Origin of the sequence: Mycolicibacterium sp. lyk4-40-TYG-92 (assembly GCF_030209435.1) — a bacterium.
Taxonomy (GTDB): Bacteria; Actinomycetota; Actinomycetes; order Mycobacteriales; family Mycobacteriaceae; genus Mycobacterium.
Genome location: NZ_JARVRX010000002.1, coordinates 171773 through 229235, shown reverse-complemented (window position 1 = coordinate 229235; position 57463 = coordinate 171773). Strand labels below are relative to the sequence as shown.

Sequence of the window (57463 nt, the reverse complement as noted above, 5' to 3'; positions counted from 1 at the left end):
AACCGGCCCTGCGGACTGCTGACGACCACCGGCGCCCGCCCGAAACGCTGCTGGTGCAGACGGGCCAACCGGTGGAGGGTATGCCCCTCCGGCACGAGTCAGACCCGGGATCAGGCGGGAGCGCCCGGAACCTCGGGTGCCACGTGCGTCTTCTCGTACTCGGCCAGGATGTCGATGCGGCGCTGGTGCCGCGCGGCCTGCGACCATTCGGCGGCCAGGAAGGCGTCGACGATGGCGAACGCCTCTTCGGTGCTGTGCATACGGCCACCGATGCCCATCACCTGCGCGTTGTTGTGCTCGCGGGCCAGCTGCGCGGTCTCCACGCTCCACGCCAGTGCACAACGCACGCCCGGCACCTTGTTGGCCGCGATCTGCTCTCCGTTGCCCGACCCGCCGATGACGATGCCCAGGCTGCCCGGGTCGTCGACGGTGCGCTTGGCGGCGTCGATGCAGAATGCCGGATAGTCGTCCTCCGCGTCGTAGGCGAAGGCACCGCAGTCGACGGCCTGGTGGCCGGCCGCGGTCAGATGGTCGAGCAGGGCCTGCTTGAGTTCGTATCCGGCGTGGTCGGCTCCGAGATATACGCGCATGGCGCACATTCTGGCAGAACCGATGCCCTGGACAGAATCAGCCGGCTGAGCCGGCCCGACACACTCGCCGGCTCAGCCGGCCGCGATCTTGGTGTCGCGGTCGATGGCCTCGGTGATCTGCTTGATGATCTCGGCCTGATCGGCGACGCCGTCGATGTTGATCTGCATGACGTAAAGCCCGGTCCCGTCCTGGATGACGACGGTGTTCTGGGTGATGAGCTTGGTCACCCCGTTGGAGTTCCAGGAACCGGCGATCTGGAACGACTTGTGGCCGTCGACAGTCCCCGGCGTGCCGGTGTCGGTCGCGGTGAATCCCGGCAGGTTGTTCAGCTCGCCCGGCGCGAAGTCGAGGATCTTCTGCGCATCGGCGTTCGGGCCGAGGCGCGAGATCAACGCCGTGGCGCTCGGCCGGTAATTGCCGGCACTCGGGCCGTTGTAGACGATCGACTGGTAGGCGAAAGCCGGTGTCTGCGGTCCGGCGTCGGCCCAGCCCGGCGGCATCGGCATCGTCACCACGGGTGCGCCGGGCTCGTTGCGGTGTACCAGCGACTCCTGAATGTTGTTGCTCTTCAGGTAGGTCGCGATGGTCTGGTAGTTACCGGGCGTGCCGACCAGCACCGGCGGCGCGGGCTTGTGCGACGACGACGGCTTGTCCGCGCCGGAGCTCTGGGTGCTGGTTCCCGAGGCGTCCGTGGACCCACCCGAGTCGCCACCGGAATTCCAGAGGACGACGCCGAGCAGCACCACGATGACGGCGGCGATCGAGCCACCGATCACCCAGATCTTGGTCTTGCCGCCCGATGACTGGCCGCGGCCCGGCGGCGTCTTGCCGATGTCGGCCGCGAGTTGCGAGTACGACGGTGGCGGCACGCTGGGCCGGCCCACCCCGGGTGCGGCGTGCGCCGCCGGGTCGGCTGGGATGACCGGCAGCACCACTGTCGGCGAAATCGTCTCGTGGGTCGGCCGGACGGGCCGCTGCGGTGGCCGCGGCGGAGGTGACGGCGGCATCGGCGGTATCGGCTGCCGGTAGGGTGGCGCCGACGGTGACGAATCCGGTTCTGGCCGAAACGGTTTCGGTTCCGGCGGCGGGGCGACCGGACCGCGCTGCGGCACCGGCGGCGGCTCCGAGACCGGCTCGATCGGCGGTGGCGACGGTTGCGGCACCGGCGGCACGGGTGGTTCCGCAGCCGGGGGCTGCGGGACGGGCTCCTGGACGACGGGTTCGGGCTCAGGCTCCGGTGTCGGAGCCGGTTCGGGCTCGGGTGTCGACTCGGCCACCACGGCCGGTGGCACCGGCGGCGGCGTCACCTCCGGCGCGGATGGCGCGGACGGCGCCGACGGCGGCTCGACGACCGCGGCCTCGGGCACCACCGGGGTGACGGTCGGCAGCTTCAGTTCGGCGGTGCGCAGGTTCAGCGTGGGTGACTCGGTGACGAATTCGGCCTGCCGCTCGAAGGCCCGCGCGAATTTGGTGCAGGAGTCGAAGCGGTCCTCGGGCGACTTGCCCATGGCCTTGATCAGCACGTCGTTCAGCGGCTCCAGCCACGGCTTGAGGTCGCTGGCCTTCGGCGGTTGCGCGCTGAGGTGCTGGCTGATCACCGCGATCTGGTTGGTGTCCTGGTACGGCGTCTGCCCGGTGAGCAACCGGTAGGCCGTCGCGGCCAGCGCGTACTGATCGGCGCGGCCGTCGATCTCGCCGCCCATCAGCTGCTCGGGCGCCGAGTAGGAGACGGTGCCGATCGCCAGGTTGGCCGACGTCAGGCCCGTCACCTCACCGATCTGGCGGGCGATGCCGAAGTCGCTCAGCAGGATTCGCCGCTCATCGCTGTCGATGTTGCTGAGCAGGATGTTGGCCGGCTTGATGTCGCGGTGCAGCAGCCCGCGCTGGTGCGCGTAGTCCAGGGCCGAACTCATGGCCTTGACGATGTCGACCACCAACTCGAGCGGCAGCCCGTTCGGGTATTCGTATTTGACCAGCTGCGCGGCGTCGGTGCCGTCGACGTAGTCCATGGTGATCCACAGCCGGCCCTCGAACTCGCCGCGGTCGTGCAGGCCGACGATGTGCGGGTGCCACAGGCCCGCCGCGATGTTGGCTTCGCGCTCGAACCGGATGCGGAATTCGTCGTTGGCGGAGGCGGTCTCCCGGAGCACCTTCATGGCGTCGAGGCGGGGCAGCCTGGGGTGCTGGACGAGGTATACGTCGCCCATTCCCCCTGAGCCCAGCAACCGGCGCACGGTGTACCCGGCGAAGGTTGCGCCCGTCTCCAGCGACATCAGCGCATCCTACTCAAACCCGCACGTCGAAGGACGAAACTGTCCGTCGGCACGTCGCTCCCCACCAGTTGCATCGTTGTGGCTCATGTTTCGGATGTGTCTGGCCACCGTAACGGCGTCAGACGTTCCTTGCGGAACGCCGACGAGATTACCTGGACCGCCCCTGGTGAGCGTGACTAGCGGTTGATTGCGCTCAGTCGAATTCGGGCGCCTCGTCACGCGAGCGCTTGAGCTCCCAGAAGTGCGGGTAGGACGCGAAAATCACGGACGCATCCCACAGCTTGCCGGCCTCTTCGCCGCGCGGAATGCGCGACAGCACCGGGCCGAAGAACGCGACACCGTTGACGTGGATGGTCGGGGTGCCCACATCGGGGCCGACGGCGTCCATACCGGCGTGGTGACTCTTGCGCAGCGCCTCGTCGTACTTGTCGCTGGTGGCCGCTTCCGCAAGCTCGGCGGGCAGGCCGAGTTCTTCCAGGGACTCGGCGATGACCACGGCGAAATCCTTGTTGCCCTGGTTGTGAATCCGGGTGCCCATCGCGGTGTACAGCGGCGCCAGCACCTCAGAACCGACGGCTTCCTCCGCCGCGATGGCGACGCGGACCGGACCCCACGCCTTCTTCATCATTTCCTGGTACTCGTCCGGCAGGTCGCGGCCCTCGTTCAGCACCGCCAGGCTCATGACGTGGAACTGCACGTCGACATCGCGGACCTGCGCGACCTCGAGGATCCAGCGTGAGGTGATCCAGGCCCACGGGCACAGCGGATCGAACCAGAATCCTGCGACATCCTTGCTTACGGCAGAGTCGGCCATTCGTCTTCCTTTTGCGGTTGGAACAGATCCCGTTACCGACAACTATGCCCGGCGTCCCCATGTTCCCGGTCACGGCCACCAGTTGTCCCCTAAGTTGGTGACGTGGCACTTCCGAACCTGACCCGCGACCAGGCCGCCGAGCGCGCCGCGCTGGTGACCGTTGACAACTACCGCATCGATCTCGACCTCACCGACGGCGCCGGCGCGCCGGGCGAGCGCACCTTCCGGTCGGTGACCACGGTGAAGTTCAGCGCCCTGCCCGGCGCCAACACCGTCATCGACATCGCGGCCGACAGCATCCGCGGCGCGACCCTCAACGGGCTGCCCATCGACGTCTCCGCGTACGACGAATCCACGGGCGTGCCGTTGGCCGGGCTCGCCGAGCAGAACGTCGTCGTGGTCGACGCGGACTGCCGCTACTCCAACACCGGTGAGGGACTGCACCGCTTCGTCGACCCGGTCGACGGCGAGGTCTACCTCTACTCACAGTTCGAAACCGCCGACGCCAAGCGGATGTTCGCCTGCTTCGACCAGCCGGACCTCAAGGCCACCTTCGACGTGACGGTGACCGCGCCCGCCCATTGGCAGGTGATCTCCAATGGCGCCACCGTCGCTCAGAAAGATGGCAAGCACACCTTCGCGACCACCCCGAAGATGAGCACGTACCTGGCGGCGCTGATCGCCGGGCCGTACGCCCGCTGGGACGACGTCTACAGCGACGAGCACGGCGACATCCCGCTGGGCATCTTCTGCCGCGCGTCGCTGGCCGAGTTCATGGACGCCGAGCGCCTGTTCACCGAGACCAAGCAGGGATTCTCCTTCTACCACAAGAACTTCGGCACGCCGTACGCGTTCGGCAAGTACGACCAGCTGTTCGTGCCGGAGTTCAACGCGGGCGCCATGGAGAACGCGGGCGCGGTGACGTTCCTGGAGGACTACGTCTTCCGCTCCAAGGTGACGCGCTACTCGTACGAGCGGCGCGCCGAGACCGTGCTGCACGAGATGGCCCACATGTGGTTCGGTGACCTGGTCACCATGCGGTGGTGGGATGACCTGTGGCTCAACGAATCCTTCGCCACCTTCGCCTCGGTGCTGTGCCAGGCCGAGGCCACCGAGTACAAGCAGGCCTGGACCACCTTCGCGAATGTGGAGAAGTCGTGGGCCTACCGGCAGGACCAGCTGCCGTCCACCCATCCGGTGGCCGCCGACATCCCCGACCTGGCCGCCGTCGAGGTGAACTTCGACGGCATCACCTACGCCAAGGGCGCCAGCGTGCTGAAGCAGCTGGTGGCCTACGTCGGGCTGGAGCCGTTCCTGTCGGGCCTGCGCGACTACTTCCGTGATCACGCGTACGGCAACGCGACGTTCGCGGATCTACTTGGCGCGCTGGAGAAGTCGTCGGGCCGTGACCTGTCGGACTGGGGCCAGCAGTGGCTCAAGACCACGGGTCTGAACACGCTGCGGGCCGATTTCGACGTCGACGACACCGGCGCGTTCACGCGGTTCGCCATCGCGCAGAGCGGTGCGGCGCCCGGCGCCGGCGAGACGCGCGTGCACCGGCTCGCGGTCGGTATCTATGACGAAGATGAAGTCGACGGAAAATTGGTCCGGGTCCACCGCGAGGAACTCGACGTCGAAGGCCCGGTGACGGACGTCCCTGCGCTGGTGGGGATTTCGCGCGGCAAGCTGGTTCTGGTCAACGACGACGACCTGACGTACTGCTCGATGCGTCTCGATCCCGCGTCGCTGCAGACGGTGCTGAGCCGGATCGCCGACATCGACGACCCGCTCCCCCGCACCCTGGCGTGGTCGGCGGCGTGGGAGATGACGCGCGAGGCCGAGATGAAGGCACGCGAGTTCGTTGCTCTCGTCATGAGTGGCCTGCACGCCGAGTCCGAGGTGGGTGTCGCCCAGCGGCTGGTGCTGCAGGCACAGACCGCGCTGACCTCCTATGCCGATCCGGCGTGGGCGGCCGAGATCGGTTGGGCCGCTTTCGGTGACGCATTGCTCGACCTGGCGCGGGACTCGTCGCCGGGATCGGACCATCAGCTGGCGTACGTCAACGCGCTGTGCACGTCGGTGCTGGCGCCGAACCACATCGCGGTGCTGTCGACGCTGTTGGACAACGAACCCAGCGCGGTGAACATGACGGGCCTGGTGATCGACACCGATCTGCGCTGGCGCATCGTCACGGCGCTGGCACGTGCCGGCGTCATCGACGCGGACGGTGTGCAGACGCCGTTCATCGACGCCGAGGCCAAGCAGGACCCGACGGCGGCCGGTCAGCGCAATGCCGCCGCCGCAGCCGCCGCGCGCCCGCAGACAGCGGTCAAAGAGGCTGCGTGGCAACAGGTCATCGAGGACGACACACTGGCCAACATCACTACGCGCGCCATCGTCGGCGGGCTGGTGCAGCCCGGTCAGACCGAGCTGCTGGACCCGTTCCGGGACCGCTACTTCGAGGCGATCTCCGGAGTGTGGGAGCGGCGCTCGAGCGAGGTGGCCCAGACGGTCGTCATCGGCCTGTACCCGTCGTGGGACATCAGCCAGGCCGGCCTCGACGCGGCCGACCGGTTCCTGTCCGACCCGGAGATTCCGCCGGCCCTGCGCCGCCTGGTGCTGGAGGGCCGTGCGGGAGTGGAGCGTTCGCTGCGCGCCCGCGCCTTCGACGTGAGCTGACGCGACTGCAGTGGCCGCACCCGGCCGGCACGGCTAGGTGCGGCCCTGCAGAATGCCTTCGATGTTGCGCTCGGCGAGCGCGGTGATGGTCATGTACGGATTGCAGCCGAGGTGCCCGGGCATCAGCGACGCATCGTTGACAAACAGGTTGCGGTGGCCGTTCACCCGCCCGAACGCATCGGTGGCCTTGCCCCGCACGCACCCTCCCAGCGGGTGAACAGTGTTGGGCGCGAACACTTTTCCGCTGAACAGGTCGTTGCGGTAATCGACCTTGTTGGCTTTCACCAGCTTGTCGAACACCAACCTCGCCCTGGCTTCGTTGTTTGCCGCGAAGGCGTCGGTCCACTGGATCGTCGCGGTGTCGGACTGGCGGTCGTAGGTGATGTCGGCCCGGTCCCCGGTGTCGACCATGACGTAGTACCCGAGCAGGTAGGTCTCCACCGGCAACGGCATGGAGAACATGCTGGCGTACACCGGGTTGTCCGGGTCGTCGCGGCCGTCGATGTTGATCATGCCCATCAGGGACTGGGTGGTGCCGGCCGGATCGCTCTTGGCCAGGCTGTGCCCGACCATCAGGTCACCGTTGTTGCCGTAGCCCTTGCCGACCTGGTCGTTCAGATGGGCCAGGTCACCCGTCTCCCGCGCCTTCAACAGGAGCTTGGTGGTGCCGAGCACGCCGGCCGCCAGATACAGCTGGTCACAACCGAATTCGGTTTTGGACAGCTCTTTGCCCCAGCGGTCGATCTCGCGGGTTGACACCACGAACTCGCCCGAACGCTCCTGGCGGATCGAGATGACCTCGGTCAGCGGGCGCAGCGTGACGTGGCCCGTCTTGAGCGCGTCGGCGATGTACGTCTGGTCGACGCTGCCGAACCGGCCGTAGTTGTTGCCGAACTGCTGCTCGAACGCCAGCGACGATTGCGGCACCTGGCCGGCCGCCTCCTTGACCAGATAGTCGAACGAGTAGGAGCTGCCGTTGTAGTCGACCTTGTAGCCGGCGGCCGCTGCGTACTTGCGGCCGACGCGCGCGTACTGGAAACACGCGGCCTGCTCGAACCAGGCCATGTCGCGATAACTGATCTTCAGCGAGGACTTGGCGCGTTCGACGTAAGTGCGCAGGAACTCGTCGGCGCCGATGTCGGGGAAGGCCTTGGCGATCTGACGCTGCGTCGGGATGGCAGCGATGCCCGCGTTGATCATCGAGCCGCCGCCGACTGCCAGGCCGCGGAAGACATCGTGGGCGCCGTGCGTCACCTTCTGGCAGATGCCGGCCTGGATCGGCTGGGGCGACGGTGCGTGCTCGGCCACCTGCTCGACAGTGAAACCGCCGAAGGAGGTGACCAGACTCGGCGGGACCTTCGAGAACCAGCCCGCGCGGGTATCGGCGGGCAACATCTTGGAGAACCGCTTGCCGTCGTCGTCGGGCTTGTCCCAGAGCCGGCCCTGTTCGATGACCAGGGTCTCGACGCCGGCCTGTCCCAGTCGCAGCGCCGAAACCCCGCCGCCGTAGCCGCTGCCGATCACGATGGCCGAATAATGCTTCCGGGCTTCGGTGCGGTCGCGCGATCGTTCGACGAGGACCCCGACGCCCGCCGCCCCCGCGACGCCCGCCACCGCGGCACCGCCGAGGAACTGCCGCCGGCTGATGGGGCTCATCGGATGCCTGCCGCGGCCGCGCCCCAGCACCGGATGCGTCGATGCCGGCCGTGCATCACTGCCAAGATCGTCCTTCCGCCTAACCGCCAGCTAACCCGAAGCCAGTCGCCTGCCTGCCTACGAATAACGGATTCATCTCAAAAATTACACGATGCCGCGGAGTTTCCGCCGCTGTGCAGGATCCGGCTGCCAGCGCGTCGTCCGCCCCGCACGACGGCCGGTATGCCGTACATCACCCATCTGCTTGTATGGCACTCTACCTGCAAGTTTGGTAACGACTGCGCCGAACCGACGGCAGTCGTCCAACTGCCGGTACCGGGGCCGGGCAACAGTCTCGAATACCCCCGCGCGCTGACGGCTCAAACAATTTGCTGGATAACGATGAGAAAACAGACAGGAACCGGCTCTGGCTACCGTCTTGTATTTGCGCAAACGGCCGATTACGGGTACGAATACGGGGTGTTGTCGGCATTGCGCGCGAGCCAGGAGGCATCGCAGCCTCATGCGCCCGAGACTCCCGACACCCCCGCCGCCAAGTCGAAATGGCGCGATTCCAAGCGCTATGTGTGGCTGCTCGGCCCCATCACCCCCGGAATGGTCGGCCTGTCATGGCTGCTGGTGTGGTTCACCGGCGTCGACGCATTCTGGTGGACCGGGTCGGTGCTGACGTTCGGGCTGGTCCCACTGCTCGACCACATCGTCGGTCCGGAAGCCGAGCAAGCTCCCGGAGACCTGCGCAGCCTGGAAGATGACCCGTTTTATCGGATCGCCACGCATCTCTTCCTGCCGGCACAGTATCTGGCGCTGATCTTCGCCTGCTGGCTGTGGGCCGGTGGCGGCTGGGTGACCATGTCGGTCGTCGACAAGCTCGGCCTCATGGCCGCGGTGGGGACGGTCGGCGGTATCGCGATCAACGCCGCCCATGAACTCGGCCACAAGCGCGGCATGTCGGAGCGCCGGCTCTCCAAGATCGCTCTGGCCCAGACCTGCTACGGCCACTTCTTCGTCGAGCACAACCGCGGCCACCACGTGCGGGTCGCGACCCCGGAGGATCCGGCCAGCTCACGCCTCGGCGAAAGCCTGTACGCCTTCATCGGCCGGTCGGTCATCGGTAGCCTGCGGTCGGCCTGGAAGCTGGAATGCGACCGCCTCGCCCGCGTGCGCAAGTCCAAGTGGTCGCTGCACAACGAGGTCCTCAACGCCTGGCTGCTGAGCGTCATCCTGTTCATCATCCTGGTGGCCTGGTTCGGCGTCGTCGTCCTGCCGTGGCTGTTCGGTCAGGCCGTGATCGGCATCTTCCTGCTGGAGACGGTCAACTACCTCGAGCACTACGGGCTGCGGCGGCAGAAGTTGCCGAACGGCCGGTACGAGCGGGTTCGCGCCGGCCACAGCTGGAACAGCAACACCGTGATCGCCAACGTCTTCCTGTTCCACCTGCAGCGGCACTCCGATCACCACGCCAACCCGATGCGCCGGTACCAGGCGCTGTGCCATGCCGATGAGGCGCCGCAGCTGCCGGGCGGTTACGGCACCATGCTGCTGCTGGCCATCTGCCCGCCGTTGTGGCGCCGGGTGATGGATCCCCGCGTGCTGGCGCACTACGACGGCGACATCAGCCGCACCGCGTTGCAGCCGGGCTATGAGGCCCGCCTGCGCAAGCGCTATCCGGCCGCGCGCTGAGTTAGGTACCTCGGACGTCGTCAGCATCGCCGGGCGCTTGAGTGGTGCCAAGGATTCAGGGTCAACGGAACGACGGCTCAAAAACGCGTTGACCCTGCACTCCGTGCGTGGGTCACTCGAACAAATGCGCCCTCAGTACAGGCTCAACGAGGGGGCGCGAGCCCGTCCTCGTCAGGGCAGGCCCCAGATAGCACTCTGCCGGGTGCGAACCTATGGTTCGCACCCGGCAGAGTAAACGAAATCAGGCGGGCGAGACGCCGGCGCTCAGCACGCGGACCGCGCTGATCAGGCCGTCCATCAGGTTGCCCTGCTTGAACGACGCAGCCGCCGCGGAGACCCCCAGCGGAGCAGCCTCTTCGATACCGCGACCACGGACCTCGGCGCCGTAGACGACCTCGATGGCCTTCTGGTTCGGCGAGACGGCCAGCAGCACGGCGTTGTTCGGCGTCGGCACGGTGGCCAGCACCTCACGCGCGGTGGCGGCGGTGTCCGCACCCAGGTCGCCGATGTAGACGGCGAATCGGGCGCCGGCGGCGCGCGAACCGTACTTCAGGGCGTCGTCGAGGAACACCAGGTCCTTGACCGGGAACGGATAGTGCACCGACAGCTCACCGGGCTCGGTGACACCGGAGATGCGGCCGCTGTACGTGACGGCGTAGCCGTACGGCAGGTTGGCCGGATCGATGTTTGCGACCTCGGTCTGGCTACCACTTGCCACTTGCGCCACCTCCCACAGTCAGGTGCGAGTCATGGCCACCGTGGCCGTGATCCGCTGGTTCCTCGGCCGCCCACAGGATCGGCGCGTGGGTCCACTTGTCGGTCATCTTGTAGGTGTCCGGATGGGGACCCTTGCGCAGCAGGAACAGCGCGCCGAGCACCAGCAGCAGCGCCAGCGGCACCCCACCGAGCAGCGAATGAGTAAGTGCAATGCTCACGCGCAAACCGTATCAGTAGCCACGCCGCTCACGCTGAGGACAGGGGCAATCCGCCACGGATGTCAGGCAGCGCCTTCACCGAGATACCGCACCCAGGCCGGATCGAGTTCCTTGACCGCCGACAGGAGGCGCCAATGCTGACCCTTGGGCGGCAACGGCACCGCGTGCAATGACCAGCCCAGCTCCGAGAGGAGCCTGTCGGCCTTGCGGTGATTGCACGGGCCGCACGCCGCGACGCAGTTCTCCCAGGAGTGCTCGCCACCGCGGCTGCGCGGCACGACGTGGTCGACGGTGTCGGCCTTGCCACCGCAGTACGCGCAGCGGAACCGGTCCCGGTGCATCAGCGCGGCCCTGGTCATAGGAATGCGGGCCCGGTATGGGACCCGCACATAACTACGTAGCCGGATGACCGACGGAACGGCGACCGCGCGGGTCGCCGAATGTATGACAGGACCCGTCGGATCGTCGTGCACCACGTCGGCTTTGCCGCACAGCACCATGATCACGGCGCGACGCATGGGCAGGGCGGTCAACGGTTCGTAGGTCGAATTCAGCAGCAGGACGCGGCGGCGGCCCCAGAGTGAGCCGACTGATCCTTCTGCGGGACTCGACTCGACTGCGTGCAGGGGTGATGACAGTGCTGTGCCCGGCACAGGCAAACCCACCGCGGCGCTGTGAAGTCTGTGGCCGCGGACCTTTCTCCGTTGCGACATACGTCCTCCGTGTTCACAGTCCACCACGGATCGGCAGAGATCGCACGAGAATTCCGGCGTGTTAGCTGGACGATCCGATGAATTTCGGGTGACCAGTCCCGTGCGAAACGCACCGGGGCACCCTGGTGGACAATGGCCAACGTGACAGAGGCGCAACGGTCGTTCTACGACGAAGTCGGCGGAGCGGAGACCTTCGGGCTCCTGGTGTCGCGGTTCTACCAACTGGTCCGCGACGACGAAATCCTGCGCCCGCTGTATCCGGAGGACGACCTCGACGGCGCCGAGCACCGGCTGCGGATGTTCCTCGAGCAGTACTGGGGCGGTCCCCGCACCTACGGCCAGGAACGCGGACACCCCCGGCTGCGGATGCGGCATGCACCGTTCCGGATCGGTTTCCTCGAGCGCGACGCCTGGCTGCGGTGCATGCACAGCGCACTCGCGTCGATCGGCTCGGACACCATCGATGACGCCCATCGGCAGGCGCTGCTCGACTACTTCGACATGGCCGCCCAGCACATGGTCAACTCGGCGTTCTGATGGCTACCGGGTCCTGATGATGAAAGACGTGCGGTGGTGGTCACGCGCGGTCTTCTATCAGCTCTACCCGCGCTCGTTCGCCGACAGCGACGGTGACGGCGTCGGCGACCTCGACGGCGTCACCGCACACCTGGGCTATCTGCGCGCACTCGGCGTCGACGCGCTGTGGCTCAACCCGGTGATGGTCTCCCCCATGATCGATCACGGGTACGACGTCGCCGACCCGCGGGACGTCGATCCGCTGTTCGGCGGCATGGCGGCGCTCGATCGGCTGATCGCCGCCGCCGGTGCGGCGGGCATCAAGGTCACCATGGACCTGGTCCCGAACCACACCAGCTCGGCGCATCCGTGGTTCCAGGCGGCGCTGGCCGCGGGTCCGGGCAGTCCGGAGCGGTCTCGCTATCTCTTCCGTGACGGCCGCGGGCCGAACGGCGATCTGCCACCCAACAATTGGACATCGGTGTTCGGCGGCCCGGCGTGGACCCGGGTCACCGAACCCGATAGCAGGCCCGGCCAGTGGTACCTGCACCTGTTCGACGCCACGCAGCCGGACCTGAATTGGGACGACCCGGAGATCGCCGCGGATCTGGAACGGACGCTGCGGTTCTGGCTGGACCGCGGCGTCGCCGGCTTCCGGATCGACGTGGCGCACGGGATGGCCAAACCGGCCGACCTGCCGGACATGGATGACCCCGAAGGCACCATGCTCGCCACCCGGGTCGACGATCCACGGTTCAACAACGACGGTGTGCACGCCATTCACCGCGGCATCCGGACGGTGCTCGACGACTATCCCGGCGCGGCCACCGTCGGCGAGGTCTGGGTGTTCGACAACGAGGACTTCGCCAAGTACCTCCGCCCCGACGAACTCCACCTGGGCTTCAATTTCCGTTTGGTACGAGCCGATTTCACCGCGCACGCCGTCCGCGAGGCGATCGAGAATTCGCTGGCCGCGGCCGAGCTGGCCGATTCGCCGCCCACGTGGACGCTGTCCAATCACGACGTCGAACGCGAAGTAACCCGTTACGGCGGTGGCGCGCAGGGGCTTTCGCGGGCCCGGGCGATGGCGCTGGTGATGCTGGCGCTGCCCGGGGCGGTGTTCGTCTACAACGGCGAAGAACTCGGCCTGCCCAACGTCGAGTTGCCCGACGATGTGCTGCAGGACCCGGTGTGGGAGCGCTCCGGCCACACCGAGCGGGGCCGCGACGGCTGCCGGGTGCCACTGCCCTGGTCCGGCGACAGCGCGCCGTACGGGTTCTCCTCGACCGCGCAGACCTGGCTGCCCATGCCCGAGGGCTGGGGGGCGCTGACCGTCGCCGCACAGACGAACGACCCGGAGTCGACCCTGTCGCTCTTCCGTCGCGCCATCGAATTGCGCCGGGGCCGAACAGTTTTGGGCCGCTCGGTGCGGTGGCTGCCGACCGCACCGGACCTGTTGGCATTCCAGTGTGAGGACGGGCTGGTGTGCCTACTCAACGCCGGCACCACCACCGTGGACCCTCCCCCCGGCACAGTGCTGCTCGCCAGCGGACCACTGCCGGACGGGCGAATGCCACCCGACACGGCCCTCTGGCTGAACTACGATTAGCCCATGCCCGTCGATGCCACCCGTGTCGCGGTGCGGATGTCCGCACCGACCGGAGACGCGCGGGCAGACCGCTGGCGTGTGCATCGCGCAACTGTGCGAGGAGAACTGATCGAGGCGACACTGCGGGCGATCGACGAGTACGGGCCAGACCTGTCGATCGACGACGTGGTGAAGACCGCCGGCATCCCGCGGCCGAAGCTCTATCGCTTCTTCACTGACAAGGAGACGCTGTTCGCCGCCGTCGGGGAACGCATGCAGGAACTGATCGTGCAGCGCGTCATTCCCTGCTTCCACGTCACCGCGACGGCACTGGAGCTCGTGCAGTCGGCGCTGGCCGGCTACATCGATCTGGTGGACGAGCGGCCCAACCTCTTTCGCTTCGTCGTCGGTTCGCATTTCAGCGACGACCATTCCCGGACCAAGCTGCTCCAGAACGGCCGCAATCTTTCCACCGCGATGACCGACGTTCTGGCGGCAATGCTGCGCGCCGACGAGGGCAACGCCGACCACCTGGAATACACCGCCGACGCGATTCTCGGCGCCGTGGCGCTCGGCGTCCTGCGCTGGCTCAACGAGCCGACGATCGGCAAAGACGAACTCATCGCGCAATTGACCCCCGTGATCTGGGGTGCGGTGTCGGCGGCGGCCGCCGCCCGCGGTGTCGTGATTCAGCCCGACGAGCAGATGGCGTTGTTCGACACCGCCGACTGAACCGCCGGCATTCCCGAGCAGCCTCAGGCAGCTCAGAAAACGTCGCTATCCAAAACCCTTGCGCAATGGCGCGCGTCGTCGTAGCTTCGAACTACCAGAACTCGCGGTACTAGTTACTGAATGTTCGAGGAAAGGCGGGCGGCATGGCCGTACGCAGTGCGCAACACACGTCAGCGCGGAACTCCCGGACGGTCTATCCCCGGACCCGGCGAATCCGCTTCCGCTTCAACGAAGAAGGCGGGCGAAAGTACTTCGTCGCCGGCGACATGGTGTTCAGCCATTTCGTTGCCGGTCTGTCGGGAGCATTTCCGCCCGGCGAGGAAGGCTTCATCCGATCGGTCCGCCGATTCGCCGACCGGATCACCGATCCCGAGCTCAAGAAACGGGTCGCCGGCTTCATCGGCCAGGAGTCCATGCACGGGCAGGAGCACCGCCATCTCAACGAGAAGCTGGTCGCGATGGGCTACCCCATTGCCTGGTGGGATTCAAAACGGTTGAAGGACAGGCAGATACGGTTCGAAGACCGGTTGCCTGCGCACGTGCATCTGGCCCTGACGGCTGCCGCCGAGCACTACACCGCAGTGTTGGCCGAGCGGGTGTTGTCGAGCGACGAGCTGCAATCGATCCCAGCCGATCCGGAGGTGTGGCATCTGCTGAATTGGCATGCGCTGGAAGAACTCGAGCACAAGTCGGTGGCCTTCGACGTGTACCGCGCGGTCGGCGGCACCGAGCGCACCCGTATCGCCGTCATGGCGGTGGCGTGCACCCTGCTGCTGCCGCTGACGCTCGTCTCCCTCGCCGTCTCTGTCGGGTCCGATCCCGTGGCGCGACGCCATCCCGGCCGCCTGGCCCGCGAGACGTACGACCTGTTCACCGGCCCGATCTTCCAGGGCCTGTTGCCCGATCTCGCGGTGTACCTGCGTCCCGGATTCCATCCGGACGACGTCGACACCAGCGCACTGGCCGAGCAGTGGCGCGACACCCTCTTCGGGGCCCACGGCGTCCTCGTGGACCACCTGAAATAGCCGAACACAACGAAGGGAACCGATCATGACTGCTGAACCCACCACCGGAAACAGCGTTGCCTTTCCAAAAGTTCGCCGGATGCGGTTCCGGTTCGGCGAGCCCGAGCCGCTGAAGCGCCATTTCGTCGAAGGCGACATCGTGTTCAGCCATCTGGTAGCGGTGCTGTCCGGCTCATTCCCGCCCGGCGAGGAATCGTTCATCCGTTCGGTCCGCCGCTTCTCCGACCAGATCACCGATCCCGTGCTCAAGAAGCGGGTCGCGGGCTTCATCGGCCAGGAATCGGTGCACGGGCAGGAGCACCGCAAGTTGAACGCGCAGCTCGCCGACATGGGTTATCCCCTTGTCCGCTTCTTGTTGTTCGCACCGAACAGCGTGCGGCAGAAGGCGATGGTCCGCATCGAGAACATGCTCCCGGCCAAGGTTCATCTGGCCATGACAGCCGCAGCCGAGCACTACACCGCGGTACTGGGCGCGCGGGTGCTGTCCAGTGAAGAACTGCAGGCAATCCCAGGCGATCCGGAAGTCTGGCACCTGTTGAACTGGCACGCCATGGAGGAGTTGGAGCACAAGTCGGTCGCCTTCGACGTCTACCGGGCGGTCGGGGGTTCGGAGCGGATTCGCATCACCGTCATGTGGTTCATGTACTACCTGATGATCCCGATCTTCACGGCGGCGGTGACGCTGTCGATGCTGCTGGACCCGACGGCTTGGCGACCGATCACTGTGGTACGACAGATGTTCGAACTTTTCCGTGGCCCACTGCTGCGGGGACTGCCCGCGGAGATTCATGAGTATCTGCGGCCCGGCTTCCATCCCGACCATGTGCCCACCGACGAGCTGCTGGATCGCTGGCAGCGCGACTTATTCGGCGCCGATGGCGAACTCGCCGAATACGTGCGATAGGCAGGCACCGGGCATGACCGCCAGCACTCAATACGCACAGCAGCCGAACGCGGAACAACACCAACCTGATCACGAGGTGGTGATCGTCGGCGCCGGGTTCGGCGGCATCGGTGCCGGCATCGCCCTGTACCGCAAGGGGATCCACGACTTCGTCATCGTCGACAAGTGGGACCGTGTCGGCGGCACCTGGCACGCGAACACCTATCCGGGTGTGGCAGTGGACATCCCGTCGGTCATCTACAGCTTCTCCTACGAGCAGCGCGGCGGCTGGTCACGGGTTTTCGCGCCCGGCAACGAGTTGCGCGACTACGCCGACGACATGGTGGACAAGTACGGCCTGCGCGACAAGCTGCGACTCAGCACGACCGTGACCGCAGCGACGTTCGACGAGCGGAACAGCATGTGGCGGTTGACGATCGACGGTGGCGCCGAGATCACCGGCCGCCACATCGTGATGGCGGTCGGCGGCCTGGAGCGGCCGAAGCTGCCGGACATTCCCGGGCTGCAGGATTTCGGCGGGGTGCTCATGCACACCGCGCTGTGGGATCACGACGTCGCGCTGGCCGGGAAACGGGTAGCGGTCATCGGTACGGGCGCAACATCGCTGCAGCTCGTGCCTGCGATCGTCGACGAAGTGGCACACCTGACAGTCTTTCAACGCACCCCCATCTGGGTATTTCCCAAGCCCGACAGCCAGATTCACGGCATCGCCCGCACGGTGCTGGAGGTCGGCCAATTGCGGTCGGCGCTGCGCGCCGTCGGGACCGTCGCGACCGAGATCGGGATGGGCGGCATGCTCACCGGCCCGTCGTGGCTGGTCGACGCCACGCGCAAGGTCATCGAGGCACCGGTCCGGGCCTGGATGCGGAGCCAGGTCGGCGACGCGACGACCCGAGAAAAACTGATCCCCCGCTATGGTCTGGGCTGCAAACGGCCGTCGATGTCGAACGACTACTTGAAGACGTTCAATCGCAGCGACGTCAGCCTGGTCACCGACTCCATCGAGCGCATCACCGAGACCGGTGTAGTGACAGCCGACGGCGTCGAGCACGAGGTCGACGTCCTCATCTGTGCGACCGGATTCAAGCTGTGGGAACGGGATTCGGTACCGCCCTTCCCCGTCGCCGGCCGCGACGGACTCGACGCCGCGGAGTTCTGGGCGGTCAATCGATTTCAGGCCTATCAGGGCGTCTCGGTACCCGGGTTCCCGAACATGTTCATGATCACCGGCCCGTATGGATTCGTGCTCGGGTCGTATCTGTGGATGATCGAGGCCACGGCGGCACATCTGAGTCGTGCCATCGCCGAGGCCAAGCGCCGCGGCGCCCGGGAGGTCGAGATCCGGCGTGACGTGCACGACGCCTATTTCCAGCACTGCCTGGCGCGCCAGAAGCGCAATGTCCTGTTCACGCCGACCTGCGCCGGGTCCAACACGTATTACCTCGACTACCACGGTGATTCACCGTTCCGGCCGACGACGCACGGCGAGATGTACTGGCAGAACCGTCATTACGACCTCGACGTCTACCGGTACGGGGCCGGCACCACCGAGGTCGATCACATGGCAGCCACCTCGAAGGAAGCCGGATGAAGATCAATAACCTTGACCCGCAGCTCGTGGTTGTCACCGGCGCCGGCAGCGGCATCGGCCGTGCCACCGCGATCCGCTTCGCCAAACACGGTGCGCACGTGGTGGTCTCCGATATCGACCTCGACTCGGCGGAGGCGACCGCGGCCATGATCAAAGGCGCCGGCCGCCGCGCGTCGGCCGCCCAGCTGGACGTCACCGATCCGGACGCCTGGGAGGCGTTCGCACGTGACGTGCACGCCGACCACGGGGTACCCGACGTCGTCGTCAACAACGCCGGCATCGTTGTCGGCGGCCCGTTCCTCGAACTGTCGGCGGCGGACTGGGACAAGCAGCTCAGCGTCAATCTGATGGGTGTGGTGCACGGCTGCCGGGTGTTCGGTGCGCAGATGGCAGAGCGCGGCCGGGGCGGTCATATCGTCAACATCGCCTCGGCGGCGGCCTTCACCCCGACACCGGTCATGGCGCCGTACTCGGTGTCCAAGGCGGGCGTCAAGATGCTCAGCGAATGCCTGCGCCTGGAGCTCAAGCCGTACGGCGTCGGCGTCAGCGCCATCTGCCCCGGCGTGATCAACACGAACATCGGTGACCGAGCCGTCACTGTCGGCGTCGATCCAGCGCTCGTCGCGCAGGCGCAGCGACTGACCAAACAGCTGCAGGAGTTTGCCGAGATGCTGCCGTTCTCGCCGATGAGTCCCGACCTCGTCGCGCGGGCTGTGGTGCGGGCGGTCAGCTACGACCTGGCGGTGGTACCCGTGCGGGCCGAGGCCTGGCTGGGCTACGTCATGCACCGTATTGCACCCGGTATCAATCGCCGTATGACACAGCCCTTCTCGTTCGATCTGATCCAGAAGCTGGCTGGGCCGTTACTCGACCGGGTGACGCCGTCGACCGCCACGACCACCACGGAATCGATGGCTCACGTCTGACGGGCATGGCGCGCACTAGTCGGCACGCCCAGCACGAGACCGACCATGTTCTTGACGAGTGTGGTCACCCGCTTCGGTGGCGGCTCGCCCGCCAGTAGGTGCCGCCGTACCGCGGCCAGCGGCAGATCCAGGAGGGCGAAGGCGATCTGATCTTCGGGGCGCCCGGTCTGTTTCGCCAGGCTCTGGACCGCACTCTCGAGGCGCCGGCGTGAATTGCCTTCGGCGGTGGACAATTCCGTGCGGTTTGCCTCGCTCCAGGTGTCTGGTTCGAAAGCGCGGGCACCGGCCTGCAGCACGACCGCTTCCGGCAGGTGGCCGCGGCACCAGTCGACCAGCCACACCGCCGCTCCAACCGCGGTGTCGGCCGTCGGTTGTTCCCCGAGGACCTCCAGGTAGCCGGCCTGAAAGCCCGTCGTGGTGCGCAACCACATGGCAGCCAACAATGCGGCCCGGTCGGGAAAGCGATGGTAGATCGACCCGCTGGGAGCGCCGACCTCGCGCGCCACCGCATTCATCGCCAACGCTCGCGCTCCCCCGGTGACGAACAGGCGCGCGGCCGCATCCAGGAAATCATCGGCCCGGTGCTGCGGAGGTCTACCCATGATCTAGAGAGTATGCTCTACTATTTTATTAGAGGGACAACTCTAATAAACTGGACCGAGCGGACCGCACATGACCACACCCGACAGCCTCACGCCCGTTGACGTCGCCACCCGGCTCTACGCCGCTTTCGCCTCCCACGACCGGCCCGCCCTGGCAGCACTGCTGCACCCCGACTTCACCGGACGGGTGAGCGAGGGCATGCCATTCGGCCTCGGCGGCAGCGTGCACAGCCCCGAGCAGATGCTGCGCGACGTCTGGGGCGGCGCGTCCAAGTACTACGAAACCGCCCCGCACCCAGACGAATACGTCGCCGCCGGCGAAAACCGGGTCATCGTGCTCGGTTACTACCGCGGTCGGTGCCGGACCACCGGACGTCACTATGCGGCCGCGTTCGCGCACGACATCACCGTCCGCGACGGGAAGATCGCATCGCTGACGCAGATCACCGACACCAAGCCATGGCACGACGCGCTGGCCGCCTGCTGACGCGGCTAGAGTTCTTGACTCAGCCGCCGGCAATCAGAACGGAGTCGCGATGCTCGTCGATCTGTCCCACACCATCCGCGCGGGGCTGGTGACCTATCCCGGGCTGCCGGCACCGTCGATCAGCGACCACCTCACCCGCGAGGCGTCGCGCGATGTCTACGCCGCCGGCACCGAGTTCGCGATCGGCGCCATCACGATGGTCGGCAACACCGGTACTTACATCGACTCCCCGTTTCACCGCTACGAGAACGGTGCCGACCTGGCCGCACTCGACCTGGACACCCTGGTGGACCTGCCCACGATCGTCGTCCACCGTCGGGATGTCGCGGCGCGCGCCGTCGCTGCCACCGAGCTGCCTGATGACATCGAAGCCGGCTGCGCGGTGCTGATCGACACCGGCTGGGACCGGCATTTCGGCACCGAGGCCTACGCCGTCGACGCACCGTTCCTGTCCGAGGCCGCAACCGAGCTCCTGGTGCGCCGCGGCGTGGCACTCGTCGGCATCGACTCCGTCAACATCGATGACGCCAGTCCGGCGGCAGAAGGTCGACGGCCCATTCATACGACGTTGTTGGGCAACGGGATTCACGTCGTCGAGCACCTGACCAACCTGGCGGCGGTACCGGCCCGCGGCGCGCGCTTCACCGCCGTCCCGCCCCGGGTCGAAGGATTCGGCACCTTTCCCGTCCGGGCATACGCGACCATCCCGGACTGACCGGGACTACCGTCGGCGACATGACCAGTTGGAAAGAGTTCGCGGACGCTGCACCGCGAATCGCAACCACCTTCGTCCGCCGACACACCGCCACCGGAAACCTGTGCATGCTGGGCACGCTGCGCTCGGACGGATTTCCCCGGATCAGCCCCATGGAGCCGCGGTTCTTCGAAGACGAGTTATGGATCTCGGGCATGCCGAACACCACGAAGTTCAACGACCTCGCCCGCGATCCGCGCTTCTGCCTGCACACCGCGACGGTCGACACGCACGTCGGCGACGGCGATGCGAAGTTGTGGGGCGTCGTTGAGGACGTGCAGGACAAGGCCCTACATCGACGGTTCGCCGAGGCACTGTACGAACAGACCGGCTTCGACATCCGCGGCCAGGAGTTCGAGCATTGCTATCGCGCCGACCTGGTCGGGGCATCCGCGGTCGAGGTGGACGACGGACACCTCGACATCACGGTATGGAAGCCGGGTGAATCCGAGCACGTCGTCCGCAAGCACTGATCCGCTCCGGTCGCGACGCGACTGAGTCTGGCGATAGGCCTTGCCGACAGAGTCGCGTGCGGCCCCGCCTCCCGCCGCAAAGAGCCAGAATGTTCTCCCACATACCTTGAATGAATCATGTTCAATACCAGCACTTTCCGCGAAGTTGACTACGCAGCAGCCCACACCGGCGCCCCGACCACGTGACGCATCGGGACCCCGGCCGTGCGTCCGCCTGCGATCAGATCAGGATGCAGTACAGGCGCCGTCAGCGACGATCGCTGCAGCGTTGAGCAGGGGCGACCGATCTGAAGCCAAGAAGAATGCCGCAACTGCGGCGATCTCGTGCGGTTCTCCGAGCCCCTGAATACCGATGTCCTGATACACCAACTGTCACCGATGTCCTGATACACCACACGAATTCGACCCCATCCCGTCTTGCTATTCGAACATTTGTTCGATAGAATGTGTTATGGGAATCGCACCGGATCTCCAATCGCTTCTCGACCAGCTGCGTGACGTGGTCATCCCCGAGAACCTTGCAGGCGATGACGCCGTCAACGTGATGCGGGTACTGCTGCTAGCTCGAGGCGTGGTTGACCATCTCGCCGCGACGGTGACCGGGGTGCTGGACCGCTGCGGTGTGGCCGCATCGCAGGGCCGGACGCTGCGGGAACTGCTGATCTCACTGGGGTGCGCGCCGTCGGTGGCCGAGCGGCTGATCCGCGTCGGCGGCGCCTTACCGGCGCTGCCCACGCTCGCGGCGCATGCCGGCGATGGGGCGATCTCCGGTGAGCATGTCGATGCAATCGTCAAGGGCATCAACCACATACGAGCCCGCGCACCCGGTGAGGTGGACGAGGAAACTCGGTTTCGGCAGGTGACGGATCTGCTGGGGCAGTTCTTCTCCGGCGCGACCCCCGCCGACATCGGTGACCGCGCCCGAAAGCTGGGCAACCGCGTCGCCGCCGCCGAGGGCGGGCTGCCCGCCGCGGAGGATCGGTCTGTCAACACCCTCGATCACCGCCTCACCTCCGACGGGCGCCTGCAAGTGCGGGCGGACATGGATGCCGAAGTGGGCGCCAAGCTGGTCGCCGCAGTGGAAGATCTGTCGGCACCGCGACCCGAACCCGACGGCAGCCCCGACACCCGCTCCGCCGGACGCCGCCGGGCCGATGCCCTGGAGACCTTGTTGGACATCACCGCCCGCGGCGCAGACATTGCGTCGGCGCCGCGGACGCAGCTGCTGGTGACCGTGCCCGCCGCCACCCCCGACCTCGCCACATTGGAGTTCATAGGGTCGATCACCACCATGACACTGGACCGGCTCACCTGCGACACCACCGTCACCACGAGCATCGTCGACGGCGAACAAGTACCCCTCGACATGGGCCGCGAGAAGCGCCTGTTCCCGCCGCATCTACGCAAAGCGTTGTACCTGCGCGACGGTGGCTGCATCAAATGCGGCGCCCCACCTGGACGCACCCACGCCCATCACATCGTGCACTGGACCCACCACGGCGAAACCAGCCTGGCCAACGGCTGCCTACTGTGCCCGGCCTGCCACGCCAACATCCACCACGACGGCTGGGACGTCGTCATGGGCCTCGACAAACACCTCTGGCTCATCCCACCGGCCACCGTGGACCCGCAGCGAAAACCGATACCCGCCTACAACCGCCGCACCATGCGACTCGACGCAGCCGCATAGCCGTCCCGCGCGCGACGTGAAATCTGCTGTGCACCTTGATAACTCAATAGTGTTCCTGGACCTCGTGCTCGCGCGGCGGGTGGAGTTCACATCCGCCGCGCGAGCAGCCTCTCAACTTCGAAAGACCCCTAGGGCGACAACAGGATCGGGCCACCACGGCGGCGGTACACCGAGCCGAACCGTGCGTCGATGCGCAGCCACGTCGGATGCACCCGAACCCGGACCACCTCGTTCTCCGGCAGCGGGTCGGGCACGAAACCCATGGCGGTCAAAGCGAATACGCAACGCATCGGGATGCCCACCTCGATGTCGCCGGCGCTGACGGTGAGGACGTCCTGGTCCAGCAGTGACGGTGGCGGCCCCTGCGGACCGCTGTGCTCCCGGGCCAGTTCGACGCCGCGCTGAAACAGCTCCAGCACCGCGGCCGCCGGCACATCGTCGAGATGGCTGAACCCGTCGTCGGGCGGCAACGCACCGCGCCACGCCGAGTCCATCGCGAATCCGGGATCGATCCGGCCCGAGCCGGGCAGCTCGTGACTCAACGCGTCGGCCCCGGCGCACAGGTCGGACGGCGCCACCCGCCCGTTCACCACGCGCGCGGCCAGCACCTCGAAACCTGTTGCCGCCCAGGCGACGAAGACATCCTCGCTCCGCGCCTTCAACCGCACCACGGCGGCCTCGTCGAGCCGCAGCACGCGCTCGACGAAGGTGGCCAGGTTCTGCGCCTGGGCGGCGTCGGCGAGCCAGATGCCCCGTTCGCTCATCGGGGCACCCTGCTCTTCGCGCAAGCGCTCATCGGGCGAAACGCTGCAGGTACTCCCGCTGATGCGGGGCGATGCGCACCAGCATCTGCCGCTCGATGTTGAAGGTGGCCAGCTGGGTCTCCCCGATCACCGCCGGCTTGGAATCCGGATCGGCCTGCGCCGACCGCACCTCATAACCGAGCGTGAAGTCGCAGGCCCGAAGCCGGTTGGTCCAGATGGTCACCTGCAGTGGTGAATCGACAAGGCGCAGTTGGTCCTTGTACTTCACGTTGACCTCGGCGATCAGCAGGCCGGTGGTGGCGACATCCTCGGCGAAGGGCTCGGTGAGAAACGGAACCCGCGCCTCCTCGAGGATGGTCACCATGGTGGCGTGGTTGACATGCTGATACATGTCGATGTCCGACCAGCGCACCGGCACCGGCGTCGTGAAGCGTTCAGTCACCCGCCCATCATCCCTGATTGCCCGTGCCCGTCGTTCTCGTGGTCATGCTCCGCAGTTGCCGCGCGGCCACCGACAGGGTCGCCAGGTCACGCACCTCGTCACCCAGGATCTCGGTCAGCGTCCGGCGGGCGCGCATCACCCGCGAACTGTTGGTCGACGCCCACTCGTGAATCTTCTGCTCACCGGTTTCGTCGACCTCCCCGACCGCCATCACGTCGACGCACAGCGACCGGATCGACCCGTAGATGTCGTCACGAATCGCCAAGCGCGCCAACGAATGCCAGCGGTCATTGCGGGTGAGTTCGGATACCGCGGTGAGCAGGTTGTCGATGCCCAGGTTGTCCGTCAGCGCGAAGTACGTGTCGGCCACCTCGGCGGGTTCGCGCTCGGCGATGTCGGCAATGTCGATGACGTCCAGCAGGCTGTACTGATACAGCCCGGTGGCCACCATGTAGGCCAGCTCCTTCGAGACGCCCGCGGCCACGAACTGTGCCGCATCGGTCTCGGCGATGGCCTTGTCGTCGCCACGCAGCCACTGCTTCATCTGCGGGGTGAGCTCGGCCACCTTCGCCGCGAACCGGTTGGCCTCGGCGCCGACGGCGAGCGGCTGGGGCCGGTAGTTCAGCAGCCAGCGCCCGGCCCGGTCGATCAGGCGACGCAGATCCAGCGTCATGCGGTCGGTGACTTCCACCGGGACACCGGCCTCGCCGGCCGCCCGGATGTTCCGCCACACCTCGCCGACCCGGAAAATCTTGTCCACCGCGACGTAGCTGCGGACCGCATCGACGGGCCCCACACCGACATCTTCGGCGACGCGGTAGGCGTAGGTGATGCCGGCGGTGTCGACGAGGTCGTTCACCAGCATCGTGGTGATGATCTCCCGGCGCAGCTGGTGCGACCGGATGTCCGCCGTGAACCGGTCCCGCAACTCCTCCGGGAAGTAGTCCGGCAGCCGGCCCGCGAACACCTCCTGGTCGGGCAGTTCACTGGCCAGCACGTCTTCCTTGAGCGCGAGCTTCACGTGCGCCATCAGCGTGGCCAGCTCCGGGGACGTCAGCCCCAGCCCCGCCTCCATCCGCCGACGGATCTCCTTGTCCGACGGCAGCGCCTCCAGCTCGCGGTTGAGCCCACGTTCTTTCGACAGGTCGCGAATCTGGGCGGCGTGCACCGGCAGCAGGCTGGCGGCGTTGGCGCGGCTGGTGCCCATCAGGTCGTTCTGCGACATGTTGTCGGCGAGCACCAGACGGCCGACCTCATCGGTCATCGACATCAGCAGGTCGGCGCGCTCGGCGGCCGCGACCTTGCCCGAGGTCACCAGGGCATCGACGAGAATCTTGATGTTCACCTCGTGGTCGGAGCAGTCCACACCCGCCGAGTTGTCCATTGCGTCGGTGTTGATGTGGCCGCCCGCCAGATCGAATTCGATGCGGCCGCGCTGCGTCACGCCGAGGTTGCCGCCCTCGCCGACCACCTTGACACGCACCTGATTTCCGTTGACCCGGATGGCGTCGTTGGCGCGGTCGCCGACGTCGGCGTCCGATTCGGTCTCGGCCTTGATGTAGGTGCCGATGCCGCCGTTCCAGAACAGGTCGACGGGCGCCAGCAGGATCGATTTCATCAGCGCCGGCGGCGTGAGCTCGGTGACGTCGGCGCCCAGGCCCAGAGCCGCGCGCACCTGCGGGCTGATCGGGATCGACTTCTGGTCGCGGCTGTAGACGCCGCCGCCCTCGCTGATGAGCGATTTGTCGTAGTCGTCCCAACTCGACCGCGGCAGCTTGAACATGCGGTCGCGTTCGATCCACGACCTTGCCGCGTCGGGGTTCGGGTCCAGGAAGATGTGCCGATGGTCGAAGGCCGCCACGAGGCGAATGTGCTTGGACAGCAACATGCCGTTGCCGAACACGTCACCGCTCATGTCCCCGACGCCGACGACGGTGAAGTCCTGGGTCTGGGTGTCATGCCCCATCTCGCGGAAGTGCCGCTTGACCGACTCCCAGGCGCCCTTGGCGGTGATGCCCATCGCCTTGTGGTCGTAGCCCACCGACCCACCGGAGGCGAACGCATCGCCGAGCCAGAAGCCGTACGACTTGGCGACGTCGTTGGCGATGTCGGAGAACGTCGCGGTGCCCTTGTCGGCGGCGACCACCAGGTAGGCGTCGTCGCCGTCGCGGCGCACCACCTGCGCCGGCGGGACGATGGCGCCGGTGGCCGTCTCGACGTTGTCGGTGACGTCGAGCAGGCCGGCGATGAACAGCCGGTAGCAGGCGACGCCCTCGCTGCGCAGGGCATCGCGATCAGCGGCCGCGTCGCCGGTGGGCGCGGGCGGCGACTTCAGCACGAAGCCGCCCTTGGCGCCGACGGGGACGATGACGGCGTTCTTCACCGCCTGCGCCTTGACCAGGCCGAGGATTTCGGTGCGGAAGTCTTCGCGCCGGTCCGACCAGCGCAGGCCACCGCGGGCCACGTTGCCGAACCGCAGGTGCACGCCTTCGACCCGCGGCGAGTACACGAAGATCTCGTATTTGGGCCTGGGCAACGGCAATTCGTCGATGAGCTGCGGATTGAGCTTGAACGACAACGCGTTTCGCTGCCGCGCCGAGCCCTCTGCGGTGACGTAGTAGTTCGTGCGCAGGGTGGCCTGCACCAGCGACGCGAAAGCCCGCAGCACGCGGTCGGTGTCCAGGCTCACGAGGGCGTCGATATCCGCCGCGACGGCGGCCGCGGCTGTTTGGGCACGATCGGCCGCATCGCCGCCGGTCGGGTCGAACACCGCCTCGAAAAGTTCGACGAGCGACTTCGCGGTGCCCGGGTTGTCCCGCAGCACCGTCTCGATGTGCGACTGGCTGTACGGAAAACCGGCCTGCCGCAGGTACTTCGCGTAAGCCCGCAGGATCGTCACCTGCTGCCAGGTGAGTCCCGCACCCAGCACCAGCTCGTTGAACCGGTCGATCTCCACCTTGCCCTGCCAGATGGCGGTGACGGCGTCGGCGAACCGGGTGGCGATGATCTCGCGCTCAGCTTCCGGGGCGTCGACGGTGGAGTGATGCCGGGAAATCTTGAACTGGTAGATCCACACCGGGATGCCGTCGGCGCGCACGACGTTGAACGGCTGCTCCTCCAACACCACCACGCCCATGGACTGCAGCATCGGCAGCAGCTCGCTCAGCGAGGCCGACCGGCCGGCCAGATACCACGTGAGTTGCGCGGTGCCGTCGTCGTCGGGCCCGGCGTCGGGATAGTCCAGCACCAGTTTGACGCTGTCGTCCTGCAGCTGATCGATGATGCTGATGCCCTCGATGGCACCGGTCGGCGTGAACGCCTGCTTGTACACCTCGGGGAACGCCACCGCGTAGTGCTCGGCCTCGGCGCGCGTGATGGTGCCCGGCGTGACAGCACCGATCAGCCGGTCGCCCCAGGTGCGGGAAGCCTCGGTCAGCAGACCCTGGATACGGGTTTCGTTGGCGGCCGAGGTGTCGATGGTCGCGGGGCTGGCGTTCTCGCCCAAGCGGACAGTGAAATGCACGACGGCCCAGGGTGATTCACTGACCCGGGCGGTGTATTCGATGCTCTCGCCACCGAGTTCGCGCACCAGGATGTCCTGCATGGCCAGCCGCACGTCGGTGGTGTACCGGTCGCGCGGCAGGTACACCAGGCACGAGACGAAGTGGGCCAGCTTGTCGGCGCGCAGGAAGAGCAGCGCACGCCGCCGCGAACCCAGGTCGATGACGGACTTGCCCATCGCGACGAGGTCGCGCGCGGTGAGGGAGAACAGCTCCGACCGCGGCACGGTCTGGATGATGTCCAGCATCAGCTGGCCGGGCCGGCTCGGATCGCCTTGGGACAGCGCCAGCGCCTCGTTGACCCGCCGCGAGATCAGGGGAATCTCAAGCACATTGGCGTTGCCCGCGGTCACCGTGAACTGACCGATGAACCGGTGCTCACGGGCCGGCCCGTTCGGTCCCGCGCTCTCGCGGACCACCACGATGTACGGGTAGGCGCCGTAGCGCAGGTAACTCGGCATGGTCGCCTGGGCGACCGCCAGCAGTTCGTCGTCGCCCGCGAGCGGTGGCAGCACGTCGGTGCGCAGCTTGGCCACGCCGAGCCGGGTCGCCGGGTCCACCTGGGCCTGCCCGTTCGCCACGGTGCACTGCTGGTAACCCAGCAGGACGAAGTGCCCGTCGGCCAGCCAGCGCAGCAGGGCCGCGACGTCGCGCCGGTCATAGCCGGGGAACCGGCCGTTGTGGTCGGCGTCGAGCGCGTTGGCCAGGCCGACGAGCGCGGCGTTCATCGCGGGCGTATCGAGCTCCACCGCGCGGGTGTCGGTCAGGGCATGCGGCAGCACGGCGGCCGCCTCGGCGACGGCCTTGCCGTCACCCATCGTCGCCAGCTGCACATGAATCCAGGTCTCGTCGACACCGTCGGCCGGGGCACTGGGGTCACCCGCCGGACCCATCGCGAGAACCTCGCCCGCCGCATCCCGCCGCACCCGGAACTCGGGACTCATGATCGCGGTGTACGCGACACCGATGCGGTGCAGCAGCACCATCACCGAGTCCATCAGCAGCGCGCTGTGATCGGTCACGATCTGCAGCGCCGGGCCGAAGCGGCCGGGATCGTCGGCGGGGTAGATCGCGACCAGCGTCTCCCCCGTCGACCGGCGATGACCGAGGCGGTAGTGGGCGGCCAGCAACGCCGGGGACACCCGGGTCGCCATCGCGACATCGATCGGGGCGGTGACCCCACCGTCGGCCGGCGAACCATCGTTCGGGCCGCGGTAGGTCTGCAGGTATGCCCGTGCGAGACCAGCATTGCCGTCCGCACCGGCGGACCGCGTCGTGCCGCTGAGTCCGCCCCGATTTTCCGTCATCCGACTTGCTCCTGACGTCGCGCTGTCGTGCCCAATCGGCACGTACGTGCGACGTTAGTCGCGAGTCAGCTTGCGGTGGGTCACTCTGTGCGGACGCGCCGCTTCGATTCCAAGTCGTTCCACTTTGTTCTCTTCATAGGCACCGAAGTTGCCTTCGAACCAGAACCATTTCGCCTCGTCCTCGTCGTCACCTTCCCACGCGAGGATGTGGGTGCAGGTGCGGTCCAGGAACCAGCGGTCGTGGCTGATGACCACGGCGCAACCGGGGAACTGCTCGAGCGCGTTCTCCAGCGAAGACAGGGTTTCCACGTCCAGGTCGTTGGTCGGCTCGTCGAGCAGGATCAGGTTGCCGCCCTCTTTGAGGGTCAGCGCCAGGTTCAGCCGGTTGCGCTCACCACCGGAGAGCACGCCGGCCGGCTTCTGCTGATCGGGTCCCTTGAAGCCGAACGCCGACACGTAGGCCCGCGACGGGATTTCGTTCTGGCCGACCTCGATGTAGTCGAGCTTGTCGGAGACGACCTCCCAGACCGTCTTCTTCGGGTCGATGCCCGCGCGGCTCTGGTCGACATACGACAGCTTGACCGTCTCACCGACCTTCACCGTGCCGCCGTCCGGCTGCTCCAGGCCCACGATGGTCTTGAAGAGCGTGGACTTACCGACACCGTTCGGGCCGATGACGCCCACGATGCCGTTACGCGGCAGGGTGAAGGACAGGTTCTCGATCAGGACCCGATCGTCGAACCCCTTCTTCAGGTTGTCGACCTCCACCACGACATTGCCCAGCCGCGGCGGCGTCGGAATCTGGATTTCCTCGAAGTCGAGCTTCCGGGTCTTCTCGGCCTCCGCGACCATCTCCTCGTAGCGTCCGAGGCGCGCCTTGTTCTTGGCCTGACGGGCCTTGGCGCCCGAACGCACCCAGGCCAGCTCGTCCTTGAGCCGCTTCTGCAGCTTCTGGTCCTTCTTGCCCTGCACCTCGAGACGCTCGGCCTTCTTCTCCAGGTACGTGGAGTAGTTGCCCTCGTACGGGTAGGCGCGGCCGCGGTCGAGCTCGAGGATCCACTCGGCGACGTTGTCCAGGAAGTACCGGTCGTGGGTGACGGCCAGGATCGCGCCCTTGTAGTCGGCGAGGTGCTGTTCGAGCCAGTTCACGCTCTCGGCGTCCAGGTGGTTGGTGGGCTCGTCGAGCAGCAGCAGGTCGGGCTTGCTCAGCAGCAGCTTGCAGAGTGCGACACGGCGGCGCTCACCACCGGAGAGGTGGGTGACGGGCTCGTCCGGCGGCGGGCAGCGCAGGGCGTCCATGGCCTGTTCCAGCTGGGAGTCGATATCCCAGGCGTCGGCGGCGTCGAGTTCCTCCTGGAGCTTGCCCATCTCTTCCATGAGCTCGTCGGTGTAGTCGGTGGCCATCAGCTCGGCGACCTCGTTGTACCGGTTGAGCTTGGCCTTGACGGCCACGCCGGCCTCGACGTTCTCGCGGACGGTCTTGGTCTCGTCGAGTTCGGGCTCCTGCATCAGGATGCCGACGCTGGCCCCGGGTGCCAGGAAGGCGTCGCCGTTGTTGGCCTTGTCGATGCCGGCCATGATCTTCAGGACGCTGGACTTACCGGCGCCGTTGGGGCCGACGACACCGATCTTCGCGCCGGGCAGGAAGTTCAGGGTGACGTCGTCGAGGATGACCTTGTCGCCGTGCGCCTTACGGACCTTGCGCATCGTGTAGATGAATTCGGCCATGCCGTGGTCATGCCTTTCGTTGGCTGTTCGTCGTAGCGTTCTCGTAGCGCGAGCCCCGGCTCACTGGATCGGGCGCGGCTCCGCGAAAACTCGCTGACCATCCTAGGCAAGCCACCAAATCGCGCGGTGGCGCGGTCGGGGCGCCCCGCGATGGGCCGCGGGTGGCGCCCCGACATATCCCTACGCCGACAGCACCAGATCGTCGGAGTTCTCGGTATCGGTCGACTCCGGGGCCGCCTGGGGCTGCTCCAGTTCTACCGGGCTCGGCCGGCGGGGATCGATCTTGACCTGGCAGCGCGCCATGTCCGGACCGACGGACGTCGCCCTCACCTCCATCGATGACCGGCGGTTGCCTTCCTTGTCCAGATACTCGTTGGTGAAGATGTGGCCGACGACCACCACCGGATCGCCCTTGAACAACCGGCCCGCCACCCCGTCGGCCACCCGGCCCCAGCAGTTGACGGTGACGTACAGCGAGTTGCCCGGCTCCCAGCCGTCGTCGGTCTTCTTCCGTGAGTTGCTCGCCATCCGGAACGTGGCGAGGTTGCTCTCCCCGGCCCGACGTGCCACCACGTCGGTGATCACGTTGCCGACCACGGTGAACGGTGTCTCGAACATGTGCTTCTCCATCCATTTCGCTGTTGCCGGCGTTCTCGTCGGCCTCTCGCGTCCATTGACCCGTCAGGCACCGACAAAAGAACCGGCGCCGCCCCCAGGGCGGCGCCGGTTGTGGATGAATCGCGAACTGTGGATAACCCGGGCTCGCGTGCCCGGCCCGAGCTACTCGGCCTCGATGGCCTTCTTGGCCTTACGTCGCTGCAACTCCCGCAGATCGAACTTGATCCAGCCGATCGAGTCGACGGTCGCCAAGTCCGCCAGGATCGCCCGCAGCTCGGCGAGGAAGGCGGTGCGCCGCTCCTCCAGATCGGGGGCCGCTTCGAGGAGCTTCTGGTCCGCGACCACCTGGCGCGCCGTGGTGAACAGCAGCGCCGACACCGACTCGTTGCTGCGGATCCGGCCCTGCGCGACGTACTGCCGGCCGATTCCGAGAGCCCGCTTGGTCAGGTCCTTCTCACTGATGTCGGGCGGCGTGCCCCGCAGCACGTCGGCGACCAGTTCGTAGGCCTCCAGGAACGGCCGCAGCATCGCGCCGGCGATGATCGGCCGCTTGGCCCGCAGCATCGCGTAGATGGCCTCGCCGCCTTCGGCCAACTGCTGCTCGCAGTTGGCCTGCCACGACATCTCCTCCAGGATGTGCGCGCGGAACGACGCCGAGTCGGCGAAGTAGAACTCGAACTTGAGCAGGTCGCGCAGCCGCATCACCTGCGTCCAGAAGGCCTCCACCGGATCGGATTCCGCCTTGGCCGCGTGGGCCATGGCCAGCTCGACGATGGCGGTTTCCAGGAACGCGTCGATGGTCGTGTTGCGGTAGAACGCCGCCTCGTGCTCGTCCTCCGGAGCGATGTACCAGACCGGCTGGCGGCCGGTGTCGACGGCGGTGATCGGATGACCGCCGGACATCGCGTCGAGCGCGGCCCGGACCCCTTCGGGGGTACGCAACCGCAGCGCCGAATTGGTCATCGGAATCTGTTTGCGCTCAAGGTAATCCAGCGCATCCTGCAGGGTGTGGTGCAACTGGTCCAGTGTCAGCGCCAGGCCCCGGGTGGTCAGCAGGAGCGCCGACACCAGGCCGTTCGCGTTGATCGGCGTGGCCCGCAGGATGCGCCACGCCACCTCGAACGCCATCTTCTGCAACGCAAGGCGTTTGAGCGCAGGATCGGTGGCCGCCGGACCGTCGGGCGGCCCCAGCTGTTCGCGCATCGAGACCGCTTTGGGGAACCGCACATAGATCTTGCCGAAGTTCCGGTCGCCCTGCGCCTTGATGTAGTGGTACAGCCAGCTCAGGCCTTCGGGGGTCTTCTCACCGCCGCGGGCGTACGCGGCGTACTCGGCGGTCTCGTGCAACTGGTCGAAACTGATGGAGACGGGCTGCAGCAGGATGTCCTCGCTGCGGCCGTCGAGGTAGGCATCGGCGACGTACGCCAGCAGGCCGAGCTTGGGCGGCAACATCTTTCCGGTCCGGGAGCGGGTGCCCTCGATGGACCAGTTGAGATTGAAGCGCTTCTCCACGATGTACCCGACGTACTCCTTGAGGACGTACTTGTACAACGGGTCGCCGGCGATGTTGCGCCGGATGAAGATGACGCCGGAGTGCCGGAAGATCGGCCCCATCAGACCGAACGCCAGGTTGATCCCGGCGAAGGTGTGCACCGGCGGCAGGCGGTTCTCCTGCATCGCCACCGGCACGATCACGCCGTCGAGATACGACCGGTGCGAGAACAGCAGCACGGCGGGGTGCAGCTCCAGCGCATGCCGCATGGCCTCGACCTGGTCACGGTCGTAGTCCACGTTGGGATCGAAACCCCGGCTGAAGATGGCACGCCCGATCTTGGGGATGAAGTCGACGGAGAACCGGCTCCAGCCCGTCGACAGCTCGTCGAGCATCTCGCCGGCCTTCTCGACCGTGGCGCCGGGGATTTTCTCCAGGCCTTCCCGGAACCTGGCCGACGCCAGCACCTCGGGCTTGACCAGCCGGGGTGACTTGTATTCGGGCCCGAGCAGCCGCAGCTCCACCCGCTCGATGGCGAGTTGCGCCCGGCGCAGCACGAATCGGGCGAATTCCCTCGGGTTTTCGGCGGTCGTGGTGTCTTTCCACTGCTGCCGCAGCTGCCCCACCGTGGCGGGCTCACCGGCCACGACCCGGGCCCGCAGGGGGTCCTTGCGCAGGATGCGGCGCTGCAGCAGCTCCGGTGGCCGGTACCGGTCGCGGCCCGAGATCAGCGAGACGATCTTGGAGCGCGTCGGCAGCCCGGCGGGCACCCAGAACACGCGGACGGGCACCACCGACCGGCCTTCGTCGGCACCGAGCAGTTCCACCAGGCGGGCCAGCGTGCCGGGCGACGGCTCACCCTCGGTCGGCAACCGGAGCACCTCGAGGCGGGTATCCGGGTGCTGCTTGCGTTGGTGCGCCAGCCAGTCGTTGAGCAGGTCCCACTCGGCGGCGGAGCCGACCGCGGTGAGCACCAGGGCGTCGTCCGTCGGGTCGAAGCTGGCGAGGTCGTCAGCGGTGTGCTTCACCGTCGGCCCTTGGCGCTGCGCGGTTCATCGCCGCTGTCGTCGGGCGAGTCCCCGGGTTCGGCCGGCGCCGCCACCCGGTGGTACAGCGGATTGTCGGGCACCTTGTCGTGGGGCCACTTTCGGAGGGTGTCGAGATAGAGCTGCCGCACCTCCGCGATGCGCTCCGACAGGTCGTCGAGCGTCCAGTCCTCGACCGAGATCGGCGGATACACGACCACGTCGACCTTGCCCGCGTGGAAGGTCGACGAATCACGCGCGGCGATCACCTCCGCGTTGCGGATCACGATCGGCACGACGGGGATACCGGCGGCCATGGCCATCCGGAACGGCCCCTTCTTGAACTCGCCGACCTCGGTGGTGTCCAGGCGGGTGCCCTCGGGTGCGATCAGGATCGAAAGACCTTTACGAGCAAGCTCTTCCATCTTGTGGAGGCTCTCGATGGCCGAGGCGGGATCATCGCGGTCGATGAACGCGGCGTCCATCACCTTGCCGATGGTGCCCATGATCGGGTTGCTCTCGAGTTCCTTCTTGCCCACCGAGGTGAAGTTGTCGCTCACCAGTGCGCCGGCGATCATCGGGTCGGCCTGGTTGCGGTGGTTGAAGATGAACACCGCGGGCCGTTGCGCCCGCAGGTTTTCCGCGCCGAGCACGTTCAGGTCGATGCCGAGGGTCGCCATCAACGCCTTGCTCCACGCCGACGTGAAGAAGTTGACGCCCGTGCGCCGGCTGCCGGTCAGCAGACCGAGCCCGAGGGCACCGGCAGCGACCGGCGCCAGCGACGCGATGCCGGCGACGGTCCGTAGCTGCGCGATGGGGCTGCTGCCGCTGCGGCTGGAGAACTTCAGCACCGGCCAACCACGTTTGGCGGCAACCGATTCCAGTTTGGCGGCCGGGTTGGTGGGCCGCGGATTGCCGACCAGGTACATCAGGGCGACGTCTTCGTCACCGTCGGCGTAGAAGTAGCTCTGCGCCAGGTCGACACCGTTGTTTGCCGCGAAATGCTGTGCGGCGTTGGCCTTTCCGGGTCCCCACAGCACCGGCCTGACCACCTCACCGGTGATGAGTCCGTCCTCGTCCGTCTCGAACTTGTTGCACAGCACGTTCTTGATGCCGAGGAAGTTCGCCACCGGTTCCACCTGGACCGTCAGCGCCGACGAACTCAGGACGACGGTGTGGCCGCGCGCCTGGTGCGCGCGGACGAGCTCGCGCATCTCGGGATAAATTCGCTTCTTGATGTGCTGGATGAACAGCCGCTCGCCGAGCTCGTCGAGGTCACTCAGCGAATTGCCGTTCAGCATCCGCGCGCCCCGGCCGATCAGATCCTCGAACTCGGCGCGCCCCAGCTGGTGGTTCACCGCGGCCTGCACCATGCCGATGAATTCGCCGACGCCCATCTGGCGCCGGCGCAACCGGTCCTGCGTCATGATCACGCCGGTGAACCCGGCCACCAGGGTGCCGTCCATGTCGAAGAACGCACCGACCTCCGGCCCCTCGGGGCTGGCCAGAATCTCCGCCACCGAGCCCGGCAACCGGGCGTTCCGGAACTCGCCCGCGTAGTCGTCGTCCGAACTCATTGTGCGGCACCCCCGTTCACTGCCGACTCGACCTGTTCGTCCGACAACTCGAACGACGCCGGAATGGCCCGGCCGTCCCCACCCAGGGCCAGCACCTCGTTGAATCCGTCGAGCAGGCAGCGGGCCCACAGCTCCGAATCGTTGATCGAAGCCCGGTCGTAGCGGGTGCTGACGGTGACCCAGCCGCTGCGGGAGATGAGCACCGCCATCATCGCGACCCCGGGTAGCGGCCCGATTCCGTAGTGCCGCACCACCTTTGCGCCGGCGATGTAGGTGTCGACCGGCGGGCCGGGCACGTTGCTGGCCTGCACATCGGAATTGACCACCGAGCCGGCCATGGACTCCAGCAGGGGGTCGGGCACCAGGTTCAGCAGCGGCGCGACGACACCGACCACCTCGATGGCGCGCTCCTCGCGCTTGCGGGTCATCTGGGCGCGCACCTTCTGGATGCGCTTGCGCGGGTCGACGACGCCGATGGGCGCGGCGATGTTGACCCCGGCGAATCTGTTGCCACCCGCCGGGTCCGAGTCGGAGCGCACATTCACCGGCACCGCCATCGGCAGCGACGCCACCGGGATGCCCTTGGCCTCGTGGTAGAGGCGCAGCGCGCCGCACAGCGCGGCGAGGTAGGCATCGTTGATGGAGCCCTCGGCGGCCTTGGAGGCCTTGTGCAAATCGCTGAACTTGATGTCGATCGCCTCACTGCGCGACGCCAGACCACGCCGGCGCAACACCGGCGACGGCGGCGCCGCGGGCGTCATCACCCGCCGGCTCGACCGGACGTAGTCGACCACCCCGCCGACCGCGTCGGCAGGATCCCGCATCATCCGCCCGAGCAGACCCGCCGCGCCGCGCGTGGCATCGAGGACGTTGTTGGCTATGCCCTTCGGCAGCGCGTTGATGCCTTGGCGCGCAAGGTCGTTCGGCGACAGATCTTCGGGGATCGGCAGCGGCGCCGACGGCCGCGGCGCGGGATCCCGCTCGAGGTCGTAGAGGTTCGCGAACATCTCCATGCTGCCCACACCGTCGGTGACGGCGTGGCTCATGTGCACGATGTTGGCGGCGCCACCACCCGGCAGCCCTTCGACCAGCGTGGCCGTCCACAGCGGACGGGAGATGTCGAGCGGCGACTGCAGCGCCAGCTCGGCGAAATCGAAGACCTCACGCAGCGTGCCCGCGCCGGGGGCGCGCACCCGGCGCACGTGAAAATCGAGATTGAAATCGGGATCGACCACCCAGCGCGCCGCCGCCGTCGGCAGGCTCGGCATCACGACCTTCTGCCGCAGGCGGATGGCCTTGCGGGAAGCCTGCTCGAATCCCGCGCGGTACCGCTCCCAGTCCGGGGTGACGTCCAGCAGTTCGACACCCATGATGCCGGACCGGGTGCGGGGGTTGGCCTCCCCGCGATGCATCAACTGATCAACCGCACTCAACTCTTCGGGCAACCCGGCCGTGTCAAAATCCGGCACGTCGCTCATGGCTGTCGCTCTCCTCCGTCGTTGCCCAGCGCTGGACCCTAACGCTAGTCCGCCGCCGGGAACGGCGCGGGCAATACCGCTGTTGCCATGGCCACGGTCCAGAAGCGTCGGGATAGACTTCCTGCGCGTTGCCTCCGTAGCTCAGTTGGATAGAGCAAGAGCCTTCTAATCTCTAGGTCGCAGGTTCGATTCCTGCCGGGGGCGCTCATCGGTCTCGGCGTCGATGACCGTCTCCGACGGCGTCGTCCGCTCCCACAGCACCGCACCCACGCAGGCCGTCACGACCCAGCCGATTCCACTGATGCCGCACCAGGTGAGCACCGCCATCGCCACGCCGATGGGCCCGAATTCGTCCCACCCGCGCAACAGCGGCGGGAACACCAGGCGGGCGGCCAGCGGCAGAATGGTCCCCTCGATGACCACGCCCGCCAGGCCCGCGAGTACCAGTCCGGCCCGGCCCCGGGTTCCGCCGCGCACCAGTAGCCCCGGAGTGAGGGTCCAGAAGACCCACACCGGGATCAGCGACACCACGAATAGGAGAAGCTGCGACCAGCCGTGATGTTCGGCGCCGAAAGCGATGCGTTCCCGCAAGCCGATCATGAACAGGTAGAGCGCGAACCACGTGGCACCGCGCCACAGCTTGCCGCCCCAACCGAAGGGCTTCCGGCGCCAGGCCTTGGCAAAGATGCCGGCGATGGTCATCGACATCGGGATACCCCACGCCAGGAACCCGGCGACGCCGAAGAACGTCCACGTGGACCGTAGGCCCGACGCCCGGCCGAACGCCGCCCGCACGTGATCGGTCAGCGGTGACACGAGCCCGAGCTGCCGGCTCACCACGACGCCGGGGCTGGCGTTGTCCGCGAACCCGGTGAGATAGCTGAAGCCGATGATCGCGAGCGGGATCACGGTCGTGAACAGCTGGACCGACACGACCGTCCCCAGCGTGCCGCCGTCGATCTCGTTGAACCGGTTCACGACCGCAACAATGGGCCGCAGGCGGCGCATCTCCGCCAACTGCCGGTACCGGTCTTCGACGCGCTGCCGCAATGCCGGCGAATCTGCGTCGGTGCTCATGGTCCCCTTCCTCTGGACCCGCGCATTGTGCCCGCTGAATCAGGCTCGGCGCGACGAAACGCTCAGACAATGTCAGAACCGGCACCGCAGCTTCGACGTCGCAGGAAGCACGCCGCCGCCCCCGGCCGGCTGCCAACGCGCTGCCTGGATTTCACCGAACAGCCAAGCAGCCCTGGCACGCTCGCCGACATGGTCCACAACGTGCACATCAAGACGGTCGACAGCGGCATCATCTACGAGAACGCGCTGTCTTATGGGGTCAAGGACAACGGCCTGCTGTGGGTCCAGGTCGGCGCCGATGCCGAAGGGTCGAACGGCGACGCGTCGGACACGATCTTCTTCAGCGCGTCCTACTGGCAGCAGTACTGTGTCGACCCCAAGAGCGACGATCCGCTGTCCCTCGACGAGCTCGCCTTCTCGGACGACGACGAGGACGAAGACGACGACTGACGGCCGTCCACTGCTGCCGGGTCCGGGTCAGACGGTCTTCGTGATGCCGTAGTAGGCGACGATGTCGTCGGTGTCGGCGGTGGAGCTCGTGAGCGTCGCGTACGAGCGCAGGAACGACTGTCCGAGGCAGCCGTCGACCTTGATGTGGACGTCCTTGAGGGTGATGCGCGCCGGCGCCGCCTTGAAGGACTTCTTGTCCACCGGAACCTGGGTCACCGTGCCCGGCTTCGGGTGGACCTCGATGCTGCCGACGAGCGGGAACGTCACGCCGGTCGGGATGGCGCCGGTGAAGAGGTTCGCGTTGGCGGTCGAGGCACCCACCGACCCCACCAGACGGATCTGCCCCAGCTCGATACCGCACCCGATCTGATAGCCGGCCTCCAGCGTGCCACCGGTCAGGGTGCCTTTGCCCTTACCGGTCACCGTGCCCGTGAACGTGCCGCCCACCAGGTATTCGCGCGAGCTCACGGCGGTGGTCAGCGGCGCGATGGGCAGCTCGGTCTCATCCTTGGCCGCCACGGTCAACGTCCAGCCGTCCGGCGAGGTGACAGTGGCCGGTTCGTCGGAGGCCACGACGCCGGTATCCACCGGCGGACCCGCATCGCCGACCGGCGCGGGGTCGGCGAACGCAGCGGTCGCTGCCCCGAACGGGAGCAACATGCCCACAGCAGCAACCACAGCAAAACGCGTCAACATGAACTTCGGGCACCCTTCGTCACCAACTCCACAGCAATCGCACAGTTATGTCGCAGATGGGCGCACAAGGGAAGGTTTTGACTCACGTGAGTCAAAACACAGGCCATAGGCTGGGGTGGTGTCCGATCTCGTACTGACGCAGGTCATCGACCGCGTCGCACTCATCACGGTCAATGATCCCGACCGCCGCAACGCGGTGACCGCGGAGATGTCAGCCGGCCTGCGGGCCGCGATCAACGCTGCCGAGGCCGATCACGGCGTGCACGCCGTCGTCGTGACGGGCGCCGGTAAGGCGTTCTGCGCCGGCGCCGACCTGACCGCGTTGGGCGCTGCCACCGTGAACGGTCTGCGGGTGATCTACGACGGATTCCTCGCGGTGGCCGACTGCACGCTGCCCACGATCGCCGCGGTGAACGGCCCGGCCGTCGGGGCGGGCCTCAATCTCGCGCTCGCCGCCGATGTCCGGATCGCGGGGCCCGGGGCGATCTTCGACCCGCGATTCCAGAAGCTCGGGATCCATCCGGGCGGCGGCGCCACCTGGATGCTGCAGCGAGCCATCGGTCCGCAGGCCGCGCGGGCGGCACTGTTGTTCGGCATGAAGTTCGACGCCGACGCCGCCGTGCGGCACGGCCTGGCACTCGAGGTCGCCGACGACCCCGTCGCCGCGGCACTGACGCTGGCCGCTGGTCCGGCCGCGGCGCCACGCGACGTGGTGTTGGCGACCAAGGCATCGATGCGCGCGACGGACCACCCAGGCGTACTGGACTACGAGCAGCACGCGAAGGCGGTCGACATCGAGATCGTCCCGCAGGCGGCCTCGATCGAGTCACCGGAATTCGCCGCCCGATTGGCTGCTGCCAAGCAGCGGTGATCAGGCGTCGAGGAGCGCCAGTTCGGGCGCTTCGATGAGGGCCCGCAGTTCGCCGAGGAACGCGGCCGCCCCGGCTCCGTCGGCGATGCGATGGTCGAAGGCGCACGTGAGTGTCATGGTCGGTCGCGCCACGACCTCGCCGTCGCGCACGACGGCACGGGGTTTGAGCGTGCCCATCCCGAGGATCGCCGCCTCCGGATAGTTGATGACGGGGACGCCTTCGTCCAGGCCCAGCGCCCCGAAGTTCGACACCGTGAACGTCGAGCCATGCAGTTCAACGGGTTTCAGCGTGCCGTCGCGCGCGGAGCGGATCAGCCCTTCCACCGCCCAGGCCAGTTCCCGCGTGGAGAGGCGCCCGGCATCGCGGACCACCGGCACCAGCAGGCCGCGCGACGTCGCGACGCCGATGCCGAGGTGCACCGATTCGTGGAGATGCACGCTCGCGCCGTCATCGGTCGGCACCCAGGTGGCGTTGAACTCGCGGTGGTGCCGCAGCGCGATGGTCAGCAGCCGCAGCGTCAACACGAACGGTGTGACGGTGGCATCGGCCCCGGCCAGGGTGTCGCGTACCCGGAGCAACTCGGCGCAGTCCACCTGAACCGACGCGTGCGCGTCCGGTATCTCCCTGCGTGACACCGACATCCGGCGCGCCATCTCGGCCTGAACTCCGCTGACGGGAACCAGGTCGGCATCGGCGGTCTGGTGCGCCGAAGCCAGCACATCCTGGCGTGTGACGATATCGTTCGGGCCCGACGGCACCACCCCGGACAAGTCCACGTGCAGGTCTGCCGCCAGCTTGCGCACCCGCGGTTTGGCTCGGGGCCGGCGGCGGGTGGTGTCGAGGTCGGCGTCCGCGCCGTACCCCACCAGCACGGGTTTGCGGCCCGGAGACTGGGCTTTCGGCTCTTCGGATTTCGGCGCCTCGGATTTCGGTGCAGGGGCGGCCTCAGCCGCCGGCTCGTCGGTGGCGATGCGGACCAGCACGGCGCCCACCGCGAGCGTCTGCCCTTCTGCCCCACCGAGTTCGGCCACTACCCCGGAATACGGGCTGGGTATCTCCACAGCAGCCTTGTTGGTCTCGACGGTGCACAGCACCTGATTGAGGTCGACGGTGTCCCCCACTGCCACCGCCCAGGACGTGATGGTCGCGTCTTCCAGTCCCTCGCCCAAGTCAGGGACCAGAAAGTCCCGTGTCGCGGTCATGGCTGGCTCATCGCCTTGTGCACGCAGTCCAGCAGCCGGTCGACGCCGGGCAGCCACAGTTTCTCCAGCCGGGCAGGCGGATAGGGGGTGTCAAAGCCGGTGGCGCGCAACACGGGTGCCTCCAGGTCATAGAAGAGTTCTTCGGAGATCCGGGCGGCCAGTTCGGCGCCGAACCCCAGGGTGCGCGGCCCCTCGTGCATGACCACCGTCCGTCCGGTCTTGCGGATCGACGCCGCGATGGTGTCGAAGTCGAGCGGGTTCAGCGACCGCAGGTCGATGACCTCCAGGTCGTGGCCGTCCGCGAGATCCGCTGCCGCCAAGGCGGTGTCGACGAGCGAGCCGTACGTGATGACCGTGACGTCGCGCCCGGTCCGCCGCACCGCGGCCCGCCCGATCGGCAACGCCGGCACGCTGGTGTCCAGCTCGCCCTTGGTCCAGTACCGGCGCTTGGGTTCCAGGAAGATCACCGGGTCGCGGGACGAGATGGCCTCACGCAGCAGCCAGTACGCGTCAGACGGCGTCGACGGGATGACGACTTTCAGCCCGGCGGTGTGCAGCCAGTACGACTCGGTCGATTCCGAATGATGCTCCACCGCACCGATACCGCCGAACGACGGGATGCGGATGGTCACCTGCATGTCGACATCGCCATGAGTACGCATCCGGTACTTCGCGAGGTGGCTGACGATCTGGTCGAACGCCGGGGCGGCGAATCCGTCGAACTGGATTTCGGGTACCGGCACCATGCCACGGACCGCCATGCCGATGGCGATCCCGACGATCGCCGACTCTGCCAGCGGCGTGTCGAAACACCTTGCTTCGCCGAAGGTTTCGTGCAGACCGTCGGTGACGCGGAAAACCCCGCCCAGCTGTGCGACGTCCTCACCGAACACCAGGACCCGGTCATCGGCGGCCATGGCGTCGTGCAGCGCGCGGTTGATGGCCTGCGCCATTGACACGGTGGCGACCGTGGCCGTTGTCCCGGCGGGCTCCGGCTCGTCGGGCTCCGCGTCACCGGACCACGGCGGTCGCTCGATGAGCTGCGTCATGTCAACCCTCCCAATCCAATTCGGCAAGCAACGCGTCGCGCTGCCGGGCCAGTTCGGGTGTGATGTCGGCGTAGACGTTGTCGAACATGTCCGCGACGTCGAAGTCCGGCGCCGTCAGAACCGCCTCGCGCAGTTCGGTGCGGAGCCGACGGGAGCGGTTCTCGACGTGCTGCTGCAGTCGGGGTGTCCACACCCCGACGCGCTCCAGGTACGCCCGGTAGCGCGTGATGGGATCGCGTGCCTCCCAGTGCTTCAGCTCATCGGGGTCGCGGTAGCGGGTCGGGTCGTCCGAGGTGGTGTGCGGCCCCATCCGGTAGGTGACGGCCTCGATGAGCGTCGGCCCGTCGCCCCCGCGGGCGCGCTGCGCCGCCTCGGACACCACCGCATAGCAGGCCAGCACGTCGTTGCCGTCGACCCGGATGCCGGGCATGCCGTAGCCGATGGCGCGGTGTGCGATCGACGGTCCCGCCTGCTGATGGCGCACCGGCACCGAGATGGCCCACTGATTGTTCTGTATGAAGAACACGCACGGCGCCGATGTGACGGCCGCGAAGTTGAGCGCTTCATGCATGTCGCCTTCGGAGGTGCCGCCGTCGCCGACGAACGCGACGGTCACCGAGTCCTCCCCGAGCCGTTGGGCGGCCATCGCGGCACCGACCGCGTGCAGGCCGTGCGACCCGATATCGATCGAGATCGGCGCACAGTGTTTCTCGGTGAAGCCCAGGCCCCCGTGCCAGCGGCCTCGCCACACCGCGCTGATCTGGGCGGGCGTGACGCCGCGGACCAGCAGGGCGCCGAGTTCCCGGTACTGCGGAAACAGCCAGTCGGTCTTGCGCAGGCAGGCCGCCGCGCCCACCTGCGCGGCTTCCTGACCGCGGCACGAGGCGAACAATGCGAGTTCACCCTGGCGCTGCAGATTGACGAATTCGACGTCGAGGTCGCGGGTGACGACCATCTCCTCGTACAGCCAGCCCAGCGTCTCGGGCGGCAGGTCGCGGCGATACCGCTCGTCGGAGGTGGGCGCGCCGTCGGGCGCGATGAGTTGCACGGGTTCAAGGTCCACCCGGTTGTTCAGGCCGGGGACCGACAGGTCAGCCATACCGCCTCCTTTCGGTGACGGCATGTTCGGCCGTCAGTCCGCGAGAAGCTCAGCGCGGTGGCGACCAGGGCAAACCTCAGGTGGTGAGGTTCGCCGGCCGATGCCGGGGTGTGGCATCAGTCGGATGATCCGCTCTGCTCGCCGCAGTGCTGGGGCATCACCGCCATTATGCGCCCGCAGGCCATCTGGCCGCGGTTATCGCAGGTAACAGACTGGCGACGTGTCGGACCGGTCCGTGTGGCTCCGGCAATACGGCCAACTTGTAGCCCGAACGTATGAATTCACTTCCGCAAACCCCGGTGAGACGCCATTCGACCGGAGATTCGTCGGTAACGCGTGCTACAACCGTCCCAACAGCAAACCAGCAGCGTCAGAACGGAGAGTTCCGATGAGACGTCCGAACCGAGCCGGCACCGACGCCACCCGCGTGTCAGCTGCGCCCGGTCCCTGACGTCACGCGCAGTCAGTCGCACCATGGTTGACACCGTCGCCGGCGCCGCACGCCGCAACTTCCTACAGCACGCCACGGTCATCAGCCTGATCATGCGCCATGGCGGGGCTCTTGTTGTGTACGCCGTCGTGCTCGGCTCGGCTCCGCGGGTGAGCTCCACCGTTTTCGCCGCCCTGGCCGGCGCCTGGTCGCTCTACCGACTGCAGACTCGCTCCGTGGCACCGCGTGTCGTCGCGGTGGACTACCTCTTGACCGCCGTCGCATGTGTGGTGCTTCCAGCCCTGATGTCTGGCGACACGATCTGTCCGCCGACATGCGCGGCGCTCGCGATCGCCGGCACCGCCATCGCGAGTTTCACGGTGTTCGAGCCATGGCTCAACCTGGCGATGACGGCGGGAGTCGTCGGTGCTCTCGCGGTGGGAGCATCGCCCGTCGGAGGCCTGCGCGATGCCGCACAGATGGTCAACGGCTACTACTTCGCTTTGCTGTGGGTGGCGTCGACGCTGATCCGCATGCTGACCGTGCGCGTGGCCGAAAAAGTCGATGTGGCCCGCGCCGAGCGGCTCGCCGTCGAGCTCCGCCAGAAAGTCACCGCCGCCGTGCGCGATTACGACCGCGAGCAGATGCGACTGCTACACGACACCGTCGCCTCCACCCTGCTGATGGTGGGCACCGGCGCCGCCTTGTCGCCCGACCGCGTCGCCGCCCAGGCGCGGCGCGACCTTCGCGTGTTCACCGAGGCGTCCCGCAGCCCCGCGCCACCGGCCGATCTCGTTGCCGCCCTGCGTGATCACGCCAGCCACACCACGACGCCCGTGAACTATGCCGGCGTCACCGCGATGTGGCTGGACGGTGCGATGGCGGCGACCGTCGCGGCCGCCGCACGCGAAGCCCTCACCAACGTCGACCGGCACTCCGGCGCCACCGCCGTCACCATCACCGTGCATCCCGGACGGATCCAGATCACCGACGATGGACACGGATTCGACCTCACCCGGCCGACACGGGGACACGGCATCGCCGACTCGATCGTCGCCCGCATGCAGCAGCTCGGCGGCATGGCGGAAATTGTCACGCAGCCCGGGCAGGGCACCACGGTCGAATTACGCTGGCCCACGGTGACATCGGGAGGACCCGCTGCGGCATCCGACCCGGAGCGGCTCATCGAGCGGGCGCACAAGGGATACGGGCTGGCACTGGTTGCCTATGGGCTGGTGAACCTGCTGGTGACCGTTCCCGCCTCGCTGCGTGTCGCGGCGTATCCGCACCTGCAATGGGCCCTCATCGTCGTGACGACGGCGGCGACGCTGTCCGCGATCCCCCGAGTGATGGGCCGGACCTTTCCGCGGGCACGTTTCGGCATCGTGACACTCGTCATTGTTGCTCTGGTGCAGTCGATCTCGATGCCGATCAAGGACCTCGACCCCCAGCTGCAGTGGGCCGAAGGCGCCATCGGCTGGTGTGTCCTACCGCTGCTGCTCAGTGTGCGGCTCAGATATGCGGTCGGCGTCCTGGCGTGGTGCTGGGTCGTCCCCGCCGTCTACGCGATCATTCGGGATCCGGCGGCCCACACCATCGTCGATCTCGGCTACGACACCGCGAGTGTCCTTGTCGCCCAACTCTGCGCCCTGGTGGTGGCTGACGTGATCCGGCGGTCTGCGGCAGCCACGTCCGCCGAGACCGAAAGTCACATGCGCCTGACTGCCGCAGCACAGATCGCCGACGCCGTGCAGGAGGAATACACCCGCCGCTATGCGGACCTCGCCGCCACCATCCAGCCGCTGTTGACCAGCCTCGCCGACGGAGAACCGGTCGACGCCGAGACGCGGCGTCGAGCACAACTCGAATACCAGCGGCTGCGTACCCTTTTCGACCAGTCGTCCAGCTTCGAGCACGTGCTGCTTCGCGAGTTGCGCCCACGCGTCGATGCGGCCCAGAATCGCGGCATCGCCGTTTCCGTCGATGTCCAGGGCGCGTTGCCGGCCATGGATGTGCCCACCGCACGGCGGCTGGCCCGGCTCGTCGACCAGGTTCTACTCGCCGCCGCCTCACCGGCCCGCATCACTGTCACCGCGGAAACGGCCGCGGTCGAACTCAGCGTCATGTGTCACCGCGGGCGCCACGCCGATTTGCCGACGAAATCCAGCGTCGACGACGAAGATGAATTCGACCTGACCACCCTCGATGACACGGTGTGGATCACCGTGCGCCACCGACTTCCAGAAAGATCGACCGAACATGTCCGCGCCGGCCAACCCACCTGAGCCCCTGGCCATCGCCGTTGTCGATGACCACGACGTCATCCACACCGGCGTCTCGGCGTGGTGCGCGCAGGCGGACCCACCCATCCGCGTCGCATCCGACCACCTCGACGCCGAATCGTTCCTGGCCGTCCATCCCACGGCCGACGGGCAGTTGGCCGCGGTCATCCTGGACCTCGAACTGCGCAGTCGCCAGCCCGATTTCGACGCGGTCGCCGCCATCGTGGACGCGGGACACGCGGTGATCGTCTACTCGCACCTGGAGAACGCGGAGGTCATCCTGCGGTGCCTGGCCATCGGCGTGGTCACCTACCTGGCCAAGAGCGAAGGGCAGGGCCACCTCATCGAGGCCATCCGCGCGGCCAGCACCCATGAGCCGTACGTCGGTCCCCGGATGGCCGCGGCCATCTGCTCGGACACCGACTCGGGCCGGCCCGGGCTCACCCAGCGCGAACGCGAAGTGCTCAAGGCCTGGTTCCAGACCGAGAGCAAGGACATCGTCGCCAAGCGCCTGCACCTTGCACCGACCACCGTCCGGACCCACCTGCAACGCGTCCGCGCCAAGTACGCCGCCGCGGGGCGGCCGGCAGCCACCAAGGCCCAACTCGTCGCCCGCGCCGTGCAAGACGGCATCCTGAGCGTCGAGGACCTCTAGCTGCCGCTACGGGGCCAGGGCGACGATGCGCTCGGCCCGGCGGAGCACCGGCATGTCCACCATCAGGCCGTCGTACTGGAACACGCCGCGCTCGCGGGTCGCGGCATCGAGCACCGCACGCGCCCAGGCGATTTCCTTCTCGGTCGGCGCATAGCCGTCCCGGATGACCGCAACCTGCGTCGGGTGGATGGCCACCTTGGCGTCGAATCCGACGGCCACCGCATCGTCGACCTCGGCGCGCAGGCCGTCCAGGTTCTTGATGTCCAGATAGACCGAGTCGAGCGCGAGCTTGCCGAAAGCCTTGGCCGCCAACAACGACTGCGACCGCACGTGCTTGGCGACGTCGCGGTACGTGCCGTCGGGCCCGCGGTTGGCGGTGCCTCCGGTCGCTGCGAACAGGTCCTCGGCACCCCACATGACGGCGTAGGTGTTGTCGACCCGGGCGGTCTCGGTGACGGCCAGCGCACCGAGCGGGGTCTCAACCAGCACCACCACATCGAGCGGTGCCAGCGCCCGAACCTGTTCGGCTGATTCGGTTTTGGCGAGCATCACCGTGGTGTACGGGGTGCGGGCCAGCGCCTCCAGGTCCAGCGGGTGATCGGCGGTGTCCGACGGGTTCAGCCGCACGACCGTGCGCGCCGGGTCCAGCGGGGTGTCGATCAGCGCCTGGCGCGCGGCCGGCCGGTCCTTCGCGGCGCAGCCGTCTTCCAGATCGAGGATCACCACATCGGCTGCGGCGGCGGCCTTTTCGAACCGTTCGGGGCGGTCGGCCGGGCAGAACAGCCAGCCGGGTCCGGGTGCGTTCAGACTCATGCCTCTCCCGCCGGACGCTTGCGCACCATCGTCTTGCGCGTCGCCGTGGCGACGATGTCGCCGTGCTGATTGCGACCGGTGTGGGCGAACGTGACGATGCCCTCGCCCGGGCGGCTCTTGGATTCGCGCTTCTCGATCACCTCGGACTCCGCGTACAGCGTGTCACCGTGGAAAAGCGGCCTGGGGAAGGCGATGTCGGAGAAACCGAGGTTCCCGACGATCGTGCCCTGCGTCAGCTGGGCCACCGACAGGCCAACGATTGTCGACAACGTGAACATCGAATTCACCAGCCGCGCATGGAAGGGCGGCAGCGCGTCGGAGAACGCGGCGTCCAGGTGCAGTGCCTGGGTGTTCATGGTCAGCGTGGTGAACAGCACGTTGTCGGCCTCGGTGATGGTGCGGCCGGGCCGGTGCTGGTAGATCACGCCCGGCTGGAACTCCTCGTACCAGAGCCCGCGCTGCTCGATGACCTTCTTCCCGGTCACAGCCCGGCCTCACGCGCGATCAGCATCAGCTGAACTTCCGTTGTGCCCTCGCCGATTTCGAGGATCTTCGAATCGCGGTAGTGCCGGGCCACCGGGTACTCGTTCATGAAGCCGTAGCCGCCGAACACCTGGGTGGCGTCGCGGGCGTTGTCCATCGCGGCCTCGCTGGCGATCATCTTGGCGATGCAGGCCGCCTTCTTGAAGGGCTTGCCCGCCAGCATCAGCGCGGCGGCGTCGTAGTACGCCGTGCGGGCGACGTGGGCGCGGGCTTCCATCCGGGCGATCTTGAAGGCGATGGCCTGGTAGCCACCGATCTTGCGGCCGAACGCCTCTCGCTCCTTCGAGTACTTCACGCACTCGTCGACGCAGCCCTGCGCCACACCCACCGACAGTGCGGCGATGGCGATGCGGCCCTCGTCGAGGATGCGCAGGAAGTTGGCGTAGCCGCGGCCGCGGTCACCGAGCAGGTTCTCGGCCGGTACCCGCACGTCGTCGAAGCTCAGCGGATGGGTGTCCGAGGCGTTCCAGCCGACCTTGTCGTAGGCGGGTTCGGCGGTGAAGCCCGGCGTCGGGACCGGAACCAGGATCGCCGAAATCTCCTTGTGCCCGCCGGGCAGTTCGCCGGTCACGGCCGTGACGGTCACGAGCTTGGTGATGTCGGTGCCGGAGTTGGTGATGAACTGCTTGGAGCCATTAATAACCCAAGTTGACCCATCCAATTTCGCGGTGGTCTTGGTGGCACCGGCATCACTGCCACCTCCGGCCTCGGTCAAACCGAAGGCGCCCAACGCCTTTCCACTCGCCAGTTGCGGCAGCCATTCCTGCTTCTGTGCCTCGGTGCCGAAGCGGTACACCGGCATGGCGCCCAGGCCGACGCCCGCCTCCAGCGTGATGGCGACACTCTGGTCCACCTTGCCGAGTTCTTCCAGGGCCAGGCACAGGGCGAAGTAGTCGCCGCCCATACCGCCGTACTCCTCGGGGAAGGGCAGGCCGAACAGGCCCATGTCGGCCATGCCGTCGATGACCTCGTACGGGAAGGTGTGGTCCTTGTCGTGCTGGGCCGCCACCGGCGCCACGACGGTCTGCGCGAAGTCCCGGACCGTCTTGGCCAGTTGGGCGTAGTGGTCGGGCAGGGTGCCGGTGGAAATAAAGTCGCTCATTCGGTCTCCTCGGTTGCAGCGGTAATCCGGGCCAGCGGCTGGCCCACTTTGACCTGATCGCCCACGGCGACAAGCAGTTCCACGGTGCCGTCGACCGGCGACGACAACGCGTGTTCCATCTTCATGGCCTCGACGGTGACCACGACGTCACCGGCACTGACCGTCGCACCGTCCTCGATCCCCACGGCGACAACGGATCCGGGCATCGGGCTGACGATCTCGGCGTCGCCGCTGTGTTCGTCGTCGGCGCGGACCGGCGCCTCCCGCACGTCCTCGACGACGGTGGTGCGGCCGGCACCGGCCAGCCACAGCCGGTGGTCCTCGACGGCGGTGAGGTACTCGGTGCGCAGGCCGTCGACCGTGACGATCAGCCGGTCAGCGTCCAACGACGCTGTCACACGGCGTGGTTCGCCGTCCTCGATGCGTGCCGTGGCAGCAGCGGGCGTACCGGTGAGGTGCACGTGATCGGTCCGGTCGCCGGCGCGCAGCCGGATGGTGGTCGGTGCGTGCTCCCCCACCCGCCAGCCCGTCGGGGTGGCCCACAGCTCACCGGCATCCGCCCAGCTGTGCAGCCAGCGGTACGCGGCCGCCGCGATGAACTCCTCGTCGCCGGCTTGCGCCGCGACGTAGTCGCCCGTGCGACGGTCCAGGAGACCGGTGTCGAGACGCCCGGCGATGACGTCTTCGTCGGCCAGCAGGAACCGCAGGAAATCGATGTTGGTCCCGACACCCAGGACGGCGGTGTCGGCCAGCGCCCGGTCGAGGCCACGCCGTGCCGACTCCCGATCCGGCCCGTACGCAATGATTTTCGACAGCATCGGGTCGTAGTCACTACCGATCACCGAACCGGCCCGGATGCCGGAATCCACCCGCGCATCGGCGGGCTCGGCCAGCGCCAGCACGGTGCCGCCGGTGGGCAGGAAGTCGTGCGCCGGGTCTTCGGCGTACACGCGGGCCTCGATGGCATGGCCGGTCATCGTGATGTCGTCCTGGGCCATGGGCAGCACCTCACCGGCCGCTACCCGCACCTGCAGTTCGACGAGGTCGATGCCGGTGACCAGCTCCGTGACGGGGTGTTCGACCTGCAGGCGGGTGTTCATCTCCATGAAGAAGAACTCGTCGGGCCGGTCGGCGGAGACGATGAACTCGACGGTGCCCGCGCCGCGGTAGTCGACGCTGCGGGCGGTGTCACATGCGGCCGCGCCGATCCGCGCCCGGGTCGCGTCGTCCAGCACGGGCGACGGGGCCTCTTCGATGACCTTCTGGTGCCGGCGCTGCAGGCTGCATTCGCGTTCGCCGAGATGCACGACGTTGCCGTGGCTGTCGGCGACGACCTGGACCTCGATGTGCCTGGGGTTCAACACGAATCGTTCCAGGAACAGGGTGTCGTCGCCGAAAGCCGAGGCGGCCTCGCGACGGGCCGAGGCCAGCGCGGCGGGCAGCTCGGCGGCCGAATGCACCACGCGCATGCCCTTGCCGCCACCACCGGCGGACGGCTTCACCAGTACCGGGAAGCCCACTTCGGGAGCGCCGGTGATGAGCTCGTCGTCGGTCAGGCCGGGACGTGAGATGCCGGGAACCACCGGCACGCCGAACGCCGACACCGCCGCCTTGGCGGTGATCTTGTCGCCCATGGTGCCGATGGCCTTGGCCGGCGGACCGATGAAGACGATGCCCGCGTCGTGCAGCGCGGCGGCGAATTCGGCGTTCTCCGAGAGGAATCCGTAGCCCGGGTGCACGGCCTGCGCACCGGTGCGCCGAGCTGCGTCGACGATGGCCTCGATGCTGAGGTAGCTCTGCCGCGCCGGAGCCGGGCCGATGTTCACCGCGACGTCGGCCTCGAGCACATGCCGGGCGCCGGCGTCGGCGTCGCTGAACACCGCGACCGAGCGAATCCCCATGGCTCGCAACGTCCGGATGACGCGGACCGCGATCTCGCCGCGGTTGGCGACCAGGACCGTATCGAAAGTCTTCATCTCACATCCTGAACACGCCGTAGGACACAGGCTCGAGCGGAGCCTGCGCGACAACTGAAAGAGCTAGTCCCACCACGGTTCTGGTGTCCGCCGGGTCGATGACGCCGTCGTCCCAGAGCCGGGCCGTCGAGTAGTACGGGTTGCCCTGGTCTTCGTACTGCTGGCGGATCGGGGCCTTGATGGCCTCTTCCTCCTCCGGCGTCAGGTCGCCGCGCACGGTGGCCAGCACCGAAGCGGCCTGCTCACCGCCCATCACCGAGATGCGGGCGTTGGGCCACATCCACAGGAAGCGCGGTGAATACGCGCGGCCGCACATCGAGTAGTTGCCCGCGCCGTAGGAGCCGCCGATGACGACGGTCAGCTTCGGCACCCGGGCGCACGCGACCGCGGTGACCATCTTGGCGCCGTGCTTGGCGATGCCGCCGGCCTCGTAGTCGCGGCCCACCATGAAGCCCGAGATGTTCTGCAGGAACAGCAGCGGCACCGACCGCTTGTCGCACAGTTCGATGAAATGCGCACCCTTCTGGGCGGATTCGCCGAACAGCACGCCGTTGTTGGCGATGATGCCCACGGGGTGGCCGTGGATGCGCGCGAAGCCCGTCACCAGCGTGGTGCCGTATTCGGCCTTGAATTCGGTGAATTCGCCGCCATCGACGATGCGGGTGATCACCTCGTGCACGTCATACGGCACCTTGGAGTCGATCGGCACGACGTCGTAGAGCTCGCTCTGGTCGCATACCGCGTCCACCGTCGGGGCGACGTCCCACGGCGCCTGCGCGCGCGGCCCGAACGTCGAAGCGATGCGGCGGACGATGCGCAGCGCGTCACGGTCGTCGTGTGCCAGGTGGTCGGTGACGCCGGAGATCTTGGAGTGGAGGTCACCGCCGCCGAGGTCCTCGGCCGAAACCACCTCTCCGGTAGCGGCTTTCACCAGGGGCGGGCCGCCCAGGAAGATGGTCCCCTGGTTGCGGACGATGACGGCCTCGTCGCTCATCGCGGGGACGTAGGCGCCACCGGCGGTGCAGGAGCCGAGCACCGCGGCGATCTGCGGGATACCCCGCGCCGACATGTTGGCCTGATTGAAGAAGATGCGGCCGAAGTGTTCACGGTCGGGGAACACCTCGTCCTGGCGGGGCAGGAACGCGCCGCCGGAGTCGACCAGATACACACACGGCAGCTGGTTCTGGCTGGCGATCTCCTGCGCCCGCAGGTGCTTCTTGACCGTGATCGGGTAGTACGTGCCGCCCTTCACCGTCGCGTCGTTGGCGACGATCATGCACTCGCGGCCCGATACCCGGCCGATGCCGGCGATCATCCCGGCGCCCGGGCATTCGTCGTCGTACATGCCATTGGCGGCCAGCGGCGCGATCTCCAGGAACGGGCTGCCGGGGTCGAGGAGTCCGTTGACCCGGTCGCGCGGCAGCAACTTGCCCCGCCCGACGTGGCGCTCGCGAGAGCGCTCCGATCCACCCAGCGCTGCGGTGGCCAATTTGTCCTTGAGTTCGGCCACCAACTCCAGGTGCTGCTCGCGATGCGATACCCGTTGGGAAACGCTGGACGCCATCGTCGCTCCATTTCACTTGAGTTAATGGCGAATAACCGAACTCGATGTTAGTCTTCATTAACTGAGTTGTCCAGACCGGGTTGGAGGTGGCGATGACGGCATCAGCCTCAGACGCCGAAACACGGCGCAGCCGAGCCAAATCCGACCGGCGCGGCCAGCTCGTCGCGGCCGCCGAACGACTCATCGCCGAACGTGGCTTCCTGGCCGTCCGCCTCGAGGACATCGGTTCCGCGGCCGGCATCAGCGGGCCCGCGATCTACCGGCACTTCCCCAACAAAGAAGCACTCCTGGTCGAGCTGCTGGTCAGCGTCAGCGCCCGGCTGCACGCGGGGGGACGCGCCGTGGTGGCCGGCACCGACGACCCCGCCGAAGCACTCGATGGCCTCATCGAGTTCCACCTCGATTTCGCGCTGGGCGAATCCGACCTGATCCGGATTCAGGACCGCGACCTGAACAACCTTCCCGACGCCGCCAAACGGCAGGTGCGCCGCTCGCAGCGCCAGTACGTCGAAATCTGGGTGGACGTGCTGCGCCGGCTCGACCCGTCCCGCAGCGAAACCGACGCCCGCACCATGGCGCACGCCGCGTTCGGACTCATGAACTCGACGCCCCACAGTGTCACCGCGGGTGGCGCCCGCAAGCAGGAGGAATCCTCGCGGGCCGTGCTGCGCGCCATGACCGTCGCGGCACTGGCCCCGCACCGCTGACCCCACCCGCCGCAACGTCACCGAGGTCCGTCGCGCGCCGCAGGTACCCTGCAAACATGAGGTGGGCATGACCGGATCGCGCGACGACGGGCTGGACGCCACCAAGAAACTCCCGGCCATGCCGACGGCCGGCTACCAGACCGACGCCTTCACCGATCCCTACGGTGTCACCGCGCCGCCGAAGGTCCGCCGCAACAGATGGCTGTTCCCGCTGGCCGGCGCGGTGGCGATCCTCGCGCTCTGCTCGGTGATCGCGCTGGTCATCGTCAACAGTTCCGAACAACAGACGCTGGTTGCACCGCCGCCACTGCCGGTCCCGTCGCAGGATCCGATGTCGTCGTCGACGACTGTGACGACCACCACGACGCCCGAAAGCTCCGAGCCCAGCGAATCCGTTGGCCCACCCGCCGCGGCTGCGCCACCCGACGACGAGGGCGGTGACACCGAGGCCGTGCTGTACGCCGTGATCGGCAACGGCCGCGCGGTGAGCATCACCTACGTCGACACCGGTGGAGTCCTCCAAACAGAGTTCAACGTGCCGCTGCCGTGGACCAAGGAAGTTCAGCTGAACCGGCCGGCGGCCCGCTCGGCCAGCGTCAGCATCGTCAACGCCGGACGCGGCATCGCCTGCACCATCTCGGTCGACGGCACCCAGATTCAACAGCGCGAAGGCGCCGGCCTCACGGTGTGCCGGCAGTCCGGCAAACGCGGCCGCGGACACGGGCACTAACGCCGGGCCGGCACCTTCACCAGCAGCATTCCGACCAGCCCGAGCGCCAGAACGGTGCACAGGCCGCCCAGGCCCGCGCGCGTCGTCGCGAAGATGTCGATGAACATCGAGAACAACCACGGCGACAGGACGTGCGCCGCCCGGCCCGTGGTCGTATAGAGCCCGAAGGCCACGCCCTCCTTGCCGTCCGCGGAGATGCGGAGCATCAGGTTCCGTGACGCCGACTGTGTGGGCCCGACGAACAGGCACAGCGTCAAGCCGCAGATCCAGAAGGCCAGCGGGCCGGACAGGAACATCAGCGTGATGCCCACGGCGACCATCGCGGTCAGCGAGCCCACGATGACGCGCTTGGAGCCGATCCGGTCGTCGAGCATTCCGCCGAACGCCGCGCCCAGTGCCGCGATGGTGAACGCCCCGGCCCCGAACAGCGGCACGCTCGTCGGCGCCAGCCCGTAGACGCTGACCCCCACCACCGGGCCGAAGATCGAGATTCCCGTCAGGCCGTCGCGGAAGACGGCGCTGGAGAGCAGGTAGTAGACGACGTTGCGGTCACGGCGCCACTCGCCGACGACCTCCGTCCACAACCTGCGGTAGGCGCCGAAGAATCCGACGGCCGGGGTGCCGTCGTGCGGCGGCGACTTCACCGTCAGCAGCAACGGCAGGGCGAAGATGACGAACCACGCCGCGGCCGCCAGGACCGCGTATCGATCCGGTTTGCCGTCCGAGTTCGGCACGCCCAGGAGGCCGAGGGTGTCGCCGCTGCCGGACTTGAGCCCCACAAAGACCAGGAGCAGCAGCACGACGCTGCCGAAAAACCCTGCCGCCAAGCCGAATCCGGAGATGCGGCCCGAGGTCGTCGGCGTCGACAACTGACGCAGCATCGCGTTGTACGGGACGGTTGCGAGATCCATGCAGGCCGCGGTGGCGGCCAACAACGCCAGGCCGATCCACAGGTAGTGGTAGTCGGGCTTGATGAAAGTCATCGACGCCGTCAGCACCACCACGGCGCCGGTCAGCGCGGCCAGCGCCCTGCGCCGCCGATAGGCCGCATCGACCATCACGCCCGTCACCGGGGCCAACAACGCCACCGCGATGCCTGCCACCAGCACCGCGCGCCCCAGCCAGCTCTCCGGCGTGGTCGGGCCGGGGAGCCCTTTGCCGACCTCCGAGATCAGGTAGATGTTGAAACCGAATGTCGCCACGACGGCGTTGACGCCCGTGGCGCCGCTGTCCCACAGTGCCCACGCGGCGACGCGACCCCGTTCGACGGGCGGGATACCCGGCACGGGGCTGCTCGGGGCCCGTCGATTCGCTCGGCAAGCCTCGCTCATGCCGCCACTCTATTGGTCCCTACGATTGCACCCATGCCTGTACCCGCTCCCAGTCCCGACGCCCGCGCCGTCGTCACCGGCGCCTCTCAGAACATCGGTGAAGCGCTGGCCACCGAACTCGCCGCCCGCGGCCACCACCTGATCATCACGGCCCGCCGCGGCGACGTGCTGGCCGAGGTCGCCCAGCGCATCACCGACCGCCATGGCGTCACCGTCGAGGTCCGGGCCTGCGACCTGGCCGATCCCGCCGACCGCGACAAACTCTGCGAGGAGCTGGCGCAGCGCAACATTTCCATCCTGTGTGCCAATGCCGGCACCGCGACGTTCGGCTCGATCGCTGACCTGCCCGCCGAGGGCGAGAAAGCCCAGGTGCAGCTCAACGTGCAGGGCGTGCACGACTTGGTGCTGGCCGTCCTGCCCGGGATGATCGCGCGGAAGGCTGGCGGCATCCTGATCTCCGGATCGGTGGCAGGCAATTCGCCGATCCCGAACAACGCCACCTACGCCGCGTCAAAGGCGTTCGCCAACACCTTCAGTGAGTCGCTGCGCGGTGAGCTCAAGCCGCACGGCATCAACGTCACGGTGTTGGCACCCGGGCCAGTGCGGACCGAGCTGCCCGACCCGTCCGAGCAGTCCCTGGTCGAGCGACTGATCCCCGACTTCCTCTGGATCGACACCGAATACACCGCCCGGATTTCGCTGGACGGTCTGGAGCACAACAAGATGCGCGTCGTCCCGGGCCTCACCTCCAAGGCCATGTCGGCCGCCACCGGCTATGGCCCGCGCGCGGTCGTCGCGCCCATCGTCGGCGCGATCTACAAGAAGCTCGGCGGGTCGTAGGACTGGTCGGCTGAACCGACCTACCGCCGGCGGGTCGTACCGAACAGGCTGCGGGTGATCTCGCGGCCGGCCACGGTCGCCGCCGAACGCAGGAAGCTCTTGAACGCCGTGCTCTGCAGCACCTCGGACACCATGCCGGGCCCTTCAGCCTCCACCTCGACGCGGCCGGAGGCGGTGAGGTCGGGTTCTTCAGCCGGAGCCGGAGCGGGCGCCGCGTCGGGGGCCGCCGGCGGCGCACCGGCCGGAGCCGGCTGCGAAGACAGCCGCTCGTAGGCCGAGTCGCGGTCGACGGTCGGCCCGTAGGTCGCCTGCAACGGGCTGGCCTTGGCAGCGGCAGCAATGGCGTCGGGCCCGATGGTGCCCATGAGCGACCGCGGCGCGCGCAGCCGGGTCCACGCCACCGGGGTCGGCGCACCCACCTCCGACAACACCGTGACGACGGCCTCGCCGATCCCGAGCGACGTGAGCGCCGACTCCAGGTCGTAGACGGTCGACTTCGGGTACGTCCGGACCGTCTTGGTCAGGGCCTTCTGGTCATCGGGAGTGAAGGCGCGGATCGCGTGCTGAACGCGCGCACCCAGCTGGCTGAGCACGTCGTTGGGAACGTCGGTCGGCAGCTGCGTGCAGAAGAAGACACCGACGCCCTTGGAGCGGATCAGCTTGACGGTCTGCTCGACCTGGTCCAGGAACGCCTTCGACGCGTCGGCGAACAGCAGGTGCGCCTCGTCGAAGAAGAAGACCAGCTTCGGCTTGTCCGCGTCACCGATCTCGGGCAGCGTGGTGAAAAGGTCCGCCAGCACCCACATGAGGAACGTCGAGAACAACACCGGACGGGCGGCCTGGCTGCCCAGCTCCAGCAGCGTGATGATGCCGCGGCCCTGCGGGTCCAGACGCATCAGGTCCTCGGGCTTGAGCTCGGGCAATCCGAAGAACGTGTCTCCGCCCTCGGCCTCGAGATTGATCAGCGCGCGCAGGATCACGCCCGCGGTGGCCGGCGAGACCGCACCGAGCGCCTTCAGTTCCTCTTTGCCGTCGTCACTGGTGAGGAACTGGATGACGCCGCGCAGATCCTTCAGGTCATCGAGAAGCAGACCCTTCTGGTCTGCCCAGTGGAAGATCAGGCCGAGCGTCGACTCCTGAGTCTGGTTGAGCCCCAACACCTTCGACAACAGGATGGGCCCGAAGCTGGTGACGGTGGCGCGCACCGGGACGCCCACGCCCGTCGTCCCCAGCGACAGGAACTCGACGGGGAACGCGGTCGGCGTCCAGTCGTCGCCGGTGTCTTTCGCACGCTGGGCGGTCTTGTCGTTGGCCGCGCCGGGCTGCGCGAGCCCCGACAGGTCGCCCTTGACGTCGGCCATCACGACCGGCACGCCGGCCGTCGACAACTGCTCGGCGATGACCTGCAGCGTCTTGGTCTTGCCG

General features: G+C 67.5%; 48 protein-coding genes and 1 tRNA gene (2 of these 49 cut by a window edge). 21 read left to right on the top strand and 28 right to left on the bottom strand.

The window, feature by feature from the left end; all coding sequences use genetic code 11:
• From QRN63_RS05795 to QRN63_RS05780, 4 genes are all read right to left on the bottom strand, one after another.
• Positions 1–95: the beginning of an Fpg/Nei family DNA glycosylase gene (locus QRN63_RS05795; RefSeq protein WP_285029906.1), read on the bottom strand. Its footprint begins 700 nt before the window's first position; the window shows 95 of its 795 coding nt (coding positions 1–95); it begins with the start codon at positions 93–95; its stop codon lies off the left edge, out of view.
• A gap of 15 nt (positions 96–110) precedes the next feature.
• Complete coding sequence (locus tag QRN63_RS05790; RefSeq protein ID WP_267319309.1) at positions 111–590, bottom strand: ribose-5-phosphate isomerase; 480 nt, start codon at positions 588–590, stop codon at positions 111–113.
• Between the two features lie 72 nt (positions 591–662).
• Positions 663–2864 (bottom strand): LpqN/LpqT family lipoprotein, encoded by a 2202-nt coding sequence (locus QRN63_RS05785; RefSeq protein ID WP_285029903.1) that lies wholly within the window; start codon positions 2862–2864, stop codon positions 663–665.
• A 193-nt stretch (positions 2865–3057) separates the two neighbouring features.
• Positions 3058–3678 carry a mycothiol-dependent nitroreductase Rv2466c family protein gene (locus tag QRN63_RS05780; RefSeq protein WP_267319310.1) on the bottom strand — a complete coding sequence of 207 codons (621 nt, stop codon included), beginning with the start codon at positions 3676–3678 and terminating at the stop codon, positions 3058–3060.
• 102 nt (positions 3679–3780) lie between these two features.
• Between QRN63_RS05780 and pepN the strand changes: the two genes are divergently transcribed.
• On the top strand, positions 3781–6357 hold the full coding sequence (pepN, locus tag QRN63_RS05775) for an aminopeptidase N (RefSeq protein WP_285029902.1): 2577 nt from the start codon (positions 3781–3783) through the stop codon (positions 6355–6357).
• 33 nt (positions 6358–6390) lie between these two features.
• On the opposite strand, the gene QRN63_RS05770 is transcribed toward pepN, so the two are convergent.
• Entirely contained in the window at positions 6391–8013 is a 1623-nt protein-coding gene (locus QRN63_RS05770) for a GMC oxidoreductase (protein WP_267319312.1), read from the bottom strand.
• A gap of 459 nt (positions 8014–8472) precedes the next feature.
• Here QRN63_RS05770 and QRN63_RS05765 point away from each other — a divergent pair, with 459 nt between their 5' ends.
• Positions 8473–9693 (top strand): alkane 1-monooxygenase, encoded by a 1221-nt coding sequence (locus QRN63_RS05765; RefSeq protein ID WP_267319313.1) that lies wholly within the window; start codon positions 8473–8475, stop codon positions 9691–9693.
• A 241-nt stretch (positions 9694–9934) separates the two neighbouring features.
• Here QRN63_RS05765 and QRN63_RS05760 read toward each other — a convergent pair whose 3' ends face one another.
• The 3 genes from QRN63_RS05760 to QRN63_RS05750 form a co-directional block, all read right to left on the bottom strand.
• The gene (locus tag QRN63_RS05760; RefSeq protein WP_020102225.1) at positions 9935–10411 is read right to left on the bottom strand and encodes a DUF5130 domain-containing protein; all 477 of its coding nucleotides are present in this window, start codon (positions 10409–10411) and stop codon (positions 9935–9937) included.
• Entirely contained in the window at positions 10398–10628 is a 231-nt protein-coding gene (gene ctaJ, locus QRN63_RS05755; protein ID WP_138229441.1) for an aa3-type cytochrome oxidase subunit CtaJ, read from the bottom strand. Before ctaJ ends, QRN63_RS05760 begins: the two co-directional genes overlap by 14 nt.
• A 62-nt stretch (positions 10629–10690) precedes the next feature.
• Positions 10691–11341: an HNH endonuclease gene (locus QRN63_RS05750; protein ID WP_267319314.1), complete on the bottom strand. Its 651-nt coding sequence runs from the start codon at positions 11339–11341 to the stop codon at positions 10691–10693.
• A 132-nt stretch (positions 11342–11473) separates the two neighbouring features.
• On the opposite strand from QRN63_RS05750, the gene QRN63_RS05745 reads away from it, so the two are divergent.
• The 7 genes from QRN63_RS05745 to QRN63_RS05715 all read left to right on the top strand — a co-directional run bounded on the left by QRN63_RS05745 (position 11474) and on the right by QRN63_RS05715 (position 18623).
• Positions 11474–11878: a globin gene (locus QRN63_RS05745; protein ID WP_267319315.1), complete on the top strand. Its 405-nt coding sequence runs from the start codon at positions 11474–11476 to the stop codon at positions 11876–11878.
• A 19-nt stretch (positions 11879–11897) separates the two neighbouring features.
• Positions 11898–13466, top strand: a complete 1569-nt coding sequence (locus QRN63_RS05740; RefSeq protein ID WP_285030018.1) for a glycoside hydrolase family 13 protein — start codon at positions 11898–11900, stop codon at positions 13464–13466.
• A 3-nt stretch (positions 13467–13469) separates the two neighbouring features.
• A complete protein-coding gene (locus QRN63_RS05735) occupies positions 13470–14177 on the top strand; it encodes a TetR/AcrR family transcriptional regulator (protein ID WP_285029899.1) in 708 nt (235 codons plus the stop codon).
• A gap of 143 nt (positions 14178–14320) precedes the next feature.
• Entirely contained in the window at positions 14321–15202 is an 882-nt protein-coding gene (locus QRN63_RS05730; protein ID WP_285029897.1) for a metal-dependent hydrolase, read from the top strand.
• 25 nt (positions 15203–15227) lie between these two features.
• A complete protein-coding gene (locus QRN63_RS05725; protein WP_267319318.1) occupies positions 15228–16106 on the top strand; it encodes a metal-dependent hydrolase in 879 nt (292 codons plus the stop codon).
• Positions 16107–16119: 13 nt separating this feature from the next.
• Complete coding sequence (locus tag QRN63_RS05720) at positions 16120–17697, top strand: flavin-containing monooxygenase (protein ID WP_285029895.1); 1578 nt, start codon at positions 16120–16122, stop codon at positions 17695–17697.
• Positions 17694–18623, top strand: coding sequence for an SDR family NAD(P)-dependent oxidoreductase (locus tag QRN63_RS05715; protein WP_285029893.1), 930 nt, complete (start codon positions 17694–17696; stop codon positions 18621–18623). The genes QRN63_RS05720 and QRN63_RS05715 overlap by 4 nt, the downstream gene beginning before the upstream one ends.
• On the opposite strand, the gene QRN63_RS05710 is transcribed toward QRN63_RS05715, so the two are convergent.
• Positions 18614–19225 (bottom strand): TetR/AcrR family transcriptional regulator, encoded by a 612-nt coding sequence (locus QRN63_RS05710; protein WP_285029892.1) that lies wholly within the window; start codon positions 19223–19225, stop codon positions 18614–18616. The genes QRN63_RS05715 and QRN63_RS05710 overlap by 10 nt on opposite strands.
• Before the next feature lie 70 nt (positions 19226–19295).
• Here QRN63_RS05710 and QRN63_RS05705 point away from each other — a divergent pair, with 70 nt between their 5' ends.
• The 4 genes from QRN63_RS05705 to QRN63_RS05690 all read left to right on the top strand — a co-directional run bounded on the left by QRN63_RS05705 (position 19296) and on the right by QRN63_RS05690 (position 22629).
• Positions 19296–19712, top strand: coding sequence for a nuclear transport factor 2 family protein (locus QRN63_RS05705; protein WP_285029890.1), 417 nt, complete (start codon positions 19296–19298; stop codon positions 19710–19712).
• Between the two features lie 49 nt (positions 19713–19761).
• Positions 19762–20427, top strand: coding sequence for a cyclase family protein (locus tag QRN63_RS05700; protein ID WP_285029889.1), 666 nt, complete (start codon positions 19762–19764; stop codon positions 20425–20427).
• A gap of 20 nt (positions 20428–20447) precedes the next feature.
• Positions 20448–20939, top strand: coding sequence for a pyridoxamine 5'-phosphate oxidase family protein (locus QRN63_RS05695; RefSeq protein ID WP_267319324.1), 492 nt, complete (start codon positions 20448–20450; stop codon positions 20937–20939).
• A 451-nt stretch (positions 20940–21390) separates the two neighbouring features.
• Complete coding sequence (locus QRN63_RS05690) at positions 21391–22629, top strand: HNH endonuclease (protein WP_285029888.1); 1239 nt, start codon at positions 21391–21393, stop codon at positions 22627–22629.
• A gap of 128 nt (positions 22630–22757) precedes the next feature.
• Here QRN63_RS05690 and QRN63_RS05685 read toward each other — a convergent pair whose 3' ends face one another.
• From QRN63_RS05685 to QRN63_RS05650, 8 genes are all read right to left on the bottom strand, one after another.
• On the bottom strand, positions 22758–23393 hold the full coding sequence (locus QRN63_RS05685; RefSeq protein ID WP_285029887.1) for a DUF8185 domain-containing protein: 636 nt from the start codon (positions 23391–23393) through the stop codon (positions 22758–22760).
• A 28-nt stretch (positions 23394–23421) separates the two neighbouring features.
• Positions 23422–23835, bottom strand: coding sequence for an acyl-CoA thioesterase (locus QRN63_RS05680; protein ID WP_020102240.1), 414 nt, complete (start codon positions 23833–23835; stop codon positions 23422–23424).
• 7 nt (positions 23836–23842) lie between these two features.
• Positions 23843–28702, bottom strand: a complete 4860-nt coding sequence (locus QRN63_RS05675) for an NAD-glutamate dehydrogenase (RefSeq protein ID WP_285029886.1) — start codon at positions 28700–28702, stop codon at positions 23843–23845.
• A gap of 54 nt (positions 28703–28756) precedes the next feature.
• On the bottom strand, positions 28757–30430 hold the full coding sequence (gene ettA, locus QRN63_RS05670) for an energy-dependent translational throttle protein EttA (protein WP_073696752.1): 1674 nt from the start codon (positions 30428–30430) through the stop codon (positions 28757–28759).
• Between the two features lie 180 nt (positions 30431–30610).
• Positions 30611–31048, bottom strand: coding sequence for a single-stranded DNA-binding protein (locus QRN63_RS05665; protein WP_267319328.1), 438 nt, complete (start codon positions 31046–31048; stop codon positions 30611–30613).
• Between the two features lie 162 nt (positions 31049–31210).
• Positions 31211–33568, bottom strand: a complete 2358-nt coding sequence (locus tag QRN63_RS05660) for a glycerol-3-phosphate 1-O-acyltransferase (RefSeq protein WP_285029885.1) — start codon at positions 33566–33568, stop codon at positions 31211–31213.
• On the bottom strand, positions 33565–35142 hold the full coding sequence (locus QRN63_RS05655; RefSeq protein WP_267319330.1) for an HAD-IB family hydrolase/lysophospholipid acyltransferase family protein: 1578 nt from the start codon (positions 35140–35142) through the stop codon (positions 33565–33567). Before QRN63_RS05655 ends, QRN63_RS05660 begins: the two co-directional genes overlap by 4 nt.
• Positions 35139–36620 (bottom strand): wax ester/triacylglycerol synthase family O-acyltransferase, encoded by a 1482-nt coding sequence (locus QRN63_RS05650; RefSeq protein WP_285029884.1) that lies wholly within the window; start codon positions 36618–36620, stop codon positions 35139–35141. Before QRN63_RS05650 ends, QRN63_RS05655 begins: the two co-directional genes overlap by 4 nt.
• 130 nt (positions 36621–36750) lie before the next feature.
• Here QRN63_RS05650 and QRN63_RS05645 point away from each other — a divergent pair.
• Positions 36751–36824: transfer RNA gene (locus QRN63_RS05645), tRNA-Arg, on the top strand.
• 942 nt (positions 36825–37766) lie between these two features.
• Entirely contained in the window at positions 37767–38147 is a 381-nt protein-coding gene (locus QRN63_RS05640; RefSeq protein ID WP_285029883.1) for a hypothetical protein, read from the top strand.
• Positions 38148–38174: 27 nt separating this feature from the next.
• On the opposite strand, the gene QRN63_RS05635 is transcribed toward QRN63_RS05640, so the two are convergent.
• On the bottom strand, positions 38175–38843 hold the full coding sequence (locus QRN63_RS05635; RefSeq protein WP_267319333.1) for an MspA family porin: 669 nt from the start codon (positions 38841–38843) through the stop codon (positions 38175–38177).
• Positions 38844–38961: 118 nt separating this feature from the next.
• Here QRN63_RS05635 and QRN63_RS05630 point away from each other — a divergent pair, with 118 nt between their 5' ends.
• Complete coding sequence (locus QRN63_RS05630; RefSeq protein WP_267319334.1) at positions 38962–39714, top strand: enoyl-CoA hydratase; 753 nt, start codon at positions 38962–38964, stop codon at positions 39712–39714.
• Here QRN63_RS05630 and QRN63_RS05625 read toward each other — a convergent pair whose 3' ends face one another.
• From QRN63_RS05625 to pdhA, 3 genes are read right to left on the bottom strand one after another with little or no spacing between them, the layout of a single operon-like run.
• A complete protein-coding gene (locus tag QRN63_RS05625; RefSeq protein ID WP_285029882.1) occupies positions 39715–40917 on the bottom strand; it encodes a dihydrolipoamide acetyltransferase family protein in 1203 nt (400 codons plus the stop codon).
• Positions 40914–41966: an alpha-ketoacid dehydrogenase subunit beta gene (locus QRN63_RS05620; RefSeq protein WP_285029881.1), complete on the bottom strand. Its 1053-nt coding sequence runs from the start codon at positions 41964–41966 to the stop codon at positions 40914–40916. The genes QRN63_RS05625 and QRN63_RS05620 overlap by 4 nt, the downstream gene beginning before the upstream one ends.
• Position 41967: 1 nt before the next feature.
• Complete coding sequence (gene pdhA / locus QRN63_RS05615; protein WP_285029880.1) at positions 41968–43065, bottom strand: pyruvate dehydrogenase (acetyl-transferring) E1 component subunit alpha; 1098 nt, start codon at positions 43063–43065, stop codon at positions 41968–41970.
• A gap of 474 nt (positions 43066–43539) precedes the next feature.
• Here pdhA and QRN63_RS05610 point away from each other — a divergent pair, with 474 nt between their 5' ends.
• Together QRN63_RS05610 and QRN63_RS05605 are read left to right on the top strand one after the other, a co-directional pair.
• Entirely contained in the window at positions 43540–45780 is a 2241-nt protein-coding gene (locus QRN63_RS05610; RefSeq protein ID WP_285029879.1) for a sensor histidine kinase, read from the top strand.
• Positions 45755–46432 carry a response regulator transcription factor gene (locus QRN63_RS05605; RefSeq protein ID WP_267319338.1) on the top strand — a complete coding sequence of 226 codons (678 nt, stop codon included), beginning with the start codon at positions 45755–45757 and terminating at the stop codon, positions 46430–46432. Before QRN63_RS05610 ends, QRN63_RS05605 begins: the two co-directional genes overlap by 26 nt.
• Before the next feature lie 6 nt (positions 46433–46438).
• On the opposite strand, the gene QRN63_RS05600 is transcribed toward QRN63_RS05605, so the two are convergent.
• Genes QRN63_RS05600 through QRN63_RS05580 form a run of 5 tightly spaced genes read right to left on the bottom strand, consistent with a single transcriptional unit; the run spans position 46439 to position 52430 of the window.
• Positions 46439–47245, bottom strand: coding sequence for an HpcH/HpaI aldolase/citrate lyase family protein (locus QRN63_RS05600; RefSeq protein ID WP_285029878.1), 807 nt, complete (start codon positions 47243–47245; stop codon positions 46439–46441).
• Positions 47242–47730 carry a MaoC family dehydratase gene (locus QRN63_RS05595; protein WP_267319340.1) on the bottom strand — a complete coding sequence of 163 codons (489 nt, stop codon included), beginning with the start codon at positions 47728–47730 and terminating at the stop codon, positions 47242–47244. Before QRN63_RS05595 ends, QRN63_RS05600 begins: the two co-directional genes overlap by 4 nt.
• Complete coding sequence (locus QRN63_RS05590; protein ID WP_267319341.1) at positions 47727–48890, bottom strand: acyl-CoA dehydrogenase family protein; 1164 nt, start codon at positions 48888–48890, stop codon at positions 47727–47729. Before QRN63_RS05590 ends, QRN63_RS05595 begins: the two co-directional genes overlap by 4 nt.
• Positions 48887–50866 carry an acetyl/propionyl/methylcrotonyl-CoA carboxylase subunit alpha gene (locus QRN63_RS05585; RefSeq protein ID WP_285029877.1) on the bottom strand — a complete coding sequence of 660 codons (1980 nt, stop codon included), beginning with the start codon at positions 50864–50866 and terminating at the stop codon, positions 48887–48889. Before QRN63_RS05585 ends, QRN63_RS05590 begins: the two co-directional genes overlap by 4 nt.
• 1 nt (position 50867) lies before the next feature.
• Positions 50868–52430 carry a carboxyl transferase domain-containing protein gene (locus QRN63_RS05580; RefSeq protein WP_267319343.1) on the bottom strand — a complete coding sequence of 521 codons (1563 nt, stop codon included), beginning with the start codon at positions 52428–52430 and terminating at the stop codon, positions 50868–50870.
• A gap of 92 nt (positions 52431–52522) precedes the next feature.
• Between QRN63_RS05580 and QRN63_RS05575 the strand changes: the two genes are divergently transcribed.
• Both QRN63_RS05575 and QRN63_RS05570 read left to right on the top strand, forming a co-directional pair.
• A complete protein-coding gene (locus tag QRN63_RS05575; RefSeq protein WP_267319344.1) occupies positions 52523–53137 on the top strand; it encodes an SACE_7040 family transcriptional regulator in 615 nt (204 codons plus the stop codon).
• Between the two features lie 67 nt (positions 53138–53204).
• Positions 53205–53867: an MmpS family transport accessory protein gene (locus tag QRN63_RS05570; protein WP_267319345.1), complete on the top strand. Its 663-nt coding sequence runs from the start codon at positions 53205–53207 to the stop codon at positions 53865–53867.
• Here the strand turns inward: QRN63_RS05570 and QRN63_RS05565 are convergent.
• Positions 53864–55198 (bottom strand): MFS transporter, encoded by a 1335-nt coding sequence (locus tag QRN63_RS05565; protein WP_285029875.1) that lies wholly within the window; start codon positions 55196–55198, stop codon positions 53864–53866. The genes QRN63_RS05570 and QRN63_RS05565 overlap by 4 nt on opposite strands.
• 33 nt (positions 55199–55231) lie before the next feature.
• On the opposite strand from QRN63_RS05565, the gene cmrA reads away from it, so the two are divergent.
• Complete coding sequence (gene cmrA / locus QRN63_RS05560) at positions 55232–56038, top strand: mycolate reductase (protein ID WP_285029873.1); 807 nt, start codon at positions 55232–55234, stop codon at positions 56036–56038.
• Between the two features lie 20 nt (positions 56039–56058).
• Here cmrA and QRN63_RS05555 read toward each other — a convergent pair whose 3' ends face one another.
• Positions 56059–57463, bottom strand: partial view of a helicase HerA-like domain-containing protein gene (locus QRN63_RS05555; protein WP_267319348.1) — the 3' portion only. The gene runs 179 nt beyond the window's last position; the window shows 1405 of its 1584 coding nt (coding positions 180–1584); its start codon lies off the right edge, out of view; the stop codon is at positions 56059–56061.

What these genes read in the sequence shown, in the direction of transcription:
- QRN63_RS05790 (WP_267319309.1), bottom strand. Translation starts at nt 590, where the DNA reads ATGCGCGTATATCTCGGAGCCGACCACGCCGGATACGAACTCAAGCAG.
- QRN63_RS05785 (WP_285029903.1), bottom strand. Translation starts at nt 2,864, where the DNA reads ATGTCGCTGGAGACGGGCGCAACCTTCGCCGGGTACACCGTGCGCCGG.
- QRN63_RS05780 (WP_267319310.1), bottom strand. Translation starts at nt 3,678, where the DNA reads ATGGCCGACTCTGCCGTAAGCAAGGATGTCGCAGGATTCTGGTTCGAT.
- QRN63_RS05770 (WP_267319312.1), bottom strand. Translation starts at nt 8,013, where the DNA reads ATGAGCCCCATCAGCCGGCGGCAGTTCCTCGGCGGTGCCGCGGTGGCG.
- QRN63_RS05750 (WP_267319314.1), bottom strand. Translation starts at nt 11,341, where the DNA reads ATGTCGCAACGGAGAAAGGTCCGCGGCCACAGACTTCACAGCGCCGCG.
- QRN63_RS05745 (WP_267319315.1), top strand. Translation starts at nt 11,474, where the DNA reads ATGGCCAACGTGACAGAGGCGCAACGGTCGTTCTACGACGAAGTCGGC.
- QRN63_RS05740 (WP_285030018.1), top strand. Translation starts at nt 11,898, where the DNA reads ATGAAAGACGTGCGGTGGTGGTCACGCGCGGTCTTCTATCAGCTCTAC.
- QRN63_RS05735 (WP_285029899.1), top strand. Translation starts at nt 13,470, where the DNA reads ATGCCCGTCGATGCCACCCGTGTCGCGGTGCGGATGTCCGCACCGACC.
- QRN63_RS05730 (WP_285029897.1), top strand. Translation starts at nt 14,321, where the DNA reads ATGGCCGTACGCAGTGCGCAACACACGTCAGCGCGGAACTCCCGGACG.
- QRN63_RS05725 (WP_267319318.1), top strand. Translation starts at nt 15,228, where the DNA reads ATGACTGCTGAACCCACCACCGGAAACAGCGTTGCCTTTCCAAAAGTT.
- QRN63_RS05720 (WP_285029895.1), top strand. Translation starts at nt 16,120, where the DNA reads ATGACCGCCAGCACTCAATACGCACAGCAGCCGAACGCGGAACAACAC.
- QRN63_RS05715 (WP_285029893.1), top strand. Translation starts at nt 17,694, where the DNA reads ATGAAGATCAATAACCTTGACCCGCAGCTCGTGGTTGTCACCGGCGCC.
- QRN63_RS05710 (WP_285029892.1), bottom strand. Translation starts at nt 19,225, where the DNA reads ATGGGTAGACCTCCGCAGCACCGGGCCGATGATTTCCTGGATGCGGCC.
- QRN63_RS05705 (WP_285029890.1), top strand. Translation starts at nt 19,296, where the DNA reads ATGACCACACCCGACAGCCTCACGCCCGTTGACGTCGCCACCCGGCTC.
- QRN63_RS05700 (WP_285029889.1), top strand. Translation starts at nt 19,762, where the DNA reads ATGCTCGTCGATCTGTCCCACACCATCCGCGCGGGGCTGGTGACCTAT.
- QRN63_RS05695 (WP_267319324.1), top strand. Translation starts at nt 20,448, where the DNA reads ATGACCAGTTGGAAAGAGTTCGCGGACGCTGCACCGCGAATCGCAACC.
- QRN63_RS05690 (WP_285029888.1), top strand. Translation starts at nt 21,391, where the DNA reads ATGGGAATCGCACCGGATCTCCAATCGCTTCTCGACCAGCTGCGTGAC.
- QRN63_RS05685 (WP_285029887.1), bottom strand. Translation starts at nt 23,393, where the DNA reads ATGAGCGAACGGGGCATCTGGCTCGCCGACGCCGCCCAGGCGCAGAAC.
- QRN63_RS05675 (WP_285029886.1), bottom strand. Translation starts at nt 28,702, where the DNA reads ATGACGGAAAATCGGGGCGGACTCAGCGGCACGACGCGGTCCGCCGGT.
- ettA (WP_073696752.1), bottom strand. Translation starts at nt 30,430, where the DNA reads ATGGCCGAATTCATCTACACGATGCGCAAGGTCCGTAAGGCGCACGGC.
- QRN63_RS05665 (WP_267319328.1), bottom strand. Translation starts at nt 31,048, where the DNA reads ATGTTCGAGACACCGTTCACCGTGGTCGGCAACGTGATCACCGACGTG.
- QRN63_RS05655 (WP_267319330.1), bottom strand. Translation starts at nt 35,142, where the DNA reads ATGAGTTCGGACGACGACTACGCGGGCGAGTTCCGGAACGCCCGGTTG.
- QRN63_RS05650 (WP_285029884.1), bottom strand. Translation starts at nt 36,620, where the DNA reads ATGAGCGACGTGCCGGATTTTGACACGGCCGGGTTGCCCGAAGAGTTG.
- QRN63_RS05640 (WP_285029883.1), top strand. Translation starts at nt 37,767, where the DNA reads ATGTCAGAACCGGCACCGCAGCTTCGACGTCGCAGGAAGCACGCCGCC.
- QRN63_RS05635 (WP_267319333.1), bottom strand. Translation starts at nt 38,843, where the DNA reads ATGTTGACGCGTTTTGCTGTGGTTGCTGCTGTGGGCATGTTGCTCCCG.
- QRN63_RS05625 (WP_285029882.1), bottom strand. Translation starts at nt 40,917, where the DNA reads ATGACCGCGACACGGGACTTTCTGGTCCCTGACTTGGGCGAGGGACTG.
- QRN63_RS05620 (WP_285029881.1), bottom strand. Translation starts at nt 41,966, where the DNA reads ATGACGCAGCTCATCGAGCGACCGCCGTGGTCCGGTGACGCGGAGCCC.
- pdhA (WP_285029880.1), bottom strand. Translation starts at nt 43,065, where the DNA reads ATGGCTGACCTGTCGGTCCCCGGCCTGAACAACCGGGTGGACCTTGAA.
- QRN63_RS05610 (WP_285029879.1), top strand. Translation starts at nt 43,540, where the DNA reads ATGGTTGACACCGTCGCCGGCGCCGCACGCCGCAACTTCCTACAGCAC.
- QRN63_RS05605 (WP_267319338.1), top strand. Translation starts at nt 45,755, where the DNA reads ATGTCCGCGCCGGCCAACCCACCTGAGCCCCTGGCCATCGCCGTTGTC.
- QRN63_RS05600 (WP_285029878.1), bottom strand. Translation starts at nt 47,245, where the DNA reads ATGAGTCTGAACGCACCCGGACCCGGCTGGCTGTTCTGCCCGGCCGAC.
- QRN63_RS05590 (WP_267319341.1), bottom strand. Translation starts at nt 48,890, where the DNA reads ATGAGCGACTTTATTTCCACCGGCACCCTGCCCGACCACTACGCCCAA.
- QRN63_RS05585 (WP_285029877.1), bottom strand. Translation starts at nt 50,866, where the DNA reads ATGAAGACTTTCGATACGGTCCTGGTCGCCAACCGCGGCGAGATCGCG.
- QRN63_RS05580 (WP_267319343.1), bottom strand. Translation starts at nt 52,430, where the DNA reads ATGGCGTCCAGCGTTTCCCAACGGGTATCGCATCGCGAGCAGCACCTG.
- QRN63_RS05575 (WP_267319344.1), top strand. Translation starts at nt 52,523, where the DNA reads ATGACGGCATCAGCCTCAGACGCCGAAACACGGCGCAGCCGAGCCAAA.
- QRN63_RS05570 (WP_267319345.1), top strand. Translation starts at nt 53,205, where the DNA reads ATGACCGGATCGCGCGACGACGGGCTGGACGCCACCAAGAAACTCCCG.
- QRN63_RS05565 (WP_285029875.1), bottom strand. Translation starts at nt 55,198, where the DNA reads ATGAGCGAGGCTTGCCGAGCGAATCGACGGGCCCCGAGCAGCCCCGTG.
- cmrA (WP_285029873.1), top strand. Translation starts at nt 55,232, where the DNA reads ATGCCTGTACCCGCTCCCAGTCCCGACGCCCGCGCCGTCGTCACCGGC.